Raw genomic sequence first — 57076 nt, forward strand, 5'->3', positions numbered from 1 at the left:
TTGGTGCGCAGTTCGGTGAAGAGGTCTTCGAAGGTTTTCACCCCTTCAGGGTAATGGGTGCGCGTGCCCGTCCCGAACGCGTGGCACATGCACGCCGCTCAGACCCCGTGCTCGCGCAGGGTCAGGGCGGTGCTCAGGGCGGCGTGGGCCGCCTCGTAGCCCTTGTCCTCGTGCGAGCCCTCGAGGCCGGCACGGTCCAGGCCCTGTTCCTCCGTGTCACACGTGAGTACGCCGAAGCCCACCGGGGTCCCGGTGGCCACGGACACGTCCGTGAGTCCGGAGGTCGCGGCGTGGCACACGTAGTCGAAGTGCGGGGTGCCGCCGCGGATCACGACGCCGAGCGCGACCACCGCGTCCGCCGTCTCCGCCAGGCGGCGGGCGGCCACGGGCAGCTCGAAGCTCCCGGGCACGCGCACCTGCACGACCGTGCCGGTGTTCGCTTCCGTGAGGGCGCGCAGGGCGCCGTCGAGCAGCCCGTCCATGATCGTCGTGTGCCAGCTCGCGGCGACCACGGCCACGGTCAGGTCCGAGGCGTCGAGGTCCGAGGCGAGGGTGGTCGGGGCGCCGTGTCCGCTCATGATGTTTCTCCTGGGTTGAGGTGGGTCAGGTGGTGGTGCATGCGGTCGCGCTTGGTGCGCAGGTAGTCCAGGTTCTCGGTGCGCGCGTGGACCTCGTGGGGGATCACGTTCGCCACGGTGATCCCGAGCGCCTCGAGCTTGGCGACCTTGTCCGGGTTGTTGGTCAGCAGCCGCACCGTGGTCAGGCCCATGGCCGCGAGGATCCGGGCGGCGGCGGTGTAGTCCCGGGCCTCCGCGGGCAGCCCGAGCATGGTGTTGGCGTCCACGGTGTCCGCTCCGCCGTCCTGGAGCTTGTAGGCGCGCAGCTTGTTGATCAGCCCGATCCCGCGGCCCTCGTGGTTGCGCAGGTACAGCACCGTGCCCCCGTGGCGGGAGATCCGTTCCAGCGCCAGGTGCAGTTGCGGTCCGCAGTCACAGCGCCACGAGCCGAAGACGTCCCCGGTGAGGCACTCGGAATGCAGCCGCAGCAACGGTGGCAGAGCGGCTTCGTCGGCGGGCGGGGGTGCCGTGAGCGAGACGTGCTCGGCGGCGGGGATCCCCGACGGCTCCGGAACGCGCCAACCGGTCACCGAGAACGTGCCGTACTCGGAGGGCACGGTCACGGGGTCGCTGTGGTGCAGGGGCTCCGCTCCCGGAGCCGCGTGATTGTCGGCCGGTGACGCGTGTTCGGGGATCTCACCGTGGTCGAAAACGCTCATGCGATGCGGTCTCCCTCCCCCGTGGTGTCCACCGACGGCGCGGTGGCGCCCCCGGCGACGTCGACGGCGCTCGGTCGAGTTGTGCCCTTCGCGTCCTGAGCCGCGGCACCGGCGTCGTGCGCGGCCGCCCGCGGGACGGCGTCCTCGGCGGCATCCGTCGCGTCCAGGTGGGCGATCAGATCGGCGATGCTGATCATTACGAGCCCGTGCTCGTCCGCGAACCGCCGCAGGGCGGGGGCGCGCAGGGGCTGCCCGGCGTCGTCGACGATCTCCGCGATCGCACCCACGGGCTCGCACCCCGCGAGCCGCGCGAGCTCCACGGCGGCCTCGGTGTGCCCCGCGCGTTCGCGCACCCCGCCAGGGACCGCGCGCAGCGGCAGGATGTGGCCGGGCCGCGTGAGCTCGGCCGCGGTGGTGCCGGGCAGCGCGAGCAGTCGCGTGGTCAGCGCCCGGTCCCGCGCGCTGATCCCGGTGGTGATCCCGGTGCGGGCGTCGCACGTCACGGTGTACGCCGTGGCCTTGGCGTCCTCGTTGTGCTCGGTCATGGGCGGCAGGGCAAGCCGGTCCGCGCGCTCGTCGGTCATGGGCACGCACACCACCCCGGAGCTGTGCCGGATCGTGAAGCCCATGAGGGGCTGGGTCGCGTGCTGGGCCGCGAACACCAGGTCGCCCTCGTTCTCCCGGTCCTCGTCGTCCACGACAACGACCGCCGCACCCGAGGCCATCGCGGCCACGGCGTCCGCGACCGGATCGAGGGCGACGCCGCGCGGTGTCGCGGGTGCCGCGTACGAGGCCAGGCGCTCGGCGTACTTGGCGAGCACGTCCACCTCGAGGTTGACGGTGGAACCCGGCGTGCGAGCGCCGAGCGTGGTCGCGCGCAGGGTCTCCGGGATCAGCCCCACCTCGAACCACGCCTCGGGCTCGTCCGTGGAGTTCACCGCAGTGACCGTGAGGGACACGCCGTCCACGGCGATCGAACCCTTGACCGCGATGTAGCGTGCAAGAGCCACGGGGACTCTGATCCGCACGGTCTCCCATCCGGTGTGGGACGTGCGCTGCACCACGGTGCCCACGCCGTCCACGTGCCCCTGGACCACGTGCCCGTCCAGGCGCTGCCCGGCTGCGGTGCAGCGTTCCACGTTCACCAGGTCACCGTGTCCGAGCGCCCCCAGGGTGGTCAGGCGCAGTGTCTCGCCCATGACGTCCGCGGTGAAGTCCCCCGCCGCGCCCGAGGGGACCGCGGTCAGGCACACCCCGTTGACCGCGAGTGAGCCGCCGTGGGGCAGGTCCGCGACGAGTGGCCCCGCGGACACGTGCAGCCGGGCGGCGTCCTGCGCCAACCGTTCCACACGTTCCACGGTGGCCTGGGCTTCGACAATTCCGGTGAACACTGATTCTCCTTGGGGATCCGGGGTGCGCGGGGTTCTCGGGAACTTCCCGGCGCGAGGTCTTGGTGTGCTGCGTCAGTTCAGGGGCGTGTCATGGGGCGTCGGGTACGGGACCCGCGGGCCGCAAGTGCCACCGTCCATCGACGCCCACGCGGCTGATCGCCTCCATCTGCTCCGTGGCCTCTTCGTGGCCGGGGCGCGCGAGGTCCGCCGGGTGCCGCACGGGGTCACCGCGCCATGACGACGCCGCGGCAAGCGTCCCGATCCCGAGCGACGCGACCGACGCCGCGCCGTCCCCGAGGATCAGTGGGGCCTGGTACAACCACAGCTCGTCCACGAGATCGGCGGCGAGGAACGCGGCGGACACCGTGGGCCCGCCTTCCACGAGCACGTGGGAAACCCCGCGTTCACGGAGGTGTTGTAACGCCTCGGCGGGATCGTGCGTGGTGAGGTGGATGAACCGCCCGTCGTGCCCGCGGTCGGCGCATGCGACCTCTCCGTGATCCGTTCCGGTGTCTCCCGGGGCTCCACGTTCGGTGTCTTCCCGGGGCGCGCGGTCGACGACGCCGCGCCGGACCTTGGCATCCGCGGGCACGGGGCGGGTGCTCATGACTGCCCGCAGGGGTTGCCGCGCGAGGGGTTCACCCGCGGCATCCCGCGCGGTCAGGGTCGGGTCGTCCGCGCGCAGGGTCCCGCCGCCCACCAGGATCGCGTCCACCCGGGTGCGCAGGGCGTGGCCCTGATCCCGAGCGGGTGCACCCGTGATCCACTGGCTCGTCCCGTCCGCGGCGGCCACGCGGCCGTCGATCGTCTGCGCGAGTTTCAGCGTCACGAACGGTCGCGCATCATGCTGGGCGATGAACCAGCGGTCATTGAGATCGTGGGCTTCCCTCGCGAGCAGCCCCTGACGCACGTCCACCCCGTGTGCGGCGAGGAACGCGCCGCCCCCGCGGGCGGTGTCCGTGCCGTCGGCCACCGCGTAAATGACCCGGGGGATCCCCGCGTCGAGGATCGCGCGCGAGCACGGGCCGGTGCGTCCGGTGTGGTTGCAGGGTTCGAGGGACACGACCATGGTGGTGTCCTCAAGAGGTGTCCCCGCCTCACGGGCCAGACGCAGGGCGTCCGCCTCCGCATGCGGGGTGCCCGCCCCGCGGTGATGACCCACGTGCAGGATCTCCCCCGCGGCGGAGAGGATCACGGCGCCCACCACGGGATTGGCCCCGCGGATCCCCCGCCGAGCCGCTTCCAGAGCCGCGCGCATCGCCTCGTGTTCCGCGGCCGAGAAGTCGTGGGACGGCCCCGCCCCCGGACGGGAGCGGGGCGCGGGCCCCGGCGCAGCGGCGTCGTCGTACGCCGTCACTTCTCGTCCTCACCCACGGACAGGCGCAGGTCCGGGAAGCCCGTCTCGATCGTCGCGCGACGGCGCTGGCGCGTATTCACGCGCCACCACACGAAGAACCCTGCGAGCGTGAACGCGCCGTAGAACACGTACATCAAGCCCGAGGCGTAGTAACCGGCGGAGAACAGGAGGGGCACGCCCACGATGTCCACGGCGACCCACAACAGCCAGAACTCGACCCAGCCCTTGGCCATCCCGAGCGTTGCGAGCAGCGAGCCCATGAAGATCCAGGCGTCCGCCCACACGGGTTCGTACGAGCCCAGGGCACGGAAGATGGGCGTGAGAAGTGCCGTCCCGAACACGAGGGCGACCACCAGGAACACGCGTTCGCGGGCGGTGGCCCAACGCGGGGACACGGCCTCCTCGGACGCCCCGCGGGACCGGCGCCATTGCACCCAGCCGTACACGGACACCGCGATGAACATGACCTGACGGCCGGCCTGGCCTAACAGGTTCACGGGGTTGGGAGTGTCGAACACCGCGCCCAGGAAGACGGTCAGCAGGATCGCGTTGCCCACGATCCCCACGGGCCACGCCCACACTTTGCGGCGCATCCCGCCCAGCGCGGACAACAGCCCGAACACGTTGCCGAGCACCTCGCGCCACAGGATGAAACCGTCACCCACCCGCAACTGCGCGTCGAACAACCAACGCAGGACGTCCACGGTGTCTCCTCTCACCCGCCACTGTCGGTGGTCCCGGGGAGGAATGCGCACACGCGTCGAACACGATCACGCGGCGGAGCACGTCACAGCACCACCCGACGGACCGCGATCGCGTGCGACCGCGCACGGTCAGGACGCCGTGACGCTCACGTGTGCCTACCATCCAGACTGTACTGTCGGTACCGGATTTCCACCGGTTCGGCCGATCCCTCCGTGCGCATCCTCGGTGGTTCCCACGGGAACCTGCTCGGTGCTGTGCACGGTGTTCACGGTTCGCGGACTGTCACCGCCGGTTCGGAATTGCACCGACCCCGGAACACGTTGCTGCGCTCATTATGCCACGCGGCCTCACCATGCCCATGATCGGGGACACCGCGCGGTCACGTCCTGTTCTTCCGGCCGTTCTCCCGGCCCTGCAGATCCGAGAGCAGTCCGGCGACGCGGGCCTTGATGTCGTCGCGGATCCTGCGCACGTCCGCGAGGGGCTGACCGGCCGGGTCGTCGAGGTCCCAGTCCTCGTAGCGCTTGCCCGGAAACACGGGGCAAGTGTCCCCACAGCCCATGGTGATGACGACGTCGGAGGCCCTGATCTGCTCCGCCCGCAGGATCGTGGGCACGGCTGCGGTGATGTCGATGCCCTCCTCAGCCATCGCCTCCACGGCCACCGGGTTCAGGCTCTCTGCCGGTTCGGACCCGGCCGAACGGACATCGATGCTGCCGCCTGACATCGCGGCCAGGTAGCCCGCCGCCATCTGGGAGCGGCCCGCGTTGTGGACGCAGACGAAGAGCACGGTCGGTTTCGTGGGTGATGGTGCGCTCATGACGCGGTCTCCCGGGTTCGGTGGGTGGGGACGGAGGGATCGTTCGGGAATACGCGCGGGCCGGCCCACAGTGCCACGTAGACCAGGCCGATCAGGACGGGCACTTCGATCAACGGCCCCACGACGCCGGCCATTGCCTGCCCGGAGGTAACACCGAAGGTGCTGATGGCCACGGCGATCGCCAGTTCGAAGTTGTTGCCCGACGCGGTGAAGGCCACCGTGGCCGACTTGCCGTAGTCGAGCCCCACCGCTTTCGAGGCGAAGAGGCCGATGACGAACATCAGAACGAAGTACACGAGCAACGGCAGCGCGATCCTGACCACGTCGAGGGGCTGTGAGGTGATGGCGTCCCCCTGGAGCGCGAAGAGCATCACGATGGTGAACAGGAGGCCGTACAGGGCCCACGGGCCGATCGCGGGGAGGAACTTCTCCTCGTACCAGTCCCGGCCCTTCGCCCGTTCACCCAGGACGCGGGTGAGGAAGCCGGCGAGCAGGGGGATGCCGAGGAACACCAGGACGGATCCCACGATCGCCCCCACGGAGAATTCGGCCGTGGTGGTCGGCAGCCCCAGCCACGACGGCAGGACCTGGAGGTAGAACCACCCCAGAGCGCCGAAGGCAACGACCTGGAAGACGGAGTTGATGGCCACGAGCACGGCCGCACTCTCCCGGTCACCGCATGCCAGGTCGTTCCAGATCAGGACCATGGCGATACACCGGGCCAGGCCCACGATGATCAACCCGGTGCGGTACTCGGGCAGATCGGGCAGGAACACCCAGGCGAGCACGAACATCACCGCCGGTCCCACGACCCAGTTGAGCACGAGTGACAGGCCCAGCAATCGTTTGTCACCGGTCACCCGGCGGGTCTCGTCGTAGCGCACCTTCGCCAGGACGGGATACATCATCACCAGCAGACCGAGTGCGATCGGCAGCGACACCTGTCCGATCGTCATGGCTTCCAAGGTCGTGTTCAGCCCCGGCACCAGCCGGCCCAGCAGCAGGCCCACGCCCATGGCCAGCAGGATCCAGGCCGGCAGCCACCGGTCCAGGAACGACATGCTCTGCCTCACCGGTGCGGAGGCGATGGTGGTACTCACGGGCGGTGAGCTCCTCGTATCGACGAATTCTCGTTCAGGACGCCGGCCGGATCCCGTACGCCGGGCGGTCATGCCCGATGCTCCCGGGCGGTCCTACGGAGTGCCTCGATCGCGGCGGCGGGGTCGTCCTGGCCGTAGACCGCGGAACCGGCGACGAACGTGTCCGCCCCGGCCTCCGCGGCGCGCACGATGGTCTCCTCAGTGATCCCGCCGTCCACCTGCAGCGCGATCGTGCCCCCGTGGGCCTTGACCGCCGCCGCGGCGCGGCGCAGCTTGGGCAGGGTCACGTCCAGGAACTTCTGGCCGCCGAAGCCGGGTTCCACGGTCATGATGAGCAACATGTCCAGCTCGGGCAGCAGGTCCAGGTACGGCTCGATCGGCGTGGCCGGACGCACCGCGAGTCCCGCACGGGCACCCGCCGCGCGCAGTTCACGCGCGAGCTTGATCGGCGCCGTGGCGGCTTCCGCGTGGAACGTCACGGATGCGCACCCGGCCTCCGCGTACGCCGGGGCCCACCGGTCCGGGTCCTCGATCATCAGGTGCAGGTCCAGGGGGATCGGGGAGACGGCCTGCAACCGTTCCACGACCGGCAACCCCAGGGTCAGATTGGGGACGAAGTGGTTGTCCATCACATCCACGTGCGCCGCATCCGCGTTCGAGATGCGCTGGAGTTCCTCCGCGAGCCGGGAGAAGTCCGCGGAGAGGATGGACGGGTGGATGTCACAGCGGGACATGGTTCCTCCTGGGAAGGGTTCCGGGTCGATGACCGAGCCGCGGCTCACGCGCTCTTGCGCAGCGCGACCATGAACATGGCGTCGGTTCCGTGGACGTGCGGCCACAACTGCACACTCGTGCCCCCGCCGGGGACGTCGTGCCCCGCCGCCCGAGCGTCGTCGAGCGCGCCGGGCAGGGCGGCATCCACGGCGAGCTGCGCGGTGTCCAGGACTGACACGTCACCGCGCCGTGCCAGGACGTCCTGGAGCACGTCGTGCGTCTCGGCGGTGTGCGGTGAGCACGTGGCATAAATCACCACCCCGCCGGGGCGGGTGGCGTCCAGCGCGGCGTCGAGCAGCTCACGCTGCAGCGGGGCCAGGTTCGCGACGTCCGACGGCGTGCGCCGCCACCGCGCTTCGGGACGACGCCGCAGCGCGCCCAGTCCGGTGCACGGCACGTCCACGAGCACCCGATCGAAACGCGTGTCCTGGCCGGACGGGATCTGCCGGGCATCGCCGGTGCGGACGTGCCACGCCTCGTGGTCCACGGCCGACAGCGCCTGGCTCACGAGGTCACTACGGTGCCCGCTGACCTCGTTGGCCAGCAACGTGGCACCGCGCTCGTGGGCCAATGCCGCGAGCAGCGCCGCCTTCCCGCCGGGTCCGGCGCAGAAGTCGGCCCACGCCCCGCTGTCATCGGCCACGGGCACCTGCGCGAGCACGCGGGCCACGAGCTGGGAACCGGCGTCCTGGACACGCACCGTTCCCTCCCGCGTGCCCGGGACGCGGTGGATGTCTCCCCCGGCGCTGACCGCGCTGTTCGGAACCAGGTCACCGGGTTCGGCGCCTGCTGCGAGTGCGGGCTCGAGCGAGCCGATACCGGGCAGGGCCACGAGGTGCACACGGGGCGCCTCGTTGTCCGCTTCCAACAGGGCCTCGATCTCCGCGGTGTCTCGGCCGTTGGCGCGCAGGGACCGGCGCAACGCGCGGACCTCCCACACCGGGTGGGCGTGGCGGACACCGAGCTGCCGCAGCTCGTCGGTGTGCTCGGCGGCGAGCGCGTCCAGCCATTCGTCGTGGCTGCGCCGGGTCACCTTGCGCAGGACGGCGTTGACGAGTCCCGAGGGTCCCTGCCCGATCTCCCCGCGCACCAGACCCACGGTCGCGTCCAGCGCGGCGTGATCGGGGACGCGCATCGCGAGCAACTGGTGCACGCCCAGGCGCAGGGCATCCAGCACCGCGGGGTCCAACTGGTCCAGCGGGCGGTCCACGCACTTCTCGAGCACGGCGTCCCACGTGCCACTCCACCGCATGGCCCCGTAGGCGAGCTCGGTCGCGAACGCCGCGTCCCGCTTGTCGAGGCGGTTTTCACGGACCAGGCGTGGCAGCACGAGGTTCCCGTAGGCGTCCTCCGAGTTGACCGCGCGCAGGGCCTGATATGCGGTCAGCCGTGCGGGATCGGAGCGCTTGCGACGCTGCGAGGGCGCCTGCGCGGAGTAAGAGCGCTCGTGCTGGGCCAGGCGGTTGCGCTCGTGGCCCTTGGCGTCGCGACGCGAGCCGTCCCCCGCTCGTCGATCCCTCCCGACGGCCTCCCGGGGCGAGCGGTCGTCACCGCGGCGCCCACCGGAGTCGCGGGGCGAGCGGTCGTCGCGGCCCCGGCCGTCGGCATCACGGAACGGGCGATCGTCACGACGGCGGTTGTTCCCCCCAGACCGGTCGTTGCCGCTACCGGCGTGGCCGCGGTGCTGCTGGTCCCGACTCATCCGAAGGCCACCTGTTCCGTGTTCTGCTTGCCGCGCGCCCAGTCGAGGGCCGCCATGGGTTTCTTGCCATTGGGTTGCACGCGGGTCAGCTCCACGGCGTAGGACCCGGTGCCCACGAAGACCCGCTTCTCCCGCAGCTCCACGTGGCCCGGGGTGATCCCGATGATCTCCGGGGCGGGGATCACGCGGTCGAGCTTGAAGCGCTGGCCGTCGAGTTCGGTCCACGCACCGGGTTGGGGGGTCACACCGCGCACCCGGTGAGCCACGGCCACGGCGGGATGTGACCAATCGACGCGCCCGTCCTGGGCCGTGAGTTTAGGGGCAGCGGTGGATTCACCGCGTTGCGGCGTGGGGTGCACGCGGCCCGAGGCCACACCGAGCAGGGATTCCGCCAGCAGGGGCGAACCTTCATGTGCGAGCCGATCCAGGACCGAACCGGAGGTGTCTTCCGGACGCACCTCGTCCGTGAGGGTGCCTACCACGGGGCCGGTGTCCATGCCCTCGTCCAGGACGAAGGTGGTGGCCCCGACCACGGAGTCCCCGGCCATGAGGGCCCGCTGCACCGGGGCGGCGCCGCGCCACTGGGGCAGGAGGGAGAAATGGAGGTTGATCCACCCGTCCTGGAAGACCTCCAGGGCCGGTCGCGGCAGCAGAGCGCCGTAGGCCACGACCGCCGCGATGCTCGCGCCGGTGTCACGCAGGGTGTCCAGGAGTTCACCCCGGACCCGATTGGCCTTGATCACGGGCAGCCCGAGCTCATCGGCCCGACGACCCACCGCGGACGGGGCCATGACCTTCTTGCGGCCCACGGGGGCGTCCTCACGGGTCAGCACCGCGGTGATCTCGATCCGGGGATCCTGGTGCAGTGCCTCGAGCGGGGGGACGGCGGTCTCCGGGGTTCCCGCGTACAGGATCTTGAGGGGCTGCTGGTTCGTGTCGGGGCTCATCGGGCATCACCAGCCGCGCCGAACGCGGAACCGGCCGTGTGTGCGGCGCCGGATGCGGCTCCCGAGGCGCGGGCCGCACCGAAAGCCGACCCAGCGGCGTCGTATGCGTCCGATGTTGAGTGACCCGCGCGCTGCGCCTCGCGTTCGCGCGTGACACGGGCGGTCGTGTCCGTGAACGACTGCGCGCGCAACTGCCGCATGGCGTCCTTGCGCTCGTCACCCACGAGACGGTCGACGTAGAGCATGCCGCCCAGGTGATCGTTCTCGTGCTGGAAGCAGCGGGCCAACAGGCCGGTGGCCTCACGGTGCACGGGCTCGCCGTGGCAATCCACCCCGGTGAGGACGGCGTGCTCGGCGCGGGGGGTCTCGTAGGACAGGCCCGGGACCGACAGGCAGCCCTCGCTGCCTTCCTGCGGCTCCTCCCCCATGCTCAGCTGGGGGTTGATCACGTGCCCTTCGTCCCCGTCGATGCCCCACGTGAAGACGCGCAAACCCACGCCCACCTGCGGTCCGGCCAGACCCACACCGCCCACGGCGTACATGGTCTCGAGCATGTCCCGGACGAGAGCAGCCAGGGCGTCGTCGAACTGCGTGACCTCCTGGGCCGGGGTGCGCAGGACGGGGTCACCGATGGTACGAATGCGCAAAATACTCACCGCGGAGTGCACTCCTCATGGGGGTCGTGGGACGGGGTGTACCTGTCAGTCTACGGCGGGGCCCGCGACCGTCTCGGCCGTCACGACCTGCGTGCCGCCCGCCACGCGACCCGTGGGGAGGGAATCCAGGGGCGGGGGCGCGATGCTGCGCAGTTGCGCCCCGGCGGTGGCCAATTGGGAATTGCGCGCCCACACCTTGGCCAGGGCGCAGAACTTGTACCAGTGCACGGGGAGGTGCTCGGGCGCGGCCTGCACGGTGAGCGCCTCGGTCTCACCGATCGCCACGGCCATCAAGACATCCGCGTCCCGGTAGCGCCACGGTTCCCACTCCCCCGCCGTGGCGTCCACGAGGGATTCCTCGGCCTTGAGCCCGGCCACCAACTGGGTCACGACCTTGGGGTCCGGGGCCTTGACCCGCCCGGCGCGGTCGGTCCCGCGGGTCTTGTAGTCGATCAGACACACCTTGCCGCCGATGCGCGCCACGAGATCCAGAGTGCCGGCGTAGCCCACCGTGGAGTTCCATACCGTGATCTCCGCGGCCAGCGGTTCGGGGCGGAACAACTGCCACCATTGGTCCGCACTGTCCGCGAATCGGGTCTCGTGGTGTTCTGCGAGCGTGTCCCGGGCCCGGTCCACCTCGTGGTCGCGGCCCATGGCCCGCAGCGCGAGCTGCTCGCAGTAGTCGTGTACGCGGTCACCGCGCTGCGCCGCGTGGTCCCGGTGCCGCTCCGCCGCCTTGGCCGCGTGGCTCACGAGCGAACGACGACGCCGCGTGTCCCGGAGCGCGTCCGGCAACTGGGGATCCGTGGCCAGGGCCTGCGCTGCGGTGTAGGCGTACCAGCCCCCGAGGTCGTTGGCCTCGCACCCGATGACCGTGGTGATGGAGGGGACCTCGAGGTCCCCGCCCTCACTCCGGGCGTACATCCGGCCGGTGGCGGTCTGCTGGGCCAAGCGGGGTTGAGTCATGGGCTCAGCGTAGGAAGGGGCCCAGACACGGACAACGATCACGGGCTCACCCGGGCGGAGCGGGCTCGGACGTCCGTCCAGGAGCCGGACTTCACGCGGTCGGGGCCGGACCGACCGGTCCGATCGGCCTTGGACGCGAAAGAACCCGGCCCCTCCCGGGACCGGGTTCCTCGTTACCGTGCGCGATACTGGGATCGAACCAGTGACCTCTTCGGTGTGAACGAAGCGCGCTACCGCTGCGCCAATCGCGCTTGCAACGTTGAAGACTCTAGAACACTTCGTCCGGGAACGGCAAATTCCCCGGCGTCCGCGATCGATTTGCCCGGACCCGCTCGGGTGGGTAATGTTCTTGCTCGTTGGCAACGCCCGAAAGCGAAGTCCTCCGATGGCAACACCCCGGATGGACAAGCACGGAAGGGCATGAAGTCTTGTGATAAAGTTTCCGCTCGGAAGAACGGAGCACTGAGTTCCAGGGCCTCGATCGACCGACAATGCGGACGTAGCTCAGCTGGTAGAGCATCACCTTGCCATGGTGAGGGTCGCGGGTTCGACTCCCGTCGTCCGCTCGCAGTTTTCGACCCTGGTCGAGACCTGAGACCTTGTCCTCCAAGGATCTGGTCCCCGGTGGGGTGGCCGAGTGGTTAGGCAGCGGCCTGCAAAGCCGTCTACGCGGGTTCGAATCCCGTCTCCACCTCGGTGCAACCACCTCGTTCAAGCGATTGAGCGCGATTGGCGCAGCGGTAGCGCGCTTCCCTGACACGGAAGAGGTCACTGGTTCGATCCCAGTATCGCGCACCAGACAAAGGCCCCGGAACACTACGTTCCGGGGCCTTTCGCGTGCCACCGCTGACCTACGACCCGGCGGCACGCACCGAGTGGGAAGCATGGCCCAGGGCCCGCAGCACCCGGGTCAGCCGATCGTAGGAGACCATTCCCCGCACCGCGCGGGCCACGATGACGTCCCGGGACGGCGTCTCCCCCGCTCCACCGGTGTCGCCGGAAAGGGAATCCACCGAAGGCTGCGCGGGCTCGTGGATGCTCGCGATGTCCCCGCGAGTGAGCTCGTCGAGTGCGCGGCCGTAACGCAGCAGGACGCCCCGGTCCACGGGTGAACCAGCGGCCCGCAGGCCCTCCAACAACTCACCGAGCGCCCGGCGCGGCCCGCTGGCCACGTCCGGCCACCCCAGCTGCGTGAGCAGGTCCCGGATCATCGGATCCTCCCGGCGCTCCGGGGGCCCGCCGGCCTCGGCAGGGGACAGGCCCGCAGCGAGCGCCTGGGCGATTTCGAGGGCGTCCACCAGGGGCCGCCGCGGATCGTCGATCGCGGTGACCAGCGCACGGATGTCGGGGATCGTGGCACCGGCCTCCTCCCGCAGTACGCGGATGAGCTGCAGGCGTTCCACGTGACCCTGGTCGTAGTCCTGCCGCGTGGCGGTGAGCCTGGTGCCGGCGGGCAACAGTCCCTCCCGACGGTAGAACTTGATGCTGGCCGTGGTGGTGTTACTGACCTCGGCCAGGGCATTGAGCAGCATGACGCAGCCCCCTCGGATAGTCCTCCGCGCGCCAGCTGTCCTGATGGCGCGCGCTGGATACCGAAACTATCTTAGCGGTATGGAGCACTTCACACCGATCATCGCCGTTCACGCGTCGTGCGCGTTCTTCGTCCTATTGCTGGGACCGGTGCAATTGCTGCGCAGACGCCGCGATCGCGCACACCGCGTCCTGGGAGTGACGTGGGTGAGCGCCATGGTCCTCAACTGCGTCACGTCCTTCCTCATCCACCCCCACGGCCTGACGTGGCTACACGGACTCGCCGCGTTCACCCTCTTCTCGGTGGGGTTGGCCATGTGGGGAATCCTGCACGGCGACGTCCGAATGCACCGGCGCAACATGCTCGGTTGCTACCTGGGCACCCTGGCCGCCTTCGGTTTCGCCGTGGGTGTGCCCACGAGGGCCATTTCCCAGACCTTCGCCTCTAGCCCGGTGACCCTCCTGGGCACGGCGCTGGGGGTCACCCTCCTGGTCGCCGCGTGGAGCGGGACCATCATTCGAACGTACCGGGGCACCGGGACGCAGCGAGGGCCGTCGTCATGACACGCCGCTGAGCAAGACGAAACCGACGACGCCCGCTCCCCTCTCACGCGTTCGGATCGACCACCCCTACGGCCACGGCCAGGTCCTGCCAGCTCATGCCCACGCACTTGAACACGCGGGGCCGCGTCTCATCAGGGGCCACCGCGCCCGTGACGACGTCCGCGAGGCCCACGAGTGAATCCTCGTGTAATGAACTGTCGGCCACGGCCTGGATCACGTCCCCGGCTTCGCGCATGGCGGTGGCCCGGTCCTCCACGACCACCTGGGCGCGACCCATGAGCGCGGAATCGAGCTCGCGGAACTGCGGCTCGTGGGATCCCATGGCCACGACGCACGCGGTGTCCGGCACCAGGGCACCGTCGAAGAGGGGCTCCGCCGCCGACGTCGTGCACACCACTACGTCCGCGTCGCGTACCTCGCTCGCGTCCCCCGATCGGGCCGCGAAACCCAGCGTGCGGGCGTAGTCGACGGCGGCGTCCACCTTGCGCAGAGTCCGGCCGCACACCACGACCTCCGTGAACGAGCGGATCTCGGCGAATGCCGCGATGTGGGCGAGCGCCTGCGGCCCCGTGCCGAACACCACGAGCTTGGTCGCCTCCTTCGGGGCCAGGTAGTCGGTGGCCACGGCCGAGATCGCGGGGGTCCGCAGGGTGGTGAGCACGTTGCCTTCCAGCAGAGCTCGAAGACTCAGGGTGGCTGAGTCCATGAGCATGTAAGTGGCCTGGATGCGGGGCAGATCGCGTTCGGGATTCCCGGGCGAGACCGATGCGACCTTGATGCCTGCCCAGTCACCAATGACCGACGGCATCAACAGCAGGTGGCCCTCGCCGGCGGGGACATTGCTGCGCGCGGGGTCATCTTCCGGGCGGAATCCCGAACGCAGCGTGGCTTCGAGAAGCCGACGTGCACGCTCGGCGGGAACCGCCCGCACGATCTGTTCCTCGGTGTACCACGCGGGTGCACCCTGGATTCCTGTCGAGCACTGCTCCTGGGGGGTCGATTCCGCGGTGGTCATGATGCGGTTCCTCCCAGGGATGCGGTGCTCCGGCATTGGCCGATTCACTGTCTCGACCGTTCCGTCAGCATATCCCCGGCCAGGGCCGGACTTCAGGGAAAAACTCCCGCCCCACCCGGCTAAGAGACCCGGGTGGGGCGGGAGCGGCGTCGTCGTTGCCGACGCGGTGCCGTCAGGAGACGGCGGGGATCACAACATGCAGGAGACGCAGCCTTCGACCTCGGTACCCTCGAGCGCCAGCTGGCGGATGCGGGAGTAGTACATGGTCTTGATGCCCTTGCGCCACGCGTAGATCTGCGCGCGGTTGATGTCACGCGTGGTGGCGGTGTCCTTGAAGAACAGCGTGAGGGACAGGCCCTGGTCCACGTGCTGGGTCGCGGCGGCGTACGTGTCGATGATCTTCTCGTAGCCGATCTCGTACGCGTCCTGGAAGTACTCCAGGTTCTCGTTGTCCATGAACGGCGCCGGGTAGTACACACGCCCGAGCTTGCCCTCCTTGCGGATCTCGATCCGCGAGGCGATCGGGTGGATCGAGGACGTGGAGTTGTTGATGTACGAGATGGACCCCGTGGGCGGGACCGCTTGCAGGTTCTGGTTGTACATCCCGTCCGCCATGACCTTCTCGCGCAGCTCACGCCAGTCGTCCGCGGTGGGCAGGGCGATGCCCGCCCGCTCGAACAGCTCGGCGACGCGCGGCGTGGCGGGCTCCCACACGCCGTCGACGTACTTGTCGAAGAACGTGCCGCTCGCGTAGGCCGACTTCTCGAAGCCCACGAAGGACTCGCCGCGCTCCTTGGCGATCAGGTTGGACGCGCGGATCGCGTGGTAGGTCACCGCGTAGAAGTACATGTTGGTGAAGTCCACGCCCTCGGTCGAGCCGTAGTGGATGTGCTCCTTGGCGAGGTACCCGTGCAGGTTCATTTGCCCCAGGCCCACCGCGTGGGACATCTCGTTGCCGCGCCGGATGGAGGGCACCGAGTCGATGTTGGACATGTCCGAGACCGCCGTGAGACCGCGAATCGCGATTTCGATGCTCGCGCCGAAGTCCTGGGACTCCATGGCCATGGCGATGTTCATGGACCCCAGGTTGCACGAGATGTCCTTGCCCACCTGCGCGTACGTGAGGTCCTCGTTGTACACGGAGGGCTCGGAGACCTGGAGGATCTCGGAGCACAGGTTGGACATGATGATCTTGCCGTCGATGGGGTTGGCGCGGTTCACCGTGTCCTCGAACATGATGTACGGGTACCCGGACTCGAACTGCACCTCCGCCACGGTCTGGAAGAACTCGCGGGCGTTGATCTTCTTCTTGGCGATGCGGGAGTCGTTCACCATCTCGTGGTACTTCTCGCTCACGTTGACGTCCGCGAACGGCACGCCGTAGATCCTCTCCACGTCGTACGGGGAGAACAGGTACATGTCCTGGTCCTTCTTGGCCAGCTCGAACGTGATGTCCGGGATGACCACACCCAGCGAGAGGGTCTTGATGCGGATCTTCTCGTCCGCGTTCTCGCGCTTGGTGTCCAGGAAGTTGAGGATGTCCGGGTGGTGGGCGTTCAAGTACACCGCGCCGGCGCCCTGGCGGGCACCCAGCTGATTGGCGTAGGAGAAGGAGTCCTCGAGCAGCTTCATCACGGGGATGACACCGGAGGACTGATTCTCGATCATCTTGATGGGCGCACCGGACTCGCGCAGGTTGGTCAGCGCGAACGCCACGCCACCGCCGCGCTTGGACAGCTGCAGCGCGGAGTTGATGTTGCGCCCGATCGACTCCATGTTGTCCTCGAAGCGCACCAGGAAGCACGAGACGAGCTCGCCACGCTGCTTCTTGCCCGCGTTGAGGAACGTGGGCGTGGCCGGCTGGAACCGTCCGGAGATGATCTCCGCCACGAGCCGCTGCGCGAGGGCCTCGTCCCCGTCCGCGAGGTACAGGGACACCATGACCACGCGGTCCTCGAACCGTTCCAGGTAACGCTGACCATCGAAGGTCTTGAGCGTGTATGACGTGTAGAACTTGAACGCGCCCAGGAAAGTCTGGAACCGGAACTTGTAGCCGTAGGCCTGCTTGGACAGCGCCTTCACGAACTCGAAGCTGTACTTCTCGAGCACCTCGGCCTCGTAGTACTGGTGGTCCACGAGGTACTTGAGCTTCTCCTCGAGGTCGTGGAAGAACACGGTGTTCTTGTTCACGTGCTGCAGGAAGTACTGTCGCGCGGCCTGGCGGTCGGCCTCGAACTGGATCTTGCCGTCCGCGTCGTAGAGGTTCAACAGCGCGTTGAGCTCGTGGTAGCCCAGCCCGCGGTACTTCTCGGGGCAGGTGGGATCCTCGTGACCGGGTTCGACGCTCACGCCCGGGGTTGCATGGATGCTTGCCAAAACTTGTCCAATCCTTGGGTAACCTTCTCGACGTCCTCGTCGGTTCCCATGAGCTCGAACTTGTAGAGCAGGGGGACCTGACACTTGGCTGCGACCTTCTCCGCGGCGACGCAGAACAGGGGGCCGAAGTTGGTGTTGCCCGCGCCGAGCACCCCCAACAGGTGCGCGCGCGAGACGGGATCGTTGAGAAACTTCACGACTTGCGGTGGGACCGATCCCGCTCCCCCGGGACGCCCGTAACTGGGCACTGCCAGCACGTAGGGTTCGTCAATGCGGGGAGCGGTTTCGGAGGTTTTCAGGGGCAACCGGACGGACCGCACCGGGAGTTTGGTGATGAACCTGTCCGTGTTGCGCGTCACGGAGGAGAAGTACACCACTAGGGGTGCATCATCCCCCGCGACGACGGGTGTGCGATGGAGTTCCCGCTCCTTCGCCTGGGCGAGAACCGTGGCGAGAGCACTCATGCCGGGTCACTTCGATTCTGGGGGGTCGTACCAATTCGTGTGATTCCGGGGGCGGGCTGGCGGTGGGGTTCGGGGCCACTCGCCCGGGTGGTGCCGGGCCGCCCGCGGCGGCCCGTCCGTTTCCGGCTCAGGCGGAGCGCAGCAGGGCCAGCGCGTTGATCTTGTCCGGGCGGAAGCCGGACCAGTGCTCGGTGGCGGTCTCCACGACGGGGACCTGCTGGTATCCCAGGCCCACCACGTGCTCGTAGGCGGCGGTGTCCTCGGTGACGTCCACGACGGTGTAGTCGATGCCCTTCTTGGTGAGAGCACGGTAGGTGGCGTTGCACTGGACGCACGACGGCTTGGAATACACGGTGACAGACATAGCCCATTCTCCTTGCGGGAAGTACCGATTTTCGGGCGCTTCCGGGGCCTTTCGGCTCTGGATCCGGGTGGTGCGCCAGGTGGTTGAAGATCTACGTCAATACTACATCTAGTGTCGTGTGCCGGAACAGGACCCAACATGATGTGGTCGTGTGATCCACAGGGGGATGTCGTCTTTTCCCCGGGTTGTCCACAGGGACCGCGTCCGGGAGCCCTGAGAACACGCGGTTCTCGCGGGGCCCATGTGGACAAGACGGGCGGGGGAAGTCACGAAAAATTTTTTTGCACAGCGTGTCTCACGCGTCGCGCAGGACGCGGTCGGCACTGACGAAGTCCGGGAAGACGTCCAGGTAGAAATTGTCCCGCAGGAAGGTGTACTCGAGACCGGCGCGCTCGATGGCCTGCTCTGTGGCGTAGTGGGTGCGGGCGAACGTGAAGGTCGCGTCCGGTGCGGGTGCAGCGAAGGACGTATAGACCACCCGGCGCACGCCCGCGCGGGACAGCGCCTCGACCATGGCCAGTTGCTGTTGCTTGCGATCCGCCGATTCGGACGCGGACACCAGGAACACAGTGTCCAGTCCCGCCATCGACTCCGCGGCCCCGTCCGGGTCGGCGAAGTCCATGGTGGCGGCGTCGAGCAGGCCGTTCGCTGCGGCCACGTGGGACGCGACCCGGTGCGGGGAACGCACGAGCAGCCGGTGGGCGACGCCGCGTTCTTCGAGCCGACGCGAGACGGCCCCGCCGATGCGTCCCGTGGCGCCGGTGATACCGAGGGTCGTGTGTGCCATGGTTCCTCCGTTCGGGGGTGCATCCGACAATGTGCTCGGGGCGGGTCGACGGGCGCCCGGATCGGGGCGCCCCCGTGGCCCGCGCGGGTTCAGAGCAACCCGGCGTCCTTCAGCTGATCCGAGATGGAGGCGCCGTCGTTGGCCTCGATCCACAGCGTGCCCTCCGGAACGGTCACGTGATGGCCCTCCGAGGCGCGGGTGCCCGCGGCCAGGACGGCCTCGGTGGGTGAGAGGTTGCGGATCACGATGGCGGCCACCGAATCCGGGTGACGCTGCGCGAAGCCCGAGTAGATCTGCGGATCGTGCTGACCGTCGTCGCCGATCAGGATCCACCGCACGTGGGGGAAGTTGCGCGCCAGTCGCTGCAGGTTCTGCACCTTGTGCTGGGAACCAGACCGGAACCAGCGCTCCGTGGTGGGCCCCCAGTCGGTGAGCAGCAGCGCTCCGGCGGGGTACGCGTTGCGCGTGAGGAACCGACGCAGGGTGGGCGCCACGTTCCACGCCCCCGTGGAGAGATAGAGGAAGGGTGCGTGCGGATGGCTGCGGCGCAGCCGGTCCATCATGGTGGACATCCCCGGCGTGGGGATGCGCGCGTGCTCGTTGGCCACGAACGAGTTCCAGGCCGCGAGCATGGGGCGGGGCAGGGCGGTGACCATCACGGTGTCGTCCACGTCGCACACGACCCCCACGTGCTGCTCGTCCGAGACCACGGTGACCTTGGCCTCCGTGACCTCCGAGCCCTCGGCCTGCATGTAAATGGTGTGCACCCCGGGGGTCATGGAGACCTTGAGGTCCACGTCGATCACGCCGCCCTTGTCCGCCACGAGGTGGAACTCTTGCTCGCCCAACCACACGTTGACGTGGGCGAACGCGAAGGGCACGGACGTGAAGGAACGCCACCCGCGGATCGACTCCGCGGCGTCGTCGGTGTCCTCGATCAGCAAGCGCGTCTTGAGGAGCACACGCCCCAGGGCCCGCACGTAGCGGGGGCTGCCGTAGCCGTCGAAGGCGAGCATGGTGGGGATGTCCCCGCGCTGCACGGCCCGTCCCTGACGCCATCGCTGCAGCTTCTGGTCGAAGCGGTACGCGATGTTGATCGCCTCTTCCGTGACCTGGTCCACGGTCTGCAGCAGATCTCCTCCGCCACTGTTTTTCGCCATGCCTCACAGTTTTGCACAGCACTCCCGGCCCACGACGTCGCGGCGTACCGTGCCGCGGACGACGGCGCGCGGCGTCGTGGAGCGGGGCCGCGCCGTCGAACCCCTGGCAGGGCTGCGGGCAGGGCGTCGGGCCCCGGGCGCGAGGACGGACCCGGGGCCCGGCCCCGGTGCCCGCGGCTCAGCCGCGCACGTAGCGCGGGAAGCGCTCGGGGTGGTCGATGGGCTGGGTCTCGGGGCTCATGTCGATCCCGAGGTCCTTGGCGAAGACCAGGCGTGTGCGGGTGTAGACGCGCTTGGTGCGCTCGTCGAGCTCGAACACGCGGGCACCGCGCAGGGTGTGCTCGTCACGGGTGCCGTCGTTGAGCCCGTAGGTCCCGAAACCCGTGCCGGGGCCGTAGCCCAGTTCGACCCCGAAGTAGTTGCCCATGTAGGTATTGATGTGGTCGTGGCCGCAGTACAGGCCCAGGACGTCCCCGCGTTCCAGGACCGCGGCGTAGATCCCCGAGTTGACCATGCCCGTGTAGACGTTCTCGTGCTTCTCCCCCACGATCCCGTGACGCTTCACGGCGGCCGCGTGCCCGGACTCGTCCGAAGTGAACTGCTGACCGAACCACATGTGGTGGTGCTCCCACGTGGGGATGTGGAAGTACATGAGCCCCGGGATCTTCTTCCCGTAACGGCGCTCGGTCTCCACCGAGAGGTCGTTGTACCAGCGGATCTGCTGGGGACGGATCCAGTCGTAGCCCATGAGACCCTCACGGTCCTGCCCGCCGGGGCGTTCCTCCGCGTACCGGCCGGAGTCCAGCAACCACACGGCGAACGCGGGGGCGTGGCCGCGGGACCCGCGGATCAACAACTGGGCGTTGGACGAGCCGAAAACCTTCTGGTCGTCCCCGGGGTTGAGGTTGTGTTTGTACTGGCGCACGAACTCGACCAACTGCGGTTCACGCATCCCGGTGCCGTGCTCCTCGGTGGAGTCCTCGTCGTGATTGCCGAATGTCACCGCCCACTTGATGCCCCGGGACTCCATGGGCAGCACCACGTTGTTCACGGCCTGCTTGACCTCGCGGTCGGTGCGCGGGGAACCGTCGATCACGTCCCCGTTGATCAGCACGAACTGGGGCTTCTCCCGGTCCAGCACCTTGTTCATGAGCTCGATGGTGCGCCGGTCGGTGCGCGGGCCGTCCTGGGTGTCGTTGAACTGGACGATCTTGAACCTGCCGTCGCGCCCGAAGGAGAGGGGCATCCGGCTGTGACCGTGGCCGTGCTGGGTCACAAGCGCCGGTGCCGCGTGGGCGGTCGACGGCGCGGCGGCGAGCACACCGGCGGCCGCGATGGCGCTGCCTCCGGTGATCAGGTTCCGGCGCGAGGGATGTGAGGTGTTCTCGGTCATGTGGTGCTCCTGGTGCGAAGGGTTCCGACCGCTGCGGGCGGAGGGGGTCCGGCTACTACGGGCGGTGAGCATCCGACCGCGACGGGCGGTGGGTGAGTCACACGCTAGGGTCACCGCGTTACGGCCACGTGGCACCCCGGTGTCCCGTGGGGCACGAGCCGCGCGCCGGTTATTCACCTTCTGACCTGGGGTTTCACTTCCGTTCTGGTGCGGGGGTGCGCACCGGCGACGGCGCTGTCCCCCTGGGGAGCGCGGCCCCGGGAGGCACCGGGCCGTTCGGGGCCGTGGCTGCGGCGTCGTCCGGGGCCCTCAGCAGACTCCGGTCGCGGCGGACGGGACGGTGTGGGCCGCGAACCCAGCAGGGACCGGGGATCCGGGAGGGTCTCCGGGCGGGAGAGGTCCCACGCCTGGGCCGCCTGGATCCCGATCCCCCGCGGGCCCGTGCGGCGCGTGTGGCCGTGGACCAACAGCAGCGTGGGGGCGAACAGTACCTCACCGGAGGCGGCCTGGGCCTCGTCGAAAAACGTGCAGTCCACGGCCCCGGAGCCGTCGTCCAAGGAGATGAAGACCACGCGTTTGCCGCTGCGCATGGGCGGGGTCATGGTGGAGACCCGCACGCCAGCTACGATCACCTCGGTGCCGTTGCGCAACCCCAACAGGTCCTCGGCGCGGGTGGCCCCGTAGGAACGCATGAGCTCACCGTGCGAGTCCATGAGGTGGGCGCTGACCTCGATGCGCATGGTGTCCATCTCCGCTTTGACCCGCTCCCCCGTGCTCGGTTCAGGCAGCCGCGCCGGAAGGGCGGCCAGGTCCACGTCCCCGAGGGGTAGGGCCAGCTGCCCCTCCCCGGGCTGCGCATGGGCCGAGGTCCCGCGCCCGGTTGCGGGCCGATCCGCCTGTTCCCGCAGGAAGTGGACCATGTCCGTGTGGGAGGCCCGCGTCTCGGCGCGGTGCAACAGGGAGTCCAGGGCGCCCGCCTCCGCGAGCCGTTGCAGCGTGCGCCGGGTGGGCCGGGCGCGCACCCGCAGTTCGGCGAGGGTGCTGTAGGGCTGGGCGGCCACGAGACGTTCGATCTCCGCGGCGCTGATCCCCGCGATGGAACCCAGGGACATGCGGATCCCCCACGCACCGTCCTGGGTGTGGGGGATCCCCCGGTCCAGGTCCCCCGAGACCACGGTCCCTGGCCGCGGCGTGACCGACTCCACCCGGTGGTGGTCCGTGCTGCGGTTGACGTCCGGGCCCAGCACGGGGATCCCCATGCGGCGGGCCTCCCCCACGAGCAGGCGGGCGGGGTACATCCCGGGGTCATGTTCCCACACCCCGGCCATGAACGCCTCCGGGTGATGGGTCTTCAACCACGCCGACTGATAGGTGGGCACCGCGAAGGCCACCGCGTGGGCCTTGCAGAAACCGAAACTGCCGAACGCGTGCAGGATCCCCCACACCGTGTCGATCACGTCCGGGGCGTAGCCGCGAGCGCGGGCGCCCTCGCGGAAAGCGGTTTCCACGGGCTCCTCCGAGGCAGAGCCGAGCAGTCGCCGCCAGATGTCCGCGCGGGCCAGACCACACCCGGTCATCCGGTCCATGATGCGCATGATCTGTTCGTGGTAGACGGCCACCCCGCGGGTCTCGGCGAGGATTTCCTGGAGGTCCGGGTGGGGGTAGGTGGGCGTGGACCAGCCGTGGCGGGCGTTGAGGTAGGGCCGGACCATGGCGGCCTGCATGGGCCCGGGGCGGAACAGGGAGATGTCCACGACGAGGTCGTTGAACTCCTCCGGTCCCATGGTCCCGATCAGTTCCCGCTGCCCGGGGGACTCGATCTGGAAGCACCCCAGGGTGTGGGTGGAGCTGATCAGCCGGAAGGTGTCGGGGTCGTCCCGGGGCATGGTGTCGAGGTTGGGCGGGGGTTCGTGGGGTCGCAACCGGGTGATCTCCTCCACGGCGTGGGCCAGGGTGGACTGCATGCGCACGCCCAGGATGTCGAGTTTGATCAGCCCCATGGGGTCCATGTCGTGCTTGTCGTACTGGGACATGGGCAGCCCGATCCCGCTGGCCTGCACGGGGGTGCGCTGCAACAGGGTGGTGTCGGAGAGGATCACCCCGCACGGATGCATGGAGATGTGCCGGGGTAGTCGGTCGAGGCGTTCGGTGAGATCCACGAGCAGGTCCAACTGCCGGTTGTTGCGCAGCCGCTCCGCGAGCGGGGCGAGTTCGGGCCGGCGTGCGATCTCCTCCCGCAGGGTGCCCCCGGGCACGCGCCACAACTGGGTGGCCACGTGGTCCACCTCCTGGGCCTCGAGCCCCAGTGCCAGTCCGGCGTCCCGCACGGCTCCGCGGGAGCGGTAGGCGTTCTGCATGCTCATGAGCGTGACGCGGCGGGGGCCGAAGCGTTCGAAGATCCGGTGGTAGACGGCGTGGCGTTGCGCGCTCTCCATGTCGATGTCGATGTCCGGCAGGCTGGGGCGCAGCGGGGAGAGGAAGCGCTCGAAGACGAGGTCGTACTCGAGCGGATCCGCCGGTGAGATCCCCAACAGGTGGACCACCAGGGACGAGACCCCGGAACCGCGAGCGGCGTGACGCACACCCATGCCGCTCATCAGTTCCGAGACCTCCCCCACGGTCAGGAAGTACCCGGCGAAGCCGAGCTGGGCGATCACCGCGAGTTCCCGTTCCAACCGTCCGCGCAGGGACTCCCGGTTGAGTCCGGGCACGGTGCGGTCCCAGTCCTCGCCGGCATGCAACCGGGCGAGTCCCGCGTAGCAACGCTGGGCCAGTTCCCGGTCCGGGTCACCGCTCACCCCGATCACCGAGGCCTCCGGGATCACCGGACGGTCCACCCCGAGATCCCCCTCCGGATCTAGACGGCAGCGCTGGGCCAGGTGGTGGGTGTCCGCGAGCAGCGCGCCGTGTCCCGCCTGACCGTGGTCCGCGGCGAGGGCGATCTCCCGGGCCAGCAGACTCATCTCGTCACCGTCCTTGAGCCAGCCCTGCCCGTTGGGTTGCAGCACACCGCGATCCGCCCCGGCCAGTTCGTCGAGGGACATCAAGGTCCGGGCGGCATCCAGGACGTCCGCGGTCACGGCCTGCCCCGGGTGGGCGTAGCGCACGGCGTTGCTGAGCACCACGGGCAGCTGCGCCTGCCGCCCGATCTGGAACATCCGCACCGCGTGCCCCATGCTCAGGGGCGCACCCTGGGGCGCCAGGTGGGTCACCGTCTCCACCACGAGGGTCTCCACGGGCAGCGCGTGACGCCATCGGTTCAGCGCGGTGCGCGCCGCGTGGTAGTGCCGTCCCACGAGCAGCCGACCCACGTCCGAGTCCGGGCCGAGCAGCACCACGAGTCCGGGATCACCGTGGCGCGCCGCACGATGCACGTGCCGCGCCAACTGCTCCGCGCTGAGTCCGATGGGGTGGGCCGCGTGCCGGTCATGAGCCCGGTGGGCGGCGGAGACCACCCGGCACAGGGCCGCGTACCCGGCTCCCCCGTTGCGTCCCGTGGCCAGGACCACCACCCGGCCGATCACCACGGGTGCCGCCGGACGACGTCGCTGTCCGGCCGCCCGACTCTTCCCGGCCACCCGGCCCTGCGCGCCTCCCGCGACGGCGCGCGGGGTCCGCAGCAGGGCGATGTCCACACCCAGGACGGGAGCGAGACCGTGCGCGCGGCATGCCAGCACGTGTTTGACGGCCCCGTAGAGGCCGTCCCGGTCCGTGCACGCGAGGACCTGTGCTCCCTGGGACGCCGCCGCCCGGGCGAGTTCTTCCGGACGCGCCACACCGTAGTGCGCACTGAAGGCCGAGGCCACGTGAAGATGGGGGAACCACATGCCCATATTCGAAACTTTATTCGAACTCCTGTCAATCGTGGACGGCTCCGCGGGCGACATGAAGTGACATGGAAGGACTCCGCACGGGGACCACGGGCGGTCTCATGCGGCGCTGACACGGAGCACCCGCCACTGATCGGTGAACTGGTTCCGGACCAGCTCGAAGGTGCGTGCGATAACCACCCCGGGCCGGACGACCTGCACCCGCCACCGCTCCTGATCCACCGCGCTCGTGCGGCTCTCACGCGGCACGCGGACCTCCACGTCCCACCAATTCCGGCGTTCGTACCAGCGAACGGCGGGCTGCAGGACGCGATGCTCCTCACCGCGGTACGTCACCACACACGGCGTCCCGGTGATGTCACACACCACCGCGAGATCATCGAGGGCGGGGTCCGTGGAGCCGCCCACCAGCCCCGTGGGACGCTCCACCGGCATGCCCGCGCCGATCACCGGAACCGTGTCCCACGGGTCCTCGTATTGCCCGGTCTCTGTCATCTCCAGCACCGTCATGGTGGCTCACCCTCCCCGATTATTCGAAAATTTATTCGACTACTGAGACGGTGCCAAGATCGTCCGACACGCATAAGCGACCGACGCCACAGCGGTGTCGGTCACCGGAGAGATGCCCGCACACGGGCGTGGGTGAGATCTTTTCCGCTAAACGATATCGCGATAGCATTCTTCGAGGAGGTGCTGACGATGAAGAATGTCCTCATCCGGGGACTCAGTGACAGGGCGGTTGAAAGCATCGATGCGGAGGCATCCGCGCTGGGGCTATCCCGCAACGAGTTCCTGCGCCGGAAGTTCGAGACAGCGGCAGCCATGACGGACGACAAGGCCACGGTGACCACTGAGGACTGGGAGCGCTCCTCCCGCGCCTTCGGCGACCTCATGGATGACGACATCATGGCTGCCGCGTGGCAGTGACCGGCTGGTTAATTGACAAGTCTGCGTATGCACGAATGCAGGCAGGGAAGGCCGCGCACCTTGAGGACTGGAATGCCCGCATCGAACGAGGACTGGTTCGACTCTCGACGGTCACGCGGCTTGAACTGGGATTCTCATCCCGTTCCGGCGAAGGCGGGCGTCAGGCGTTCGGGCTGCCGCCGCTGTCGCTGATGCCCATCGAACATCTGACGCCCGCGATGGAGGACCGTGCCTTCCAGGTGCAGATGTTGCTCGCCGATAGAGGTCAGCATCGTGCGCCGTCCATTCCGGATCTGCTGATCGCAGCATGTGCAGAGAAGGCTGGGCTGACGGTGCTGGCCATGGACAAGGACTTCGACTTGATTGCCGCGGTCACAGGCCAGCCGGTGGAAACCCTCACGCTGCGATGACAGAACACGCGTGAGGCGATTATCGGCCCTCCCGGTCGGTGATTCTCTGCGCCGTGACCGGGGAAATACCGCGGGCCCGCCGCCCTGGGCGACGCCCCGGAGTCCATCCCGCGAAGAACAGCGGCCGATGCTGAGCCCGGCAGCGGTGCCGTACAACGCGTAGTCGTACCACTCGATAACCGTTCCCGCGATCGCCGCGAAAAGCGCCCTGCCAGCGCCGGGGCGCGCTGCCAGCGCCGGGGCGCGCTGCCGTGCCCGTCGTCGTCCGCTGGCGCATGAGCTCACACTACGACGCCGCTCGGGCACCGTCCGGACGTTGCACACCCGGACCAAGCGCCCGGAGATGATGCCCTGGAGCAGTTCCGGGGCATGGTGTCCGTACCCCTTTCGGGAGCGCCGGCATTGTCCGCACGCACCCCTGTGTTCCACGCCACACAGCGGTTAGATTGGCCCCATGACGACATCCATCGGGACAGCCGACACCACCGCCCTGTTCATGCTCCACGGATGCCTCCGCTCCACCCCCGGGAACGGACACGCGCTCGCGGGCATCCTGGCCGAGAACGACGCCGCCGAGCCCATGCCCGGTTGCCGCCTCTACCTCGTGGCCACCGATCCCGAGGACCCTGATGCCGTGTGGGTCACCGAGGTCTGGGACACCGAGGAGGATCATCAGGCGTCCCTGCAGATCCCGGCCGTCCAGGAGCGGATCCAGCGGGCCTTACCGATCATCGACCGTGAAGGCATGACCAGCCACCGGCTGCAAGCCGTGGCGGGCATCCCGCGCTGACCCGGCGCCACCATCACATCGTCAACCCACCACTCACCGAGATCGCCTGGCCCGTGATGTAGGCAGTCCCCGGGGAGAGCAGGAAGTGGATCGTGGCCGCGACCTCCTCGGGGGTGCCGAGCCTGCGGGCGGGGATGCCCCGTGTCATCCCGGAGAAGATCTTCCCCGTGAGGCCCTGGGCGTCCGCGAGCTCGCGGTACATGGTGTCCGTGGGACCCGGCGTTGGCCGTCACGGGTACCACGGCGTTCTCGCGCGCCACGGAGCGCGCCATGCCCAGCACACCCGCCCGCGCGGCCGACGACACCGCGTCCCCGAACGAGCCCGCCTTGGCACTGTCCGACGACACCACGACCAAGCTCGCCCGCCGACCCGCGGCTCCCGCCGCACGCAGATGCGGCAGGACATGGCGAGCCACAGTGAGCACCCCGAGCCGCTCCACGGTCACGATCTCGCGGGTCCATTCCTCAGTGGTCTCGTGCAGCGGCTCGGCGATGGCCGCTCCGATGCCCTGTCCGGTGCCGGTCACGATCGCCACCCGTGCGGTGATGCCGGTGTTGTGCTCGTTCATGGGCAATCCTCCTGGTCGTGCTGTCGATCCCGGTTAGGGTGCGTACTCGCGTCCGGCCGATTCGCGGGAAATGATGAGCTCCATGATCTGGGTGAATCCCGCGCCCCCGGGCCGATCAGGTGCTCGCGCGGGACCAGGACGTCCTCGCAGCGCATCAGGCCGCGGCCCACCGCTTTGGTGCCGTTGATGACTCAACCGTCGTCAGTGCGCCGGGCCGTCATCCTCGGGTCGCCGGCGTCCGAGCCCGCGTGCGATTCGGAGAGGGCGATGCCCACGATGCCGAGCCCGCTCTGATGAGTGGCACGTACTTCTCCGCCGTCTTAGGCAACGCCGACGACGCCGGGATCTGTCCCACGAGCGAACCCACCACCTGGACGTAGCCCGCGTTGACGTCACCGCGGGCGATCTCCTCCACGATCAGTACGAACCCACCTTGCGCCCGGACTGACCGAAGCGCGCGGTGCTCGAGGCGATCGTGAGATCGCACAGCACGTGCCGCACGTGCCCGCCACCGATCGCGAGTCCGTTGACCGCCGCGATCACCGGCTTGGGGATGTCACGGTTGACCTTGTGCAGGTTCCCGATCTCGACCATCCCCGACGGCGACGGACCATAGTCGCCGGTCTCGGCGCGCTGCTTCACGTCCCCGCCCGTGCAGAAGGCCTTCTCGCCCGCACCGGTCAGGATGACGGATTGCACAGCCTGGTCCGCCCAGGCGAGCCGGAGTGCGGTGATGAGCTCGTACACCGTCTGCGACCGGAACGCGTTGTAGCGCTGGGGTCAGTTCATGGTGGTCACGGCCGCGGCGCCGCGGATCTCGTACAGGATGTCCTCGAACTCGTGCTCAGCGGTCATGACGCGTCTCCTCATCTCGGGCGGGTTCCGGGGCGGATTCTCGGCTGGGTCCAGGAGCGGGCTCCTGGACGGATTCTGGGACGGCCCTCCGAGCGGACTTCCGGGCCTCCCCTGAGGCCGGTCCTCGGGCGCGACGGCGCTCACCCGCTCCACCGGGTCCTCGTCCGCCGCGGCCACAGCGGCCGGGACCCGTTCGGTGAGTTCGTCCAGCACCGCACCGGCCGCACGCAGCAGCTGGTTCCGGCGGGCCTCCTTGCGGGCGCGACGGGCCGCTCCCTCCGGGGCAAGGGCCGAGATGTCGGTAAGTGAATCAGTATTCATCTCGAATAAATCTGGATCCACTTCATGGCGCGTCAAGGGTCGGAAGATGAAACCGTGCCCGGTCACCGCGCGATCGCGGCGACCACCTCAGCGGGCGATCGCCGCAAACACCGCCCCGGTGAGCTCGGCCAGATCTCGCGGGGCCAGACCCACGTCCTGCCCGCGTCGGCCACCGGAGACGTACATCCGGTCCAACCGCCGAGCGCCGTCGTCGATCACCGTGGGCAAGCGGGTGCGCTGACCCAGAGGGCTCACTCCGCCGAGCACGTAGCCAGTCAGTCGCTGGACGTCCCCGGGATCCGCCAACCGGGCCTTCTTGGCACCCAGCGCGACGGCCACCGCTTTCAGGTCCGCACTCTGCGCCACAGGCACCACGCACACCCCGAAACCATCGTGATCCGTCTGCACCACCAGGGTCTTGAACACGCACTGCGGCGGCAGCCCCAGCGCCTCGGCCGCTTCGCGCCCGTAGGCCGTGACGCGGGGATCGTGCTCGTAACCCATGGCCTCGAATTGCACGCCAGCGCGCTCGAGGGCGAGTGTGGCGGGCGTGGCCGATGCTCGTTGTGTCTTCTTCCCCACGGGTTCCTCCCATGCCGCGTCCGTCATGCACTCGGGTCACTTCCAGGATTACGGGGAGCACACCCAGCCGGGTTCGGTACTGTGGGACCACGTCCACACCACGGAAGGGCCGGTGCCCCGCACCTCAAGTCTAGGCCCTCCCGCAGCGCGGACGAGAAGTCCCCCCACCGCAGCCTCTCCCCCGGACGCCTTGCAGTAAGACGCCCACTCGCAGCACCCCGGACCCGCACCGGAGCACCCGCCGCAACGCCCCACAGGGCCGCCCGGTGGAACAGTCCGGCACCGTACCGAGCGAGCGTCGCCCACGCGCGGCACCGGCGGCAGTCGGCACACTCAGGATTCAGGAGGTCCGGGAAGTTGGCTACGACCCCACCCCCCGCCACGGCCCTCGCCCAGTGGTTCTCCGGCCCGTTCACCCCGCAACGGCGCCTCGTCGTCTTCCCCCATGCCGGCGCCGGGGCACTGTCCGGCCGCGATCTGCAGGCCGCGGACACCGAGGTGCTCACCCACCGCCGTCCAGGCCGGGAATCACGTATGGCCGAACCCGCTGTCGTGGACGTCCCGGAGCTCGTCGCGGAAGCGCTTGCGGCGCTGCTGCCGATCCTCGACGCGGACGAGCGGCCCACGGTCGCGCTCGGTCACTCCTTCGGTGCGCTGCTCGCCGCCGAGTTCACCGCGGCCCTGGACCGCGAGCGCCCGGGTCGGCTCGAGCGCACGGTGCTCTCCGCCAAGGCCGCGCCCCCGGATCGCGATCCGCACCTCGCGTCGATCCTCGAGGACGACGCCGCTCTGGCCGCTTGGTTGCTCGAGCTCGGGGGCACCCCCGAGGAGCTGCTCACGGACCCTGGTCTGCGTGAGCTCGTCCTGGCCCCGTTGCGCGCGGATCTTCGGGCGTCATTGAGCTACGACGCCGCCCCGCCGGACCTCGCCACGCCCCTGCTGCTCGTCCACGCACAGGAGGACCGCACGGCGTCGGCGGGGTCCATGGCGGGGTGGACGAGCACCGGGGGCACTGCCACACTCACGATCCCCGGGGGCCATCACGGGCTGTTCAATCACGCACGCGAGCTGCACGACGCGTTGCGGTCCGCTGTCGACGGCACGACGGGTGGCGCCCGATGAGCGCGCACGCGGTCGCGCACCGCCAGCCCGTGTGGGCAGCACAACGACGCCGCGTGCCCGGTGCGCCGGCGGATCTCACGCTGCACGTCCTGCACCTCGAGGATGTCTCGTCCTGGGCGTTCTCCGCCGTGGACTGCCTCACGGAGGACGAACTGTCCCGGGCGTGTGCGCTGCAGGACTCCCACACCCGTGAACTGTTCGTGGTCTCACGCGTCGCTCTGCGCCACGTTCTGGCCCACCGACTCGGGTGCGCCGCCCACGAGGTCCCGATCAGCCACGACCCACGCACCGGGGCACCCCACGAGGTGCACGGTCGCGCGGCGGCGGTGACCGGGTCCCGCGGCGACGCCGGTCCCGAGCTCGCGGCGTCCTCCGCGCTGGGTCACGTTCGCCCCGTCCGGTTCTCGGTCTCGCGCACGGCCGGGGTCATCGCTCTCGTCACGGCCCAGCGTGCCGTGGGCGTGGATGTGGAGCGTCTGCAGTCCGAGGTGGAGGCGAACGTGCTGCTCGACGTCCTGCACCCCGCGGACCGCGCCCGGCTTTCCCGCGTGCGCGGGCGGCGTCGTGCCGTGGCCGTGACGCGCACATGGGTGCGGGTGGAAGCGCTGGTGAAGGGCTGGCAGACGGGACTGTCCCGCGACCCCGCAAGCATCCACGTGGGATCGGCCGCACGCGCGGACTACGGCCGCGGGTGGAGCGTGAGCGACGTGCGCACCACGGCGCGGGAGAACGCGCGCCTGGCCGTGGCATGGCGAACGGACCCCGCCCCGCAGGGCTGAGGTCCGTTCATTCGTCATCCGCCCCGCGGGGCAGCGGCATCACTCAGTGGCGACGCCGCGGGGTCTCCGCACGACGCCGCGGGAGCGCCTTCTTGGGCCGGATCACCGCGGCCGCCGCGCCCTTGGACGCCCGGGTCACGAACCGCTCGAGCGGACCCGCCCCCACGGCGTGCTGCCACGCCACCGCGAACAGGGCGGCCACCACAATCTGGACGATGTACCAGAACCACGGGGTGCCGTCCGTCCACACGAACGCCATGAAGATCAGGTGCGACACGTAGAGCGTCAGCGTCATGGAGCCCATGGCACCCAGCCACGTGAGCCACTTGCCGATCACGCGGCACAGCAGCAGGAACGCGCCCAGTGCGATCATAGCCATGCCCGCGCTCTCGAACAGGGCGAGCGGGGTGTTGGTGTGCGGGCCCGTGAGCAGCAACCACAGGTTCGTGGTGTCCGGCAGCTGGGGGTCCGGGCCGTAGTACTGGATGTTCCACACGTCCTCGGACGTCATCCACGGGGTCGCATTGATCAACGCGTCCTCGAGGTCGAACCGCAGCAGCATGAGCATGGAGATACCGCGGGACAGGGCCGCGACCACGGCGCCCACGATCACGAGCAGCACCTGCACCCGGTCGCGGGACAGGGGCAACCGGCCCAGTGCCAGGCCCAGGCAGATGAACGTCATCCATGGCAGCGCCGGGTAGGTGCCCGTGAGGAACAGCTCCGCGAACACGGATCCCGGGTCCGAGAAGATCTCCAGGAAGCTGGGGTTGCCGTACACGTGGGCGGGCAGCACCGACAGCGACCACTGCATCACGAACGGCATGACCACCGCGAAGAACGCGGCCGAGGCCAGCAGCCACCGCACACTCATGAGCGTGAACGGGATGGCCAGCAGGAACATCAGACCGTAGTAGATCAGGATGTTGTATACGGGCAATTCGAGCAGGTTCACCGTGAGACCGATCGCGAACAGCAGCAGGGCACGCACCAGGATGGAGAACCGCGCCCGGGAGCCGTCACGACCGTGGCGCGGGGTGCGCCCCCCGGTCATGAACGCGAGGCTCACACCGGCGAGCGTGGCGAACAGCGCGGCCGAGTGCCCGGCGAACAGGGTCCATTCGAGGGACGGTTCCCCCGCGGCGTTCGTCGCGGAGAGCACGTGCACCGCGATCATCCCGATGAGCGCGAATCCACGCGCCACGTCCACGCCCATGATGCGGCGCTTGGTGCGGCGGCCGTCCGCGCTCGTCACGTTGCGGGTGGCCGCACCCTGACGCGGTGCGGACGTGGAACGTGGCGGCGCGGTGACCACCGGGGTCGCGGCGGTCCAAAGACCGCTCTCCGCCGCGGTGCGGCCCTCGTCCCCGCGGTCGCCCAACCACACCTCTCGCGGTGGACGGCGCCCCGGTTGCGGGCGCTGTCCCACGGGCAGGTCACCCTCCAGGACGACTTCTTGCGTGCTCTGCTGCGTCATTCGGTGACTCCCTCGTGCTTACCGGAGGTCTTCCCCGCGGGGACGACGTCGGTGCGGACCGTGGCCATCGCGGACGATCCAGCGTTCAACTGCGGCGCCGGGGCGGCCCCGAGCAACGGTGCGGTGGACACGTGGTCCGACTCGATCGCGGGCACGACCTCGGCGCTGACCGCCTGGTCCCCCGGTGCGAGGTGACGGATGGGGTTACCGCCCCAGTTGCCGTCCGAGGGCACCGTCTCTTGCCGCATCACCAGTGACCCGGGGGCCACGGTGGTGCGCTCCTCGATCGTCGCACCCGGCAGCACGAAGCTGTTGGGGCCCAGCGTGGATCCCCGCCGCATGGTCACGGGCTCCATCCGCATGACCCGGTCGTGGAACAAGTGGGTCTGCAGGACCGTGCCGCGGTTGACGGACACGTTGTCCTCGAGGCGCACGAGGTCGAACTCGGGTAGCCACCACGACTCGCACCACACGCCGCGACCGATGTGCGCACCCATCAGGCGCGCCCACAGGTTGAACATGGGCGAGCCCACGCTCAGGCGGATCATGGACGGGACCGCGAGGGACTCGGCGAACACGTCCGTGAGTTCGTTGCGCCACACGAATGAGCTGAACAGCGGCCGTTCGCTCGGTCGGAAGCGGCCCACGAGGGCCCACTTGACGAGCACCGGCACCAGGCAGGCCACGGTACTGGCGACCGTGAGCACCACACCGGACCACGCGAACGCGGCCACCACACCGGTGGCACCCATCCCGTGGGACATGTAGATCTCGGTGAGGACGTACACGATGATGAGGTCCAACCAGGCCGAGACCATGGCGGGCACGAAGCGGAAGAACTCCACGAACGCACGCGCCGCCTTGAGCCGCCGTTGCGGGCGGAACGTGGACTCGGCGTCGGCCTCGGTCTTGGCGCGGGCGATCGGCTCGGCCGTGCGACCCAGCCAGGACGAACCGGCGGGTGCGTGGTGCGGGGCGGAGCTGAGCACGGCCACGAGGGCGTCCGCGGGCAGGTCCCGGTCCGGTCCCACGATCCCGGAGTTGCCCACGAAGGTGCGCTCACCGATCACGGAGGTACCCACGTGCAACCATCCAAACCCGGCGCGGTGGGACGTGACCAGGGCGTGGTCGGCCAGGAAGGACCCGTCCTTGAGCGTGGTCAGGTGCGGGATGGTCTCCGCGGTGGAGATCTCCACGTTGCGCCCCACCTTGGCCCCAAGCAGGCGCATGAACCACGGAGTGATGCAGGACGCGTACACGGGGTAGGTGGAGATCAGGGTGCGCTGCATGAGCGTCTCGGTGAGCCACATGGCCCACCCCACGGGACCGTTCTGGGGGAAGTACCCCGGCACGATCATCCCGGCCACGAGGCGCACGAGCGCTACCACGAGCAACAACCACACCACCGCGGTCACGATGGTGAACACAGGGACCCACACCGCCACGATCGGGAAGACGACCTCGTACTGCTGGATGGTGATCACCTGGGACAGCACGATCAGCGCCCCGGGGATCAGGGCGAGGAAGGGCAACAATCCCACGAGCACGGCGCCCGCGGAGAACGCGAGGTGCGACGTCGCCGAACCCCAGGTCTTCATGCCGCCCGTGGCCTCCGGGGACTCCTCGGGCCACGTGAGGCCGGCCGAGCCATGGTGGCGCAGAGGGGAACCGCCCCACAGCTCGCCGTCCGGGACGTTGCGGCTGACGTGCGAGCCGGGCAGCACCTCGGCGCCGTGGCCCACACGCATCCCGGGATCCACGAGGGTGCGGGTGCCCACGCGGGCGTTGTCACCGATCTCGATGGCGCCCACGTGGAAGACGTCCCCGTCCAGCCAGTAGCCGGAAAGATCCGATTCGAACTCCAGGGTGGAGTGCTCCCCCACGCTCACGAGACCCGTGACGGGCGGGGTGTTGTAGAGGTGTGCGCCCTTACCGATCTTGTTGCCGAACAACCGATGCAGGCCGCGGGCCATGGGGGTGCCGGTGAGGACGTCGTACTTGTTGTAGACCACGATGCGCTCGGCGGCCCACACTCGCAGATGGTTCCAGCTCCCCCGCGGATAGTGCCCGGGTTTCAACCCCGCGGTCAGCGCGCGTACCGCGGCAGCGCCAATGAACACGCGCCCCGGCAGGGAGAACATCACGAGCCACCCCAGGACGAGCGGCCACAACGGCGGCGTGGGGACCCAACCGGCGTCCGCGACCACGGCCAGCAGCCACACCACGATGAGCGCGCCCACCACGTAGCGGAACCCGTTCAGGAAGTTCAGGGCCAGGATGAACAGCCCCTGCAGCCAGCCGGTGCTCGCGGGGGTGGGCTCGGGGTCCCGCTTGACGTCGTGGGACTCCCCCAGCGTGGCCAGGTAACCGGCCATGCCCTCGAGGGTGGGGTGGGCGTAGATCTTGGCGATCTCGGTGTCCGGGTGGGTCTTGCGCAGCGCGGAAACCAACCGGGCGAGCGCCACGGAGCTGCCACCCATTGCGAAGAAATCGCTGTCCGGGCCGAACGGCAGCGGTCCGAGCTGGTCCGCCCACAGTTCCGCGAGCCACGCGAGGTCCCCGGTCAGGGACTCGGAGCCGTCGTCGTTGGACGTGGGCAGCGGCCAGGGAAGGGCCTTGCGGTCCACCTTGCCGGAGGTTTTCATGGGCAGTTCGTCCATGATGCACAGCGCGGGGACCATCTGCCCCGGGAGTCGTTCCACGAGCCAACGCCGCGCCTCGGAGAGATCCACGGAGCCCTCGAACTCGGGGACCAGGTAACCCGCGATCACGCTGCCACCGCCCGGGGTGGAGTGCACGGCGCACGCGCCGAGCTTCACGCCGGGCACGGCGCTCATCTGCGTGTCGATCTCACCGAGTTCGATGCGCCGCCCCGAGACCTTGACCTGGTCGTCGGCACGGCCCGCGAAGACGATGCCCTCGGGGTCCGCGCGCACGACGTCACCCGAGCGGTACGCGCGGTCCCAGCCCAGGGATTCCAGCGGCGCGTACTTCTCGGCGTCCTTGGCGGGGTCCAGGTAGCGGCCCAGACCCACGCCGCCGATGATCAGCTCGCCGGTCTCACCCCAGCCCACGGGCTGGCCGTCGGCGTCCACGACGGCGAGTTCCCACCCGGGCACGGCCAGACCGATGCGCACTGGGGCCTCCCCGTTGAGCAGGGCGCCGGTGGCGATGACGGTGGCCTCGGTGGGTCCGTAGGTGTTCCACACCTCACGGCCCGGGCGCACCAGGTGCTTGATCAGTTCCAGGGGGCAGGCCTCGCCGCCGAAGATCAGTAGGCGCACCCGGTCCAGTGCGGCATTGGGCCACAGGGATGCGAGCGTGGGCACGGTGGAGACCGCGGTGATCTCCTTGTCCACGATCCACTGGCCCAGGTCCGGGCCGGAGCGCACGATCTTGCGCGGTGCGGGCACCAGGGTGGCACCGTGGCGCCACGCGAGCCACATCTCTTCGCAGGACGCGTCGAAAGCCACGGACAGTCCCGCCATCACGCGGTCACCGGGGCCGAGCGGGCGGCGCTGCAGGTACATGAGGGCCTCGGCGTCCACGAGTGCCGCGGCGGAGCGGTGGGAGATCGCCACACCCTTGGGCTTACCGGTGGACCCGGAGGTGAAGATGATCCAGGCGTCGTCGCGGGTGCGCGGGGTGGCGGTCTGCTCACCCGTGGTCACGGCCGGGTTGCGGGTCAGTTCGAGCCCCTGACCGAACACGGCGGCCACGCCGGCTTCCTCCCACACGGTGCGCGCGCGTTCATCGGGGTCGTCCCAGTCCACGGGCACGTAGGCCGCGCCGGCGAACAGGGTGGCCAGGATGGCAACGTACAGGTCCACGCCGCCGGAGGGCACACGCACACCCACACGGTCCCCGCGTCCAATGCCCATGTCCCACAACCGCTGGACGTGGGTCTCGACCCGGTCCTCGAGTTCCCCGTAGGGAACGCTCTCGTTCTCGTCCTCCAAGGCGATGGCGTCCGGGTACTGCGCGACCGTCTCGAGGACGATGTCGACGAGGGTGCGCGGTGCCGGTGGTTCCTCCACCGGGTACACGGCCCTGTCCGGCGCGAGCGCTCGGACTCCGCTCCTAAGATCTTGGCTGTCCACTGCTAGTACTCTCCCCCTTGCTAAGGACCGGTGGTGCAGGGAGATGCGGACGTCGTCCTCGGTCGAGGCGCGGTGCTGCAAACGTATGGATCATGCCGATGGGTCCCCCGACCGATACGGCAGCGTGACATCCGGAAGATGCGCAATGGCGTCCAGCGAAAATATCCCCCTGCTGGCCCAGATTACGTCGCCAGAATACGACAAGCATGAACTTGGATGCAATGTACGGTGTCGGTCCCGGCATCACCCAGGTGGGGATGTCATGCTAAAGAATTATTCAACGTGACCCACCCCACGGACTTCCCCCCGTGTGCCCGTGAATCGTGTTCCGTAGATCACGTGGAATGCGTGGGTTCGTCCGCCGCGAGCAGTTCGTCCAGGATCTCGGCATCCGGCATGTTGAAGTGGTCGCGGTGCGGCATCAGTTCCAGGCGGGTGCGTGTGAAGCCGCGCTTCTCGTAGAAGCGCTGACCCTCCGTGGCCGCCGTGACGGCGTCGAAATCGGACGCGGGATCTGAGCCGTTGTCCAGCAGACCCGTGAACCACCACATGCGCACCTCGGCCTTCTCCTGGCGGGTCGGGACCTTCGACAGCCCGTCCGGCGCGCCACCACCGCCCACCATGGCCGCACCGCCGGTCACGAGGTCCCGGGCACCGCTGAGCACCCCGTAGCTGAGCATCTCCGCGCCACCCGAGTACCCGAACCACGACACCCGGTCCCGTTGCACCGGGAGGTCCGCGAGCAGCCGGTTCTCGGTCAAAGCGCGCAACCAGCGCATGTTGGCACTCATCCCCTGCCACCACGTGCACTCGCCCTGGCAGTCGGGTGTGAGGGGCACGGCCAACAGGTCGTTGTGGGAGGCCGCGATCGCGGACAGGCACGTGGTGCGCCCACCCGGTTCGAAGTACTCCGCCCCGCCGTCCCCGTGCAGGTCGATCACGAGCCCCACGGGCTTGGAGACGTCCACCCCGCCGTCGATCACGTGGTAGGAACTCGTGGTCCCGCGGTACGTGTAGGTCTGCTCCAGGTGGCCGAGCGCCCCGGCTTGGGTCTGGTCCTGGGTGGTCGGCTGCGTGGCCAGGGTCACCGTGTGGGGGAAGGCTCGGGAGTCGTCCGCGCGCAGCCCGTACTGGGTGCAGTCGGTCGTGGGCGGCTCCGCGGACTTGAACGGGTTCACACTGATGAGGACCACGGCCGCCACCAGCACCAGCAGCAGGACCAGCACCAGAACGACACGCCACGAGGCATGTCTCGCGCCCGTCCTCGTGGGACTGGTAGGCATGGCCGGAATCGTACCCCCGCGGGCTGGGAGTTCTCGACCTTCCACCCCGCGACACCCCTGTGGCGTGAGACGACGTCGCTCGGCCGGGTCCGCGCGACGCCCCGGCACCGCGGCGTCGTCGTCCGCTTCAGCGCACCAGACGGGGCACGAGGCCGACGAGTGCGAGCATGACGAGCAGCTCCACGAGGGTCTGCGTGAGTACGGCGAGCGGCGCGAGGACCGTGCCGTCCGGCGCCGCGAGGGCGAGCGGCAGCACCACCAGGGAGTTGCGCGTGACCCCGCTGAAGAGCACCGCGCGGCGCTCGCGGACGCGCAGGCCGGCAAGGCGACCGGCCGCCCAGCCAAGCGCCGTCATGAGCGCTGCGAAGCTCACGTATACGGGTACGAGCGGCAGCAGCGCTTGCGCGCGTGAACCCACGAGGGCGATCTGGGACGCGACCACGGTCGCGAGGGTGAGCATCATGAGCGGGACCATGGCCCCACCGGCGAGCCGGCCCCACCGCCGGGCCACCGGGGACCGCGCTGTGGCCCACTGGGTCACTGCCGCAGCCACCAGAGGGATGACGATCACCACCGCGAGGGCCTGGGCGAATGTCCCCCAGTGCACGGCCATGGCGACGTCGGGCGCCAGGAACGACCACAAATACAGGGGCAGGGTCAGCATCTGCAGGACGAGCAGCACGGGGGACGCCGCGAGCAACCGGTCGTTCGCGGCGCCCGCGAGGCCCGAGAACACGATCACGTAGTCGATGCACGGTGTGAGCAGGACCAGTAGCACCCCGATCAGCATCGGGCCCTCGATGGAGAATGCGCGGACGAGCGCGAACACGATGACCGGGACGACCGCGAAGTTGACGATCACCAGGCACGCCATGAAGCGCAGGTCGCGCAGACCTTCGCCCACGCGGCGCAGCGGGATACCCAGGAACGTCACGTACAGCAGGGCAGCGAGCACCGGGGTCACCGCGGGGGCGGCGAGGCCGCCGAGGCCCGGGGCCCACCAGCCGGCGAGCGCGCCCACCGCGAGCGCCGCGAGGTAGAGGGGTATCTGGAACCGGTCCATGAACCGGGTCATCGGGGCCCCTGCCACGCGCCGCCATGTCCGGCGCCGTTGGTGTCGTCCCGTGTCAGCGCAGTTCGGATCAGGGCCGTGAGTCCCGACCGGAAGACGGCGTCGGTGTCCACGGGGTGCTCGGTGTGCAGGCGGGCATAGCGCGGCGCGATCTCCGCATCGACCGGGGCGGCGCGCTCGGAAGGGGCCATCGGCTGTGTCAGAGCGCTGCCGAGCGTGAAGCTGGCGAGTGTGTACGCAGCACTGAGGGGATCGGGCGCACCGAGCTCGTCCAGCAGAGCGGCGGCGGTTCGGCCGATCTCGTCCGTGTCCACGGCGCGGGTGCGGTGCACGGGTTTTCGATGGTCCCAGTAACTCACGGGGTCAGCGTAAACGAACACCGTTCACCCGGCACGCGAAGCCGGACGTGGCCCGCTATTTGCTGGAAGACCCGTGGGACGCAGCCCGCGCCGCCCGGGAAGCCGTCACACACGAACCGAAATCCGATCTGGACGGTGGCACCCATACCCTCGCCCTCGTGATCGAGCGGGAGCGCATCCCGATCGGGGACGTTCTGCTGTGGCGCACCGACACGCACCCCCGGATCGCGGACGTCGGCTGGGTATTGGACCCCGCTCACGCGGGACGGGGATTCGCCAGGGAAGCCGTGGCCGAGGTGCTGCGGGGGCATTCGAACACTACGGCCTGCGCCGCATGGTCGCGCAGTTGGATGTCCGCAACACCGCCTCCGCCCGGCTCGCGACCGCCGTGGGGATGCGCCCCGAAGCCCACATGCGTCAGGACCGGTGGAACAAGGGCGAGTGGACGGACACGCTCGTCGTCGGGATGCCCGCCGAGGACCGCGGCGCCCGGCCATCCCGGACATGCCGGGGCCCGACGTCGCGCAGAGACGTTCACCGGTCGGTCACCTCGCGGTCTCCGGACGCTCGTAGGGTCTGCGGCGGCACACCCACCGCCGACCCGCGCGGGTCAGACCGAGGAGTACCGCCATGCACCGATCACTCGTCCCTGCGGCCGCGATCACCGTGGGGTTCGGCCTATTCACCGCGGGACCGGCCGCGGCCGCGGCGCCGGCGGTGAACACCGGCTCCGCCGTCCAGGTCCCCATGGGAGGGCACGACCGCTCTCCCGCACCGGGCACCCACCCGCACGAGGGTAAGGCCAACACGCAGGGACACCGTGTACGCGAGCACCGGGGAGATCACGGGGCCCATCACGATCGGCATCGTCGCCACGGGAAAAAGCACCGCCCGGGGCGAGGGCAACACAAGGGGCACGCCTTCGAGGTGAGCTACGTGGACAGCATGGTCTTGCCGAACGAGTTGCGCAGCGTGAACGGCGTGCCTTTCGGCGGGATCTCCGGGGTGGACTATCGCTCCGTGGACGGTTCCTATCTGGCCCTCAGCGACGACCGTTCCCAGAAAGCACCCGCCAGGTTCTACACCCTGGACCTACCCTTCGACGACGATGGCTTCGATGCACCGGGGTACTCCGTCACGGACACCACGGTGCTCCAGCGCGCAGATGGCTCCCCGTACCCGGAGAACTCCGTGGATCCGGAGTCCATCCGATGGGACCGCACCTCGCACACGGCTCTCTGGACGGACGAGGGAGACGTGACCAAGGGACTCGCCCCGGCCATTCGGGAGATGACCGGCACAGGGGCTTTCGTTCGCGCGTTCGACGTGCCCCGGCAGTACCTCCCAGCGTTCGACCGGAGCGGCAATCAGATCCGGGGCGTTCGCAACAACCTCGCGCTGGAGAATCTGACCCTGGGGCCGTGCGGCACCACGTTCTCCGTGATGAACGAGGCAACGCTGGTCCAGGACGGCCCGGTCGCCTCACCCGAGACCGGGAGTCCGCTGCGCCTGACGCAGCTCGACCGGCGGACCGGTCACAACCTGGCCCAGTACGTCTACGAGACCGAGCCGGTGTCCGTCCCGCGGGGTTCGACCGGCGGCGACCGCGGCGCTTCCGAGATGCTGCAATTGAGCAAGGCCGATTACCTGGTGATCGAGCGTCAGTACGTCGAGGGTGAGAACCAGATCCAGGTCTACCGGGCCAGTACCAAGGGCCCCACCGATGTGTCCCGTTCGGCGGCCCTCACGGGTACGGAAATCCCGATGAAGAAGGAACTGGTCATCGACCTGGCCGTATCGGGGATGTCCCCCGGGAACGTGGAGGCCGTGAGTTTCGGTCCGGATTTCGCGGACGGTGACGCATCCCTCGTGCTCGCGGCGGACGACAACTTCAACCTGGCCACCCAGGACACGGTGTTCCACCTGCTCCGGGTGAACACCCACGAATAGATGGGGGGGGTGGGTGGGGTCCACGGTGGACCCCACCCACCCTCGCTCCCATCACGCCGCGGCCCGTGAAGCAGGCCGATGCGCCACGAGGCGCGTTCGGTCAGTCGCGCTCGGAATCCGATGGCTCACCCGTGCGCTCGACCTCCTGGGCCTTCTGGTGGGACTCCGCGGGCAGCTGGTAACCCTCGGCTACCGCCGAGAGTGTGGGGAACGCCATGCACACGGTGGTCAGCGTGCCCGCGATGATGAACTGCTTCGTCCCCGCGGACTTGACCGCCTCCACGAAGTCCACGCAGTCCCATGCGTTGACCTCGCCTTTGCGGGGCACGTACACGGTCTGCGGGGCATGTTCCTGGATCTCCGGGATGAGCGGGCCGTTGGGGCCCTGCGGGACGGAGGCGGTGGCGACCACGGGCATCCCCGTTCTACCGGCCACCTTGGCCAGGACGGTCGCATTACGGCGCAGGTCCGGGACGCTCAGATCCCGAACGACCTGGAACAGGCCGCTCTGGTGGTCCACCAGCAGTATAGCGACGTCCTCGGGATCGATCATCGGGAGGGAACCGTGGAAGGTGGGAAGGGCGGGGAAATCCGTTGACATGGTGTTCTCGTGTCGCATTCCGGGGACCCGACGATGGGCCACCCCCAGCGTAGAGAGGGGCATATCTTCTTGCCCATGATGTGACGACCGCCCGGACACAACTTGCCCGTGTAGAGCGTGAGAAAGGCCACGGAATACATCTGTGGTGCGATACGCACGCCCAGGACCCGGAACCATGTCTTTTCGGCACATATGTGTATCCGGCGTGTGGGGCGTCCACGCCACGGACGCGGAGGCCCCTCCTGGACCCTCGACCGACAACCACACCCGGCACGGCAAATTCACCCGGACAGCGAAAAACCCGGACCCTCTTTCGAGGATCCGGGTTTCTCCGCCCGTGCGACGGGCCATTCGGTGGAGCTAAGGGGACTCGAACCCCTGACCCCCTGCATGCCATGCAGGTGCGCTACCAGCTGCGCCATAGCCCCGTACGACTCCGAAACCTTACCACGCTTCGGCCTGCCACGTTTACCCGGGATTCACTCCCGAACAACTTCGTGGGACCGCCGCGTTTCCAGTTCCCCGGAACGACTCGACCATCCTAGACAGTTCGCGCGAACTCGCGCAAATTGCCCGGCGGCGCGAGGTCAGACCGCGCGGGGAGCGGCGTCGTCGTCGATGTTCGCGGAGCCGGCCGATGGCAACTGGACGTCGATCGCGGGGCAGTCGCCCCACAGCCGTTCGAGGGCGTAGAAGGCACGGTCCTCGTCGTGGAGCACGTGGATCACGGCGTCCCCGTAGTCCAGGAGCACCCAGCGGCCCTCCCCCTTGCCCTCGCGGCGCAGGGGCCGACGGTCGTGCTGCTCGATGAGCGCTTCCTCCACGGCGTCCACCACGGCGGAGACCAGACGTTCGTTGGACGCGGAGGTCACCATGAAGACGTCCGTGATGGCGAGGCTCTCGCTGACGTCGAACGCGACGACGTTCTCGGCCTTCTTCTGGTCCGCAGCGCGCGCGGCGCTGCGCACGAGGTCGATGGATTCGGTGGTTGCAGTCACTGAAGTGTGCTGTCCTTTCACATGGGTCGGTTTCACAGAACGAAGATCACGAAGGCCACCACGAGCGCCACGATCACGGCCACGAGTAGCGCGAGCACCACTCGGGTCGTGGACGTCCCGCGGGAATACGCTCCGGGTTCCAGCAGGGTCAGTCCCTCGGCGTCCACCGCGCGCACCGGCTCGGCGGGAGGAGCCACGGTCTCGGACCGCGTTTCGGGGGTCGACGACGCCGCTCCCGCCGCGGCCTCGTGCGTCCCCTCGGGTGTGCGGTCCCGGTGCGGGGCCTGGATCACGGGGATCCGGGAAGTCTGGGTGACCGGTCCGTAGCGCACGGGTGAGGCCGGGAGGGACGCGGGGTCCGCGAGACTCTTCCCCAGGCTCACCCCCGTCGCCTGGGTCATCAGGGCCGGCGGGAAGGTGATGGTGAAGTACTCCGGCTCCGGCTCGTCGTGCACGAGTTGCGGCGGGGTGACCGGCGCCTGGCCGATCCCGGGTTCGGCGGAAGCGTGACCCGACGACACGGCGTCCCCTGGCACGGAGCCCTCGGATGCCGGACGAGCCAGTGCCTCCCCGGCGGGGCTACTCGCTGCGGGTGTGTTCCCCGCGGCCGAGGATCCTGCGGGTCCGTTCCCCAAAGCGGTGGGCTCTTCAGCGGTGGCCCGCTCAGCGGCCTGCCGGTCCTGTTCATTGGCCGCCGCGGCGCGCATCGCGAGATCCGCGAGACGACGCTGGGTGGCCAGCAGGGCGTCGTCGACCTCTCCCCCGCCCGTGCGCTCCGATTCCTGGATCTGCCGGGCGTGCTCGACCATCTCACGATGCAGTCGCGCGAGTCGCCGGGGCCCCAAGGGCTTGACGGTACCCGTGTGCTGGGGGGTGTCCAACTCGATCACGGGAGCCGGCGGGGCCACCCACTCCTGCTGTCCGGTGGCCGGGTGGACGGCCCACGGGCATTCCTGGGGGTTCGCGACTCGGTTCTTCTCGGGGGGTGTGCTCACGCAGTGCTCCTGTGACCCGGGGCGGGGACCCCGGGCGAATCCGTGGGGGCGGATGAGGGGGTACCGGCATCCTGTGCCACAGGGGTGCCGGATGCGGTCTCCGGGTCCACATCGGGATCGGTGGAACCGCGGTAGAGGCCGTACTTGTTGATGTACTGCACGACCCCGTCCGGGACCAGGTACCACACGGGCTTGCCCGCCGCCACGCGGGCGCGGCAGTCCGTGGAGGAGATGGTCATGGCGGGGACGTTGAGCAGCGCCACGCTCTCCGAGCCCACGGGCGCGGAGAGCGCGTGGCCCGGGCGGGTCACACCCACGAACGTGGCCAAGGACCACAGCTCATCGGTGCCCTTCCACGTGAGGATCTCCGCCATGGCGTCCGCGCCGGTGATGAAGAACAGCTCGGCGTGGGGACGCAGGGTGCGCAGGTCCCGCAGGGTGTCGATCGTGTACGTGGGTCCGGAACGGTCGATGTCCACGCGGGACACCGTGAACCGCGGATTGGACGCCGTGGCCACAACGGTCATGAGGTAGCGGTGCTCGGCGTCGGAGACGTCCTGCCCGGCCTTCTGCCACGGTTCACCCGTGGGGACGAAGACGACCTCGTCCAGGTCGAAGACCGCGGCGACCTCCGACGCCGCCACGAGGTGCCCGTGGTGGATGGGGTCGAAGGTCCCGCCCATGACTCCCAGCCGGGTCACACCCGGTCTGCGCGGGGGGATGTCCAGTTCCGTCTCGGCCGCGGTCACTGACGCGCTGAGGGGATTCACTCGTGCCGATCTGTCGGTCAGTGGCGCGGGGTGGCGTGCACCCGGTCGAGCATGGCCTGCTCCTCCGCGGGCAGCTGCGCGGGGTCCTCGTACTCACCGACGGCCGGGGCCTTGCCACGGGACGCGAAGGACATGGAGATGAAGAGCATGATCAGGAACAGGATGAACGCGACGATGCCGAAGACCGGAGCCATGGCGTGCAGCTCTTCGTTGATGGAGTGCCCCTCCTCGGCCGCCAGGACGGTGACGTTGGACAACAGGTACAGCGAGCTCATGCGGTTCCCTTCTGTGGCCGGCGGCGCCGGTCGGTGAATGCGACGAACGTCCCGGGTGACGTCCGTTCCATGGTACGTCTCACGGACGCACGTGGCCGTCACCCTGGACGACCCACTTGGTGGTGGTCAGCTCCTCCAGCCCCATGGGACCGCGCGCGTGCATCTTCTGCGTGGAGATCCCGATCTCCGCACCCAGTCCCAACTGGCCGCCGTCCGTGAAGCGGGTGGACGCGTTGACCATGACCGCCGCGGAGTCGATCTCCGCGGTGAAACGTTCCGCGTTAGCCAGGTCGTTGGTCACGATCGCCTCGGTGTGGCCCGTGGAGTACGTGCGGATGTGCTCGATCGCCTCGTCGATGCCGTCCACGACCTTCACGGCCATGTCCATGTCCAGGTACTCGGTGGCCCAGTCCTCGTCCGTGGCCTGCAGGTGGTCAGATCCCGGGGGCAGCAGTGCTGCGGCGCGGTCGTCCACGTGCAGGGTCACACCGGCCTTGTCGAGTGCGGCGAGCACCTCGCGGGATGTCTCCCGCGCCCCGCTGTGCAGCAGCAGGGTCTCGGCGGAGTTGCACGTGGAGGTGCGGTGCGTCTTGGAGTTCACGGTGAGCTTGGCGGCCATCTGCGCGGGCGCGGACTCGTCGATGAACACGTGCACGTTGCCCTCGCCCGTCTCGATGACCGGGACGGTCGCGTTGGTCACCACGGACTGGATGAGTCCACGGCCGCCGCGCGGGATGAGCACGTCCACCTTCCCGCGCGCACCCATGAGGGCGTTGGCGCCGTCGCGACCGTAGTCGTCCACGGTCTGCACGCAGTCCACGGGCAGCTTGGCGTCCGCGAGGGCGTCCCGAAGGATGCCCACGAGCGCCCGGTTGGAGTCGAAGGCCGCCGAACCACCGCGCAGCAGCACCGCGTTACCGGACTTCACGGCGATCCCGGCGATGTCCACGGTCACGTTCGGGCGGGCCTCGTAGATCACGCCCACCACTCCCATGGGCACGCGCACCTGGCGCATGCGCAGCCCGTTCGCGAGCGTCTGCCCGCGCACCACGGAGCCCACGGGATCGGGCAGGGCCGCGAGTTCCCGCAGCGCGTCCGCAAGACCCGTGATGCGGGTACGGTCCAGCTTGAGCCGGTCCAGCAGCGCGGTGGAGATCCCTGACTCGCGCCCGCGTTCCAGGTCCCGCGAATTGGCCTCGAGAACGGTGTCGGCGCGGGCCTCGATCCGATCGGCCATGAGGTTCAGCGCGCGGTCCTTCCACGCGCGCGGGGCGCGGGCGAGCGTGCGGGCGGCCACCCGGGCGTCGTCGGTCATCAGGCCGACCCCGGCCACGGGATCGTCCCCGAAGGTCTCCTGCGCGGTCAGTACGGACGTGTTCTCGGCCACTGTTCCTCCTGCGGATCGTGGTGCGGGCGCGCGGCGCCCACGGTTCAGGTTAGGGGTTGGACGCGCGGTCAGACGGTTCGTTTCAGTTTGGTCCTCGCCGAACGGGGCCGCATGGTCACGAGGTTGTCCACGTGCACGAGCTCGCGGGCGTAGTCCTCACCGAACTCCTCCCCCAGTTCGTGCGTGCGTTTGCCGAGCATCCCGGGGACCTCGTCCGAGGCGTAGTTGATCAGCCCGTGGGCCACTTCCTTTCCGTGGGAATCCACCATGGCCACGGGATCGCCCGCAGTGAACTTCCCGGACACCTCGGTGACACCGGCCGCGAGCAGCGAGCGACGACCGCGAATGGCCTCCACCGCGCCGTCGTCCAGGGTCAGGGTGCCCTTGATGTCCGCGAGGTGCGCGAGCCACAGCAACCGCACGTTGCGCCGCCCGCCGGTGGTGGCGAACCACGTGCCCACGTCGTCGCCGGCCAGCGCACTCTCGATGTTCGCGGCGGAGGTCACGAGCGCGGGGATGCCAGACGACGCCGCGATGCGCGCCGCCTGCACCTTGGTCACCATCCCGCCCGAGCCCACGCCCGCGCGGCCGATCGTGCCGATCTCCACGCCTTCGAGATCCGTGATGGGATCCTCGACGGTGGGGATGCGCTCCCCGCCGTCCTTGGGGGGCCGGGTGTAGAGCGCGTCCACGTCCGAGAGCAGCAACAGCGCGTCCGCCTTGATCAGGTGCGCCACGAGCGCAGCGATGCGGTCGTTGTCGCCGAACTTGATCTCGTGGGTGGCCACGGCGTCGTTCTCGTTGACGATCGGCAGGATCCCCAGGTCCAGCAACCGTTCGATCTGGCGATGCGCGTTCTTGTACTGCGAGTGGCGCATGAGGTCCTCGGCCGTGAGCAGCACCTGACCCACCGTGACGTCGTAGCGCGCGAAGTAGTCGGTGTAGCGCGAGATCAACAGACCCTGTCCCACGGAGGCCGCGGCCTGTTTGGTGGCGAGGTCCTTGGGCCGGCGGGACAGTCCGAGCGGCTGCAGCCCCGCGGTGATCGCACCCGAGGAGACGAACACGACCTCCACGCCCTGCGCCTTGACCCGGCCGAGCGCGTCCACGATGCTGCGCAGCGCGTTCTCATCGATCGAGTTCTCGATCGAGGTCAGGGACGAGGACCCCACCTTGACCACCACGCGCCGGGCCATGGGCAGATCCGCACGGCGGGTGATGGGAGAGCGGCGGTTCTTCCCCCGGCTCTCGGTGCTCAGCTGGATCGCGGACTTGGCCGCTTGCTGTTCCATGGCCGAGACGTCGATCGTCTCGGTGGGGGTCTTCTCCACGTGGGGCGTGTCACTCACTGTCGTGCGTCTCCTTCGGCTCGGAAGTACGGCGTCGATCTCGCGCGTCGTCCACGGACTCGGTCCAGATCCCGGCGCGGCGCTGCTCCTCGAGCTCCGCGCGGGCCTCGGCCTTGGCGTCCATGCGGTCGTAAAACTGTTCCCGCTTCTCGCGGCGCGTGGGCCGGGACGTGTCCTCGAGGCGCAGGTCGGAACCGCGCGGGCCGCCGAGCAGTTCGGCGCCGCCCACCATGGTGGGCTCCCAGTCGAAGACCACACCGTTGTCCTCGGGGCCGATTAGCACCGCGTTGCCCGGGCGGGCGCCGATGCGGAACAGTTCGTCCTCGATCCCGAGTTTCGCGAAGCGGTCCGCGAGGTATCCCACGGCTTCGTCGTTGTTGAAATCGGTCTGCTGCACCCATCGTTCGGGCTTCACGCCGCGCACGTGGTACAGCGGCTCCCCCGCCCGGTCCTCGCGGGTGATCTCGAACTCCTTGCGGTCCTTCCCTCGACGACGCCGCACGGGTTCCGGGCGCAGCACGGTCTCCGCGCGGCGCTGCTCCTCCCGCTGTTCCTCCTGCTCGCGGGCACGGGAGACGAGCTCGGCCATCGCGAAGCCCAGTTCCCGCAGTCCGGCGTGCGAGGCCGTGGAGATCTCGAAGACCGGGTAGCCGCGTTCCTCGAGTTCGGGACGGATGAACTCGGCCAGTTCCCGTGCCTCGGGCACGTCCACCTTGTTCAGGGCCACGAGTCGGGGGCGCTCGGTCAGCGGGATCGTGGTGGGGTCGTCGTCGCGGATGGCCTCGGCGTAGTGGGACAGTTCCTGTTCGAGGGCGTCCAGGTCGCTCAGCGGATCCCGTCCGGGTTCGAGCGTGGCGCAGTCGATCACGTGCACGAGTGCGGCGCAGCGCTCCACGTGCCGCAGGAACTCGAGTCCCAACCCCTTGCCCTCCGAAGCACCCGGGATCAACCCCGGCACGTCCGCCACGGTGAAGCGGGTGTCACCCGCCTGGACCACACCCAGGTTGGGCACCAGGGTGGTGAACGGGTAGTCCGCGATCTTGGGGCGCGCGGCACTCATGGCCGCGATCAGGCTCGACTTGCCCGCGGAGGGGAAGCCCACCAGGGCGATGTCCGCGATGGACTTCAGTTCGAGCTCGACCTGGTGTTCCTCACCGGGCACACCGAGTAGAGCGAAGCCCGGGGCCTTGCGCTTAGGCGAGGACAGTGCGGCATTGCCCAGTCCGCCCTGGCCGCCACCGGCCAGCACGAACTCACTGCCCTCACCGAGCAGGTCCGCGAGCACGTTGCCCTGCCGGTCCTTGACCACGGTGCCGTCCGGGACGGAGAGCACGAGGTCCTGGCCCTTGAAACCGTGGCGCATGTCCCCCTTGCCGGGCTCACCGTTGGGGGCCTTCTGGTGGGGTGCGTGGTGGAAACCCAACAGCGTGGTGGACTGACCGTCCACACGCAGGATCACCGAACCACCGTCGCCGCCGTTGCCGCCGTCCGGGCCGCCCAGGGGCTTGAACTTCTCGCGCTTGACGGACACGCAGCCGTGGCCGCCGTTACCGCCCGTGGCGTGCACGATCACTCGATCTACAAAACTAGCCACGCGGCTCCTCGGTGGTAGGGGTCACCTGCTGCGAGCGGGTCGACCGGGGTCTTCTGAAAAGACTAGAGGGTGAGCGCGTGAAGCGCCCACCCTCTAGTGGTCGCCGCCACGGAGTCGTGGCGGCGGGTGGACCCAGGGGTCCGAACGAGAATTACTCGGCGGTCTGAATGTTGACCACGCGGCGACCGCGGCGGGTGCCGAATTCGACGGCGCCAGCGGCCAGGGCGAACAAGGTGTCGTCCTTGCCGCGGCCCACGTTCACGCCCGGGTGGAAGTGCGTACCGCGCTGGCGGACGATGATCTCGCCGGCGTTAACGGACTGGCCGCCGAAGCGCTTCACACCCAAGTACTGGGCGTTGGAGTCACGGCCGTTGCGAGTGGAGCTCGCACCCTTCTTGTGTGCCATGGTGTGTGCCTACCTTCGTTGGAAACGTATGTGGGGAGCCGGATACTCAGGCGTCGATGCCGGTGACCTTGACGGTGGTCAGTTCGGCGCGGAAGCCCTGACGCTTCTTGTAACCGGTCTTGTTCTTGTACTTCATGATCGAGATCTTGGGACCGCGCAGGTCCTCGACGATCTCGGCGGTGACCTTGACGTTCGCCAGGGTCTTGGAGTCGGAGGTGACCTTGTCCCCATCGACCAGCAGCAGCGCAGGAAGCTCTACGGTGCTGCCTGCCTCGCCGGCGACGCGGTCAAGGGTCACGAGGTCTCCGATGGAAACCTTCTCCTGGCGGCCGCCTGCGCGGACAATCGCGTACACCACTTGGGAACTCACTTCTCTCGACATCTATGGACTACGTGTGTGGGTCGGGCGTACTCCTGGAGGACTGCGAATGTCGAGACATCACGCCGCGGTGATCCATGACCGACCGCATTCTCCGCGTGGCTATCGCATCGATTCAGGATGTCCGCCCGAGTGTGCCGCAACCTGGTGCGTGAACTGGATATGACACACACCGGCGCTCGGCACCGACACCCCAGCCTACCCGATCACCCGAAGTCATGCCAGTTGCGCCGCGGCGCGCCGCTCGCCCTCTGGCGACGTCGCCGGGGTCGTCTGCGCGAAGAAAGCCAGCTCGAGCGCGCACGCCCGGTGGAACGCGCGGCGCATGTGCTCCCTGGTGGCCGGGTCCGCGTGGGCGGCCTCCCGGTCCACGATCTCGCGCACCGACTCGGTCGCGGTCTGGAAGTCCGGATCGTCGTATGTGCTGAGCCAGTCGGCGAACGGGTGCTGCGGTCCCGCGACGCGGGCACGACGGGTGAGCTCCGCACCCACGTGGGCGTAGAGCCAGTAGCACGGCAGGATCGCGGCGGAGCCCACCGCGAAGCCGTCCTGACCCGTGCGCGCCAGCAGGAAGTCCGCGTAACTGCTCGTGACGTCACTCGGCGGCATGGGCTCCCGGTCCCCGAGCCGGGCGCGATGCAGCGCGGACTCGAACGAGACCACGGAGGCCGACGCCGCGGCGAAGTGTTCGCGCGAACGCTCGTCCGGGGCGGAGGCCGCGAGCAGGGCCAGCGCCCGGGAGTAGTACTGCAGATATTGCATGTCCTGGTCCAGGTACAGCTCGAACTCGCCCGGGTCCAGGGTGCCGTCCCCGAGGCCCCGGATGAACGCCAGGGCGGCAATGCGTTCACGCACCGGGGCGCTCTCCTCCCACAGTTCGTCGGTGAACCGGGGGCCCTCGGATTCCGCGGCGGCCGTCATCACGAACGCCGGATCCGTGACGAGGTGCTGGACGTGGTGCATGTGGTGCACGGGACCGTTGCCGTGACCCACGTGCAACTCGTCCGCGCCGCGCAGTGCACCACGCAACCATGTGCGGGCCGTGCGGATCGCCTCGGGCCAGTCCCCGGTCCGCGCCACGACCGTGGCCACCGCGGAGGACAGCGAGCACCCGGTGCCGTGGGTGTTACGCGTGTGCACCCTGCGACCCTCGAACAACGCGGCGGGTTCGTCCTGACCGGGGAGCAACAGGGCGTCCGGGGTCGTGTCCCCGGCCAAGTGGCCACCTTTCACGAGGACCCGGGTATGGAACGCCGCCGCGACCGCGCGTCCCTGCTCGAGCGCCTCGTCCCAGGTCGCGGCCACGGGGCGCTCGGCCAGCACCGCGAGTTCCGGGAGGTTGGGGGTGATCAAATTCGCGTGGGGCAGCAGCTCCCGCAGGGCCCGTTCGGCGTCCGGACGCAGCAATCGCCCGCCGGCCGTGGCGACCATGACGGGGTCGATCACGACCACGGGTGCGCGCCCCACCATGAGCCAGTCCCGGACCGTGTCGATGACCTCCACGGAGCCGAGCATCCCCACCTTGATCGCGTCCAGGGTGACGTCCCCGGCGACCGCGTCCAGCTGGTCCCGCAGGACCTGGACGGGTGGGGTGTGTACGCTCACGACGCCCCGGGTGTTCTGGGCGACCACTGCGGTGATCACACTCAGCCCGTACCCGCCCAGTGCGGCGATGGATTTCAGGTCCGCGGCGTGACCCGCCCCGCCCGTGGGATCGGTTCCGGCAATAGAGAGGACGCGGGGTATGGCGGTAGAAGGCGTGGTGTCCACGACAATCCCTTCGCTAGTACGAGCTAGATCAGGTTCGACGGGTGTGTTCTCAGCCGCAGTGCGCAGCACCCCGTGTGTGTCCCCGATCATGCCACAGGGGCACCCGGAATCCCGGGTGCCCCTGCGGTGCTCGCGTGGCGACGGATCCAGCCGCCGGTCACTCAGTCCTGCTTGCCGGTCATCGTGATGTCCTGAGCCTTGATGCCCACACCCACGATGGTGGGCTGGTCACCGGACGCCGCGGGGGTCGCGGCCCCGGCCTCCGCGGTGAAACGGCTGACCTGCCGTTCCTGCGTGTACTCGTGGGTCTCCACCCTCGCGGTTCCGGGCGCGGCCGCCGGCGCCACGGCACGCCGCGACCCACGACGCCGTCGGGCCGGAGCCGCCGGCGCCTCCGCCGGCCGGTTCCCGCCGGCGGACGACGCCGCCCCGGAACTCTGCTGCTGCGCGGCACTCGTCTGCCCTGCACTGGATTGCGCAGTCCCGGAGTTCGACGGCGCGTGTCCGGCGGCCGACCGCTTCGACACGGCCTCTCGCGGCTGGGGCGCGGCGTCCGCATCCTGAACGGCACCCTCGGTCGAGGTTTCGTCCTCGCCCGCATCCGTGAACGCGGCGCTCAGCGAATCCAGGGACAGGGCCTCCTGGGTGCCCTCGCTCCCCCGCTGCTCAGACTGCCCGTGGGGCAGTTCGATGACCTCGCCGTGGATCGTGAGGCTCGCGGACGAGTCCCCACCGGAACGGTCCTCGGACCGGGAATCCCCGCGCGAGTCGTTCCCGGAACCGTCCCGGTCGGAACCGTCGTTCTGCACGGCGTTGTCCTCGCCCTGCTGACCGCGACCGCGGCTGCGCTTGCCGCGACGCTTGCGGCGACGGCGCCCGCCCTCGGACTCCCCGTGGGAGTTCTCGGACGCGTGCTCCCCGCCCTGCTGACCGCGGGAGGTCTGCTGCTCCTGGGAACCGGTGTCCTCGGCCTGCCCGCCCCCGGACTGCGGTGCGGTGCCCTGGGAAGCATTCCGTGCGGCGTCGCCGGACTCGTCGTGGGAGGAGGCCGCGGCGATGTTCGCTAACGCCGTGCGGGTGGCCTCCACGCGCGCCTGGTCCGGCTCGTCCGAACCGTGGTGCTGGTTGCCGTTCCTGGGCTTGTCCTGCGCACCGTTGTGCTGCTTGTTGCGCGAACGCTTACGCTCGTGTCGAGTGCCGCGCTGGTCGGAGGGAGCCGCGCCGGAGCGGCCCTTCAAGGGGTGGTCGTGGACCACGACGCCGCGGCCCGCGCATTCCTCGCACGGCTCGGAGAAGACCTCGAGCAACCCCGTACCCATGCGCTTGCGCGTCATCTGCACGAGACCCAGGGAGGTCACCTCGGCCACCTGGTGCTTCGTGCGGTCCCGGCCCAGGCACTCCACGAGCCGGCGCAGTACGAGATCGCGGTTGGACTCCAGAACCATGTCGATGAAGTCCACCACGATGATCCCGCCGATATCACGCAACCGCAGTTGCCGCACGATCTCCTCGGCGGCCTCGAGGTTGTTCTTGGTCACGGTCTCCTCGAGGTTGCCCCCGGAGCCCGTGAACTTGCCGGTGTTGACGTCCACCACGGTCATGGCCTCGGTGCGGTCGATCACGAGCGATCCGCCGGAGGGCAGGAAAACCTTGCGCTCGAGGGCCTTCTGGATCTGCTCCTCCACGCGCATGTGCTCGAAGAGGTCGTCATCGCCGGTCCAGCGCTCGAGGCGGTCCAGCAGGTCGGGCGCCACGTAGGTCACGTAAGCCTCGATGTTGTCCCACGCCTGCTCGCCCTGGACCACCATGGCGGAGAAATCCTCGTTGAAGACGTCCCGCACGGTCTTGATGGTCAGGTCCGGTTCCGCGTACAGCATCTCCGGGGCCAGCGTCTTGGTGGACTTGGCCTTGTCCTGGATCTGCTCCCACTGCGAGCGCAGCCGGTTGATGTCGTTGGTCAGCTCGGTCTCGGAGGCGCCCTCCGCCGCAGTGCGCACGATCACGCCCGCACCCTCCGGCAACCGGTCCTTGAGGATCTTCTTCAGCCGCTGGCGCTCCACGTCCGGGAGCTTGCGGGAGATCCCCGTCATGGAACCGCCCGGGACGTAGACGAGGTAGCGACCGGGCAGGGACACCTGGCTCGTGAGCCGAGCACCTTTGTGCCCCACGGGGTCCTTGGTGACCTGCACGAGCACGGTGTCCCCGGACTTCAGGGCATTCTCGATCTTGCGGGGCTTGCTGCCCAGCTCGGCGGCGTCCCAGTCCACCTCACCGGCGTAGAGCACGGCGTTGCGGCCGCGGCCGATGTCCACGAAGGCGGCCTCCATGGACGGCAGCACGTTCTGCACCTTGCCCACGTACACGTTGCCGATCAGCGAGTCCTGCTGGGTGTGCGAGACGAAGTGCTCGGCAAGGATCCCGTCCTCGAGCACACCGATCTGGATCCGGTCGTCCTTCTGTCGCACGAGCATCTTGCGCTCCACGGATTCGCGCCGGGCCAGGAACTCGGCCTCGGTGATCACGTGGCGGCGGCGGCCGAACTGCCGGGACTCACGACGACGCTGACGCTTGGCCTCGAGCCGCGTGGAGCCCTTGACCCCGGTCACCTCGTCGCTGCCCGTGCCCTCACCGGCACCGCGCGGGGCGCGGACCCGGGTCACCGAGCCGTCGGACTCGTCCACGAGTTCCATGTCCTCGTCACCGCGACGCCGCCGGCGACGCCGCTTGCTCGTGACCTCGCCGGACTTGTCGTCCTCGCTGTCCACGTCATTGCGCGCGGCCCGCTCGGCCTCGCGCTGGGCGTCGCGTTCCTTGGCGGCCTCGCGCAGTCGGGCAGCCTGCTCCTCGGCGGCACGGCGGATCTCGTCCGGGTCCGGGGCATGGAACATGAGGGAGGCGCCGGGACCGAAGGCCCCGAAGTTCTCCTGGGTGCTGGGCTGGTCGTTCGCGGACTTCTCGACCTGTACAGTCTGCGCGTCCGTCTGTTCCGAGGTGTCGGTCTGCTCGTCGCTCGCCTCGGCCGAGCCGGTTCCTTCGCCGGCCTGCGTCGTCTGCTCGGGCCCGTCGGCGCGCAGAGCGGCCTGCTCATCCGTCTCGCGGGCGCTCTCAGCGGCGTCACCGGCTGCGTCCTCGACATCGAGCGCGATCTCGTCCTCGATACTCTCCGCGGGCTGCTCGGCCTCGGGGATCTCGGCCACTGGGATCTCGCGCGGGGGCGTGTTCGCAACGCCAGCATCGTCGGAAGCGGTGGCCGCGGAATCGGACGTCCCCGGATCCTCGGCGGACGCGTCGGTCGTCGCGGGTTGCCCGGTAGCGGTGTCGGCGGGAACGGCGGCGTCGTCGGCCGGTGCATCAGGCGTGACGGCGGGGTCGGTGGTGGTGCTGTCCTCGACGGGGGTGGTGGCGGCAGTCTCGAGGGGTGACTGTTCCGCGTTGTCCTTCTCAGGTTCCATGTGAAGTTGTGCTCCTGCTCGGGACACCGCCCGCACCCGGGCCCGAGGTGTGCTCGGTCGGTCGAGCCGGTGTTCGCCACGCGGCCGCCGGAAGTCAAAGTCGTACTCGCGGGCGCGGCGTGTGTTACGCACACTGTCCGCGAGCCGGCGGATGCCCGAGTCGCTGGGTCCGTGGGGACCGCGAACTTGCCCCGCTCCGGACGCGCTCGATCCTGTGAGAGCGCGGGTCCGTACCGAGGGAGATCGGTGTTCCTGCCGGGTCGGTTCCTCACGTGCGGCTGAGGCCCGACCATTGGGAGTATCTCACAGTCACCCCGGGCCGGGGTGCATTCCGGGTGGTCCGGACCACATTCCCTCGGCCGGACCACAGTGCGTGTACGGGGAGTGTGCCGGCGTCGCCCGCCGCCACGGGCGGCCCGCGCCCGGTGGGTCGTCATGCGCATGGTCTACGATCGAGCGCGTGAGCCCAACTTCCGCGACCACCCCCCTGACCGACCGGACACCCGAGACGACTCCGGCGCACGCCACCCGTTCGGACCGCTCGTGGGCCGTGCTCGCGGTGATCTTCTCGATCGTGGGTTTCGCCGCATCGGCCGTGCTCGTGGCGGAACGGCTCGCGATCTACAAGGACGCGGGACACCGCACGAGCTGCGACATCAACGCGTGGCTCTCGTGCGGCACGGTCATGCGCACCCCGCAGGCGGAGCTCTTCGGCTTCCCCAACCCGTTCATCGGGATCGTGGCGTACGCCGTGGTGATCGCCGTGGCCGTGGGCGTGCTCGCCGGTGCACGCTACGCCAGCTGGTTCTGGTGGTTGCTGTGGCTGGGGATCGCCGCCGGCTCGGTGTTCACCCTGTGGCTGTGGTGGCAGACCACTTTCCACATCAACGCCCTGTGCCTGTACTGCATGATCGTGTGGTGCGCCCAGACCCTGTTGCTCGCGCATACGACGGCGCGGATGCGCCGCGCCGGCCTGATCGGTTCCTCGCGTGGCACCGCCGCCGGTTCCGCCGCGTGGGCGTGGCTCCTGGGCATCGGGGTGCTCGTGATCGTCTTCGGGATCATCGCGGTGCGCTTCTCGACCGCGATCTTCGCCTGAGCCGTTCACCGACGCCGCGCTCAGACGGCGTGCGCCTCGAACACCGTGATGGGGTGCGTGCCGTCGAATGGCGTCCGCTGCCAGTCGCCCCGAACCGCGTCGACCTCGAACCCGGCGCGCCGTAACTGATCGGTCAGGATGCCGCGGTCACGAAAGGCCAGGTCCGACTCCTCCACCACGAGCTCATCCGATGACTCGAAGTGATTGTGCAAACGCAGCAGGACCCGG

51 protein-coding genes, 5 tRNA genes, 3 pseudogenes and 2 riboswitches (2 of these 61 cut by a window edge) are annotated in these 57076 nt (G+C 69.2%); of the genes and pseudogenes, 12 read left to right on the forward strand and 47 right to left on the reverse strand.

Annotated elements, in window-relative coordinates:
• The 14 genes from RF650_RS06255 to RF650_RS06320 all read right to left on the reverse strand — a co-directional run.
• Positions 1-41 carry the 5' portion of a phosphoribosyl-ATP diphosphatase gene (locus tag RF650_RS06255; protein ID WP_035962118.1) on the reverse strand. It extends 223 nt beyond the left edge of the window, so the window shows 41 of its 264 coding nt (coding positions 1-41); its start codon is at positions 39-41; the stop codon falls past the left edge of the window.
• Positions 42-98: 57 nt separating this feature from the next.
• Positions 99-578: a 6,7-dimethyl-8-ribityllumazine synthase gene (gene ribH, locus RF650_RS06260; RefSeq protein WP_368814429.1), complete on the reverse strand. Its 480-nt coding sequence runs from the start codon at positions 576-578 to the stop codon at positions 99-101.
• Positions 575-1276 (reverse strand): GTP cyclohydrolase II, encoded by a 702-nt coding sequence (ribA, locus tag RF650_RS06265; RefSeq protein WP_082943382.1) that lies wholly within the window; start codon positions 1274-1276, stop codon positions 575-577. Before ribA ends, ribH begins: the two co-directional genes overlap by 4 nt.
• Complete coding sequence (gene ribB, locus RF650_RS06270) at positions 1273-2667, reverse strand: 3,4-dihydroxy-2-butanone-4-phosphate synthase (protein ID WP_368814430.1); 1395 nt, start codon at positions 2665-2667, stop codon at positions 1273-1275. Before ribB ends, ribA begins: the two co-directional genes overlap by 4 nt.
• Positions 2668-2755: 88 nt before the next feature.
• Positions 2756-4024, reverse strand: a complete 1269-nt coding sequence (gene ribD / locus RF650_RS06275) for a bifunctional diaminohydroxyphosphoribosylaminopyrimidine deaminase/5-amino-6-(5-phosphoribosylamino)uracil reductase RibD (protein WP_368814431.1) — start codon at positions 4022-4024, stop codon at positions 2756-2758.
• Entirely contained in the window at positions 4021-4728 is a 708-nt protein-coding gene (gene pnuC, locus RF650_RS06280) for a nicotinamide riboside transporter PnuC (protein WP_131332861.1), read from the reverse strand. The genes ribD and pnuC overlap by 4 nt, the downstream gene beginning before the upstream one ends.
• A gap of 147 nt (positions 4729-4875) precedes the next feature.
• Positions 4876-5051: riboswitch (FMN riboswitch) on the reverse strand.
• A gap of 57 nt (positions 5052-5108) precedes the next feature.
• Positions 5109-5549, reverse strand: coding sequence for an arsenate reductase ArsC (locus tag RF650_RS06285; protein ID WP_193519551.1), 441 nt, complete (start codon positions 5547-5549; stop codon positions 5109-5111).
• Positions 5546-6610 carry an ACR3 family arsenite efflux transporter gene (gene arsB / locus RF650_RS06290; protein WP_368814457.1) on the reverse strand — a complete coding sequence of 355 codons (1065 nt, stop codon included), beginning with the start codon at positions 6608-6610 and terminating at the stop codon, positions 5546-5548. Before arsB ends, RF650_RS06285 begins: the two co-directional genes overlap by 4 nt.
• 107 nt (positions 6611-6717) lie before the next feature.
• Positions 6718-7383, reverse strand: coding sequence for a ribulose-phosphate 3-epimerase (rpe, locus tag RF650_RS06295; protein WP_064846815.1), 666 nt, complete (start codon positions 7381-7383; stop codon positions 6718-6720).
• Between the two features lie 44 nt (positions 7384-7427).
• Positions 7428-9125: an RsmB/NOP family class I SAM-dependent RNA methyltransferase gene (locus tag RF650_RS06300; RefSeq protein ID WP_368814432.1), complete on the reverse strand. Its 1698-nt coding sequence runs from the start codon at positions 9123-9125 to the stop codon at positions 7428-7430.
• Entirely contained in the window at positions 9122-10072 is a 951-nt protein-coding gene (locus RF650_RS06305) for a methionyl-tRNA formyltransferase (protein WP_368814433.1), read from the reverse strand. Before RF650_RS06305 ends, RF650_RS06300 begins: the two co-directional genes overlap by 4 nt.
• Positions 10069-10728, reverse strand: a complete 660-nt coding sequence (gene def / locus RF650_RS06310; RefSeq protein WP_368814434.1) for a peptide deformylase — start codon at positions 10726-10728, stop codon at positions 10069-10071. The genes RF650_RS06305 and def overlap by 4 nt, the downstream gene beginning before the upstream one ends.
• A gap of 45 nt (positions 10729-10773) precedes the next feature.
• The gene (locus tag RF650_RS06315) at positions 10774-11694 is read right to left on the reverse strand and encodes a cytochrome (RefSeq protein WP_368814435.1); all 921 of its coding nucleotides are present in this window, start codon (positions 11692-11694) and stop codon (positions 10774-10776) included.
• Positions 11695-11873: 179 nt separating this feature from the next.
• Positions 11874-11945: transfer RNA gene (locus RF650_RS06320), tRNA-Val, on the reverse strand.
• Between the two features lie 242 nt (positions 11946-12187).
• Between RF650_RS06320 and RF650_RS06325 the strand changes: the two genes are divergently transcribed.
• From RF650_RS06325 to RF650_RS06335, 3 genes are all read left to right on the forward strand, one after another.
• Positions 12188-12260, forward strand: a tRNA-Gly gene (locus RF650_RS06325).
• A gap of 57 nt (positions 12261-12317) precedes the next feature.
• A tRNA-Cys gene (locus tag RF650_RS06330) sits at positions 12318-12388 on the forward strand.
• Between the two features lie 29 nt (positions 12389-12417).
• Positions 12418-12492 (forward strand) — tRNA-Val (locus RF650_RS06335).
• Between the two features lie 53 nt (positions 12493-12545).
• Here RF650_RS06335 and RF650_RS06340 read toward each other — a convergent pair.
• Positions 12546-13226, reverse strand: coding sequence for a MerR family transcriptional regulator (locus RF650_RS06340; RefSeq protein ID WP_313361830.1), 681 nt, complete (start codon positions 13224-13226; stop codon positions 12546-12548).
• A gap of 79 nt (positions 13227-13305) precedes the next feature.
• Here RF650_RS06340 and RF650_RS06345 point away from each other — a divergent pair, with 79 nt between their 5' ends.
• A complete protein-coding gene (locus RF650_RS06345) occupies positions 13306-13788 on the forward strand; it encodes a DUF2306 domain-containing protein (RefSeq protein WP_368814436.1) in 483 nt (160 codons plus the stop codon).
• Positions 13789-13831: 43 nt separating this feature from the next.
• Here RF650_RS06345 and RF650_RS06350 read toward each other — a convergent pair whose 3' ends face one another.
• From RF650_RS06350 to RF650_RS06390, 9 genes are all read right to left on the reverse strand, one after another.
• Positions 13832-14803, reverse strand: a complete 972-nt coding sequence (locus RF650_RS06350; RefSeq protein ID WP_368814437.1) for an ornithine cyclodeaminase family protein — start codon at positions 14801-14803, stop codon at positions 13832-13834.
• Positions 14804-14992: 189 nt separating this feature from the next.
• Positions 14993-17152: a class 1b ribonucleoside-diphosphate reductase subunit alpha gene (gene nrdE / locus RF650_RS06355; RefSeq protein ID WP_064846810.1), complete on the reverse strand. Its 2160-nt coding sequence runs from the start codon at positions 17150-17152 to the stop codon at positions 14993-14995.
• A complete protein-coding gene (nrdI, locus tag RF650_RS06360) occupies positions 17149-17643 on the reverse strand; it encodes a class Ib ribonucleoside-diphosphate reductase assembly flavoprotein NrdI (RefSeq protein WP_318281377.1) in 495 nt (164 codons plus the stop codon). The genes nrdE and nrdI overlap by 4 nt, the downstream gene beginning before the upstream one ends.
• A 127-nt stretch (positions 17644-17770) precedes the next feature.
• A complete protein-coding gene (gene nrdH / locus RF650_RS06365; RefSeq protein WP_064846808.1) occupies positions 17771-18007 on the reverse strand; it encodes a glutaredoxin-like protein NrdH in 237 nt (78 codons plus the stop codon).
• Positions 18008-18302: 295 nt separating this feature from the next.
• Positions 18303-18794 (reverse strand): NAD(P)H-binding protein, encoded by a 492-nt coding sequence (locus RF650_RS06370; RefSeq protein ID WP_368814438.1) that lies wholly within the window; start codon positions 18792-18794, stop codon positions 18303-18305.
• An 89-nt stretch (positions 18795-18883) separates the two neighbouring features.
• Positions 18884-19954, reverse strand: a complete 1071-nt coding sequence (locus tag RF650_RS06375; RefSeq protein ID WP_368814439.1) for an App1 family protein — start codon at positions 19952-19954, stop codon at positions 18884-18886.
• A 178-nt stretch (positions 19955-20132) separates the two neighbouring features.
• Entirely contained in the window at positions 20133-21347 is a 1215-nt protein-coding gene (locus RF650_RS06380; RefSeq protein ID WP_368814440.1) for a metallophosphoesterase family protein, read from the reverse strand.
• Between the two features lie 173 nt (positions 21348-21520).
• The gene (locus RF650_RS06385; protein WP_368814441.1) at positions 21521-25180 is read right to left on the reverse strand and encodes a DNA polymerase III subunit alpha; all 3660 of its coding nucleotides are present in this window, start codon (positions 25178-25180) and stop codon (positions 21521-21523) included.
• Between the two features lie 96 nt (positions 25181-25276).
• Entirely contained in the window at positions 25277-25687 is a 411-nt protein-coding gene (locus RF650_RS06390) for a hypothetical protein (RefSeq protein ID WP_064846804.1), read from the reverse strand.
• A gap of 189 nt (positions 25688-25876) precedes the next feature.
• Here RF650_RS06390 and RF650_RS06395 point away from each other — a divergent pair, with 189 nt between their 5' ends.
• From RF650_RS06395 to RF650_RS06405, 3 genes are all read left to right on the forward strand, one after another.
• Entirely contained in the window at positions 25877-26104 is a 228-nt protein-coding gene (locus tag RF650_RS06395) for a hypothetical protein (protein WP_131332832.1), read from the forward strand.
• Positions 26095-26514, forward strand: coding sequence for a PIN domain nuclease (locus RF650_RS06400; protein WP_098054436.1), 420 nt, complete (start codon positions 26095-26097; stop codon positions 26512-26514). Before RF650_RS06395 ends, RF650_RS06400 begins: the two co-directional genes overlap by 10 nt.
• Positions 26515-26968: 454 nt before the next feature.
• Positions 26969-27304: a putative quinol monooxygenase gene (locus RF650_RS06405; protein ID WP_206399173.1), complete on the forward strand. Its 336-nt coding sequence runs from the start codon at positions 26969-26971 to the stop codon at positions 27302-27304.
• 13 nt (positions 27305-27317) lie between these two features.
• On the opposite strand, the pseudogene RF650_RS06410 reads toward RF650_RS06405, so the two are convergent.
• From RF650_RS06410 to ybaK, 4 genes and pseudogenes are all read right to left on the reverse strand, one after another.
• Positions 27318-27873 (reverse strand): annotated as a pseudogene (locus tag RF650_RS06410) (SDR family NAD(P)-dependent oxidoreductase).
• 417 nt (positions 27874-28290) lie between these two features.
• Positions 28291-28641: pseudogene (locus RF650_RS06415) on the reverse strand (enoyl-CoA hydratase-related protein); the annotation flags it as partial.
• Positions 28642-28653: 12 nt separating this feature from the next.
• Complete coding sequence (locus RF650_RS06420) at positions 28654-29049, reverse strand: hypothetical protein (RefSeq protein WP_242670672.1); 396 nt, start codon at positions 29047-29049, stop codon at positions 28654-28656.
• Between the two features lie 87 nt (positions 29050-29136).
• Positions 29137-29658, reverse strand: a complete 522-nt coding sequence (ybaK, locus tag RF650_RS06425) for a Cys-tRNA(Pro) deacylase (RefSeq protein ID WP_064846797.1) — start codon at positions 29656-29658, stop codon at positions 29137-29139.
• Between the two features lie 330 nt (positions 29659-29988).
• Between ybaK and RF650_RS06430 the strand changes: the two genes are divergently transcribed.
• Positions 29989-30753 carry a thioesterase II family protein gene (locus RF650_RS06430; RefSeq protein ID WP_131332828.1) on the forward strand — a complete coding sequence of 255 codons (765 nt, stop codon included), beginning with the start codon at positions 29989-29991 and terminating at the stop codon, positions 30751-30753.
• A complete protein-coding gene (locus tag RF650_RS06435; protein ID WP_368814442.1) occupies positions 30750-31532 on the forward strand; it encodes a 4'-phosphopantetheinyl transferase superfamily protein in 783 nt (260 codons plus the stop codon). Before RF650_RS06430 ends, RF650_RS06435 begins: the two co-directional genes overlap by 4 nt.
• A 43-nt stretch (positions 31533-31575) precedes the next feature.
• Here RF650_RS06435 and RF650_RS06440 read toward each other — a convergent pair whose 3' ends face one another.
• The 5 genes from RF650_RS06440 to RF650_RS06460 all read right to left on the reverse strand — a co-directional run bounded on the left by RF650_RS06440 (position 31576) and on the right by RF650_RS06460 (position 39823).
• The gene (locus RF650_RS06440) at positions 31576-33009 is read right to left on the reverse strand and encodes a DUF418 domain-containing protein (protein WP_082943378.1); all 1434 of its coding nucleotides are present in this window, start codon (positions 33007-33009) and stop codon (positions 31576-31578) included.
• Positions 33006-37055, reverse strand: a complete 4050-nt coding sequence (locus tag RF650_RS06445; protein WP_242670671.1) for a Pls/PosA family non-ribosomal peptide synthetase — start codon at positions 37053-37055, stop codon at positions 33006-33008. Before RF650_RS06445 ends, RF650_RS06440 begins: the two co-directional genes overlap by 4 nt.
• Before the next feature lie 389 nt (positions 37056-37444).
• Entirely contained in the window at positions 37445-38392 is a 948-nt protein-coding gene (locus tag RF650_RS06450; RefSeq protein ID WP_240505781.1) for a hypothetical protein, read from the reverse strand.
• A gap of 127 nt (positions 38393-38519) precedes the next feature.
• Positions 38520-39467: an arsenic resistance protein gene (locus tag RF650_RS06455; protein WP_131332822.1), complete on the reverse strand. Its 948-nt coding sequence runs from the start codon at positions 39465-39467 to the stop codon at positions 38520-38522.
• A complete protein-coding gene (locus RF650_RS06460) occupies positions 39464-39823 on the reverse strand; it encodes a hypothetical protein (RefSeq protein ID WP_131332820.1) in 360 nt (119 codons plus the stop codon). The genes RF650_RS06455 and RF650_RS06460 overlap by 4 nt, the downstream gene beginning before the upstream one ends.
• Positions 39824-39870: 47 nt before the next feature.
• Here RF650_RS06460 and RF650_RS06465 point away from each other — a divergent pair.
• Together RF650_RS06465 and RF650_RS06470 are read left to right on the forward strand one after the other, a co-directional pair.
• Positions 39871-40068, forward strand: a pseudogene (locus RF650_RS06465) (GNAT family N-acetyltransferase); the annotation flags it as partial.
• A gap of 385 nt (positions 40069-40453) precedes the next feature.
• Complete coding sequence (locus tag RF650_RS06470) at positions 40454-41773, forward strand: esterase-like activity of phytase family protein (RefSeq protein ID WP_368814443.1); 1320 nt, start codon at positions 40454-40456, stop codon at positions 41771-41773.
• Between the two features lie 100 nt (positions 41774-41873).
• Here the strand turns inward: RF650_RS06470 and RF650_RS06475 are convergent, their stop codons facing one another.
• From RF650_RS06475 to RF650_RS06535, 13 genes are all read right to left on the reverse strand, one after another.
• The gene (locus RF650_RS06475) at positions 41874-42374 is read right to left on the reverse strand and encodes an isochorismatase family protein (protein ID WP_131332815.1); all 501 of its coding nucleotides are present in this window, start codon (positions 42372-42374) and stop codon (positions 41874-41876) included.
• Between the two features lie 355 nt (positions 42375-42729).
• Positions 42730-42802, reverse strand: a tRNA-Ala gene (locus RF650_RS06480).
• A gap of 159 nt (positions 42803-42961) precedes the next feature.
• Entirely contained in the window at positions 42962-43372 is a 411-nt protein-coding gene (gene rsfS / locus RF650_RS06485; RefSeq protein ID WP_085107812.1) for a ribosome silencing factor, read from the reverse strand.
• A 32-nt stretch (positions 43373-43404) separates the two neighbouring features.
• The gene (locus tag RF650_RS06490; RefSeq protein WP_368814444.1) at positions 43405-44367 is read right to left on the reverse strand and encodes a hypothetical protein; all 963 of its coding nucleotides are present in this window, start codon (positions 44365-44367) and stop codon (positions 43405-43407) included.
• Complete coding sequence (gene nadD, locus RF650_RS06495; RefSeq protein ID WP_242670668.1) at positions 44364-45137, reverse strand: nicotinate-nucleotide adenylyltransferase; 774 nt, start codon at positions 45135-45137, stop codon at positions 44364-44366. Before nadD ends, RF650_RS06490 begins: the two co-directional genes overlap by 4 nt.
• A gap of 17 nt (positions 45138-45154) precedes the next feature.
• A complete protein-coding gene (locus RF650_RS06500) occupies positions 45155-45412 on the reverse strand; it encodes a hypothetical protein (RefSeq protein WP_131332811.1) in 258 nt (85 codons plus the stop codon).
• Between the two features lie 79 nt (positions 45413-45491).
• Complete coding sequence (locus RF650_RS06505; RefSeq protein ID WP_131332809.1) at positions 45492-46799, reverse strand: glutamate-5-semialdehyde dehydrogenase; 1308 nt, start codon at positions 46797-46799, stop codon at positions 45492-45494.
• A 68-nt stretch (positions 46800-46867) separates the two neighbouring features.
• On the reverse strand, positions 46868-48091 hold the full coding sequence (gene proB, locus RF650_RS06510; RefSeq protein WP_131333915.1) for a glutamate 5-kinase: 1224 nt from the start codon (positions 48089-48091) through the stop codon (positions 46868-46870).
• Between the two features lie 49 nt (positions 48092-48140).
• Positions 48141-49742, reverse strand: coding sequence for a GTPase ObgE (gene obgE, locus RF650_RS06515; RefSeq protein ID WP_035962175.1), 1602 nt, complete (start codon positions 49740-49742; stop codon positions 48141-48143).
• 151 nt (positions 49743-49893) lie between these two features.
• Positions 49894-50148, reverse strand: coding sequence for a 50S ribosomal protein L27 (gene rpmA / locus RF650_RS06520; RefSeq protein ID WP_035962177.1), 255 nt, complete (start codon positions 50146-50148; stop codon positions 49894-49896).
• A gap of 46 nt (positions 50149-50194) precedes the next feature.
• Complete coding sequence (gene rplU / locus RF650_RS06525) at positions 50195-50506, reverse strand: 50S ribosomal protein L21 (RefSeq protein WP_064846154.1); 312 nt, start codon at positions 50504-50506, stop codon at positions 50195-50197.
• 237 nt (positions 50507-50743) lie between these two features.
• Positions 50744-52297 (reverse strand): bifunctional hydroxymethylpyrimidine kinase/phosphomethylpyrimidine kinase, encoded by a 1554-nt coding sequence (locus RF650_RS06530; protein WP_368814445.1) that lies wholly within the window; start codon positions 52295-52297, stop codon positions 50744-50746.
• Positions 52285-52380: riboswitch (TPP riboswitch) on the reverse strand. (Overlaps the previous gene by 13 nt.)
• Before the next feature lie 78 nt (positions 52381-52458).
• A complete protein-coding gene (locus tag RF650_RS06535; protein WP_368814446.1) occupies positions 52459-55749 on the reverse strand; it encodes an Rne/Rng family ribonuclease in 3291 nt (1096 codons plus the stop codon).
• 460 nt (positions 55750-56209) lie between these two features.
• Between RF650_RS06535 and RF650_RS06540 the strand changes: the two genes are divergently transcribed.
• Positions 56210-56848, forward strand: coding sequence for a vitamin K epoxide reductase family protein (locus tag RF650_RS06540; RefSeq protein ID WP_242670666.1), 639 nt, complete (start codon positions 56210-56212; stop codon positions 56846-56848).
• Between the two features lie 20 nt (positions 56849-56868).
• Here RF650_RS06540 and RF650_RS06545 read toward each other — a convergent pair whose 3' ends face one another.
• A protein-coding gene (locus RF650_RS06545) for a hypothetical protein (protein WP_311254131.1) crosses the window boundary here: on the reverse strand, positions 56869-57076 show its 3' portion. Its footprint extends 62 nt past the window's final position; the window shows 208 of its 270 coding nt (coding positions 63-270); its start codon lies off the right edge, out of view — the gene reads right to left on this strand; the stop codon is at positions 56869-56871.

The organism is Kocuria sp. CPCC 205297 (genome assembly GCF_040981035.1).
Classification (GTDB): domain Bacteria; phylum Actinomycetota; class Actinomycetes; order Actinomycetales; family Micrococcaceae; genus Kocuria; species Kocuria marina.

What these genes read in the sequence shown, in the direction of transcription:
- ribH (WP_368814429.1), bottom strand. Translation starts at nt 578, where the DNA reads ATGAGCGGACACGGCGCCCCGACCACCCTCGCCTCGGACCTCGACGCC.
- ribA (WP_082943382.1), bottom strand. Translation starts at nt 1,276, where the DNA reads ATGAGCGTTTTCGACCACGGTGAGATCCCCGAACACGCGTCACCGGCC.
- RF650_RS06285 (WP_193519551.1), bottom strand. Translation starts at nt 5,549, where the DNA reads ATGAGCGCACCATCACCCACGAAACCGACCGTGCTCTTCGTCTGCGTC.
- arsB (WP_368814457.1), bottom strand. Translation starts at nt 6,610, where the DNA reads ATGTCGTTCCTGGACCGGTGGCTGCCGGCCTGGATCCTGCTGGCCATG.
- rpe (WP_064846815.1), bottom strand. Translation starts at nt 7,383, where the DNA reads ATGTCCCGCTGTGACATCCACCCGTCCATCCTCTCCGCGGACTTCTCC.
- RF650_RS06300 (WP_368814432.1), bottom strand. Translation starts at nt 9,125, where the DNA reads ATGAGTCGGGACCAGCAGCACCGCGGCCACGCCGGTAGCGGCAACGAC.
- RF650_RS06305 (WP_368814433.1), bottom strand. Translation starts at nt 10,072, where the DNA reads ATGAGCCCCGACACGAACCAGCAGCCCCTCAAGATCCTGTACGCGGGA.
- RF650_RS06315 (WP_368814435.1), bottom strand. Translation starts at nt 11,694, where the DNA reads ATGACTCAACCCCGCTTGGCCCAGCAGACCGCCACCGGCCGGATGTAC.
- RF650_RS06340 (WP_313361830.1), bottom strand. Translation starts at nt 13,226, where the DNA reads ATGCTGCTCAATGCCCTGGCCGAGGTCAGTAACACCACCACGGCCAGC.
- RF650_RS06345 (WP_368814436.1), top strand. Translation starts at nt 13,306, where the DNA reads ATGGAGCACTTCACACCGATCATCGCCGTTCACGCGTCGTGCGCGTTC.
- RF650_RS06350 (WP_368814437.1), bottom strand. Translation starts at nt 14,803, where the DNA reads ATGACCACCGCGGAATCGACCCCCCAGGAGCAGTGCTCGACAGGAATC.
- nrdI (WP_318281377.1), bottom strand. Translation starts at nt 17,643, where the DNA reads ATGAGTGCTCTCGCCACGGTTCTCGCCCAGGCGAAGGAGCGGGAACTC.
- nrdH (WP_064846808.1), bottom strand. Translation starts at nt 18,007, where the DNA reads ATGTCTGTCACCGTGTATTCCAAGCCGTCGTGCGTCCAGTGCAACGCC.
- RF650_RS06370 (WP_368814438.1), bottom strand. Translation starts at nt 18,794, where the DNA reads ATGGCACACACGACCCTCGGTATCACCGGCGCCACGGGACGCATCGGC.
- RF650_RS06375 (WP_368814439.1), bottom strand. Translation starts at nt 19,954, where the DNA reads ATGGCGAAAAACAGTGGCGGAGGAGATCTGCTGCAGACCGTGGACCAG.
- RF650_RS06380 (WP_368814440.1), bottom strand. Translation starts at nt 21,347, where the DNA reads ATGACCGAGAACACCTCACATCCCTCGCGCCGGAACCTGATCACCGGA.
- RF650_RS06385 (WP_368814441.1), bottom strand. Translation starts at nt 25,180, where the DNA reads ATGGGCATGTGGTTCCCCCATCTTCACGTGGCCTCGGCCTTCAGTGCG.
- RF650_RS06390 (WP_064846804.1), bottom strand. Translation starts at nt 25,687, where the DNA reads ATGACGGTGCTGGAGATGACAGAGACCGGGCAATACGAGGACCCGTGG.
- RF650_RS06395 (WP_131332832.1), top strand. Translation starts at nt 25,877, where the DNA reads ATGAAGAATGTCCTCATCCGGGGACTCAGTGACAGGGCGGTTGAAAGC.
- RF650_RS06405 (WP_206399173.1), top strand. Translation starts at nt 26,969, where the DNA reads ATGACGACATCCATCGGGACAGCCGACACCACCGCCCTGTTCATGCTC.
- RF650_RS06420 (WP_242670672.1), bottom strand. Translation starts at nt 29,049, where the DNA reads ATGAATACTGATTCACTTACCGACATCTCGGCCCTTGCCCCGGAGGGA.
- ybaK (WP_064846797.1), bottom strand. Translation starts at nt 29,658, where the DNA reads ATGACGGACGCGGCATGGGAGGAACCCGTGGGGAAGAAGACACAACGA.
- RF650_RS06435 (WP_368814442.1), top strand. Translation starts at nt 30,750, where the DNA reads ATGAGCGCGCACGCGGTCGCGCACCGCCAGCCCGTGTGGGCAGCACAA.
- RF650_RS06440 (WP_082943378.1), bottom strand. Translation starts at nt 33,009, where the DNA reads ATGACGCAGCAGAGCACGCAAGAAGTCGTCCTGGAGGGTGACCTGCCC.
- RF650_RS06450 (WP_240505781.1), bottom strand. Translation starts at nt 38,392, where the DNA reads ATGCCTACCAGTCCCACGAGGACGGGCGCGAGACATGCCTCGTGGCGT.
- RF650_RS06455 (WP_131332822.1), bottom strand. Translation starts at nt 39,467, where the DNA reads ATGACCCGGTTCATGGACCGGTTCCAGATACCCCTCTACCTCGCGGCG.
- RF650_RS06470 (WP_368814443.1), top strand. Translation starts at nt 40,454, where the DNA reads ATGCACCGATCACTCGTCCCTGCGGCCGCGATCACCGTGGGGTTCGGC.
- RF650_RS06475 (WP_131332815.1), bottom strand. Translation starts at nt 42,374, where the DNA reads ATGTCAACGGATTTCCCCGCCCTTCCCACCTTCCACGGTTCCCTCCCG.
- RF650_RS06500 (WP_131332811.1), bottom strand. Translation starts at nt 45,412, where the DNA reads ATGAGCTCGCTGTACCTGTTGTCCAACGTCACCGTCCTGGCGGCCGAG.
- proB (WP_131333915.1), bottom strand. Translation starts at nt 48,091, where the DNA reads ATGGAACAGCAAGCGGCCAAGTCCGCGATCCAGCTGAGCACCGAGAGC.
- rpmA (WP_035962177.1), bottom strand. Translation starts at nt 50,148, where the DNA reads ATGGCACACAAGAAGGGTGCGAGCTCCACTCGCAACGGCCGTGACTCC.
- RF650_RS06535 (WP_368814446.1), bottom strand. Translation starts at nt 55,749, where the DNA reads ATGGAACCTGAGAAGGACAACGCGGAACAGTCACCCCTCGAGACTGCC.